This window comes from Pseudomonas sp. A, from assembly GCF_056270345.1.
In genome coordinates this window covers 270001-326122 of sequence record NZ_CM149873.1, presented here as the reverse complement: position 1 = coordinate 326122, position 56122 = coordinate 270001, and the positions used below count along the sequence as shown (strand labels likewise).

Genomic DNA, 56122 nt, shown 5'->3' with positions numbered 1-56122 from the left:
GCTGACGTACAGGCCGTCCAGCTTTAGCTGACGCAGGCTCCAGATGCTCGAGGCGAGGTCGCCGACCACCGCGTCGACCTCGTCGGTGGCCAGGGCCTGCAGGGTCGAGCTGACGTTGGGCATGGCCACCAGGTTGAGGTCCGGGTGGTGGGTACGCAGCAGTTCGTGAGGCGCGTAGTTCTCCACCACGGCGATCTTCAGGCCGTAAAGGTCCTTGAGGTTGCGCGGTTGCGCGCCGCCGGAATGGGCGAGGATGACGATCGGGAAGTCCAGGTAGGGGCGGGTGAAGGCCAGGTAGTTCTGGCGCTCCGGGGTGGACATGATCCCGGGGAGCAGGTCGAGGCGGTTGCTGCGCGCCTGTTCGAGCACTTCGGTCCAGCTGCTGGGCTCTATCGGCTTGAGGGTGATCCCCAGGCGTTCCTGGATCAGTGCGATGTAATCGGCGGCCAATCCCTGGTAGCGACCTTCCTGGTCGCGGAATTCGAACGGCGGCCATGAAGCATCGACGCCCAGGCGCAGCTGCGGGTGGGCGCTGAGCCAGGCTTGTTCCTCGTCGGTCAGGGTCAGGGCGCCGGCCGTTGTGTTCCAGGCGAGCAGGAGCAGCAACAGGAAGGCCGGCATCATGGGCATAGCGGCCTCTCGATCAGGGGGACTGATTCGAGTGTAGACGGGCATCTCGCCCGCTGGGTAGACCGTGGCAACGACCTTCTGTCACATAAGAAAAACCCCGGCCTGGGCCGGGGTTCGTCTTTACTCGTCGAGGAAGGAGCGCAGGTGCTCGCTTCGCGTCGGGTGGCGCAGCTTGCGCAGCGCCTTGGCTTCGATCTGACGGATCCGCTCGCGGGTCACGTCGAACTGCTTGCCTACCTCTTCGAGGGTGTGGTCGGTGTTCATGTCGATGCCGAAACGCATGCGCAGCACCTTGGCTTCGCGTGCGGTCAGGCCCGAGAGCACGTCACGGGTCGCTTCCTTGAGGCTTTCGACCGTGGCCACGTCGATCGGGGACTGCATGGTCGAGTCCTCGATGAAGTCGCCCAGGTGCGAATCTTCGTCGTCACCGATCGGGGTTTCCATGGAGATCGGCTCTTTGGCGATCTTCAGGACCTTGCGGATCTTGTCCTCAGGCATCTCCATGCGTTCGCCCAGCTCTTCCGGGGTCGGTTCGCGACCCATTTCCTGCAGCATCTGCCGGGAAATGCGGTTGAGCTTGTTGATCGTCTCGATCATGTGCACCGGGATACGGATGGTGCGCGCCTGGTCGGCGATCGAGCGGGTGATCGCCTGGCGGATCCACCAGGTGGCGTAGGTCGAGAACTTGTAGCCGCGACGGTATTCGAACTTGTCCACCGCCTTCATCAGGCCGATGTTGCCTTCCTGGATCAGGTCGAGGAACTGCAGGCCGCGGTTGGTGTACTTCTTGGCGATCGAGATCACCAGACGCAGGTTCGCCTCGACCATTTCCTTCTTGGCGCGGCGGGCCTTGGCTTCGCCGATGGACATGCGGCGGTTGATGTCCTTGATCTCGACAACGGTCAGGCCGGTCTCGGTCTCGAGGTCGATCAACTTCTGCTGGCAGGCGACGATGGCGGCGTCCTTTTCACCCAGGGCGGCAGCCCATTTGGTGTTGCGCTTGGCCAGGTCACCGGACCAGGTCTGGTCGGTTTCGTTGCTCGGGAACAGGCGCAGGAAGTCGGCGCGCGGCATGCGCGCGTCACGCACGCACAGCTGCATGATGGCGCGTTCTTGCTGGCGCAGGCGGTCAAGGGCGCCGCGTACACGCTCGACCAGTACGTCGAACTGCTTCGGTACCAGCTTGATCGGCATGAACAGGTCAGCCAGGGCCTGCATGGCGCCGATGCTGTCCTTGTGGCCTCGACCGTGCTTCTTCAGCACCTTGAGGGTGTCGACCAGCTGATCCTTGACCGCACCGAAGCGCTGCGCGGCAACGACCGGATCCGGACCGCTTTCGGTCTCTTCCTCGTCATCGCTGCTTTCAGCGTTTTCGTCGTCGTCGTCTTCCTCTTCCTTCGCAGCGGCGGCCTTGGCACCTGGAATCGGTACTTCCTCGGTCGGCGCGGCGATGTTGTCGTCAGGGTCGATATAACCGCTGAGGACATCGGACAGACGGCCGCCTTCGGCGGTGACGCGGTCGTATTCGCTGATGATGTAGTCGACGGTGCCCGGGAAGTGAGCGATGGCGCCCATGACTTCACGGATGCCTTCCTCGATACGCTTGGCGATTTCGATCTCGCCTTCGCGGGTCAGCAGCTCGACGGTACCCATTTCGCGCATGTACATGCGCACCGGGTCGGTCGTGCGGCCGATATCGGTCTCTACTGCCGCCAACGCTGCGGCGGCTTCTTCGGCTGCGGCTTCGTCGGTGTCGGCTTCCGCCAACAACAGGGCATCCGCATCCGGAGCACTCTCGAATACGTTGATCCCCATGTCGTTGATCATGCGGATGATGTCTTCCACCTGTTCCGGATCTGAAATATCCTCAGGCAGGTGGTCGTTGACCTCCGCGTAAGTCAGGTAGCCCTGCTCACGACCGCGGGTGATCAACTCTTTGATACGAGATTGCTGTTGCGCTTTTCCGGACATAACACCCTATCCACTGAAGGTCTTGGCGGGCAAAAAACAAGCCGAGGATTATACCCGAACCTGGACCTCACGCGCCAGATGAGGTCGGGTTTTGTGCGGGAACATTGCGGCTCAGCAGGGCGAGCAGCTGAGATTTTTCCTCTGTACTCAGTTCACTTAGACGCGCTTTCCTGAGCAGATGTTCCAGGCTGCGCTCGCGTTGGCGAGCGGACAAACTAGTTATAGTGTCGAAAAACTGTTGTTCAAGGTTGTCGGCATCGATCAGCCATTCCTTTTCCGCCAGGGCGCGCAGCAGGCGGCCCTGTTCGGTGCCGTGCCAGCGTGCGATCAACTGCATAGAGCTTAGCTTAGGATTCTTCTGCGCGGCCTCGATCAGTGCCACCAGCAGTTGACTGTACAATTGTTCTTCGTCGGCGAAGTGGCTGGCATCCTCGACCTTGCCGGCCAGCAACGGGTGATGCAGCAGTGTGCGCAGGGCCGACAGCGTCGGCGGCTCGACCGGCGCCGGTACCCGTGGCGGGGCTTCGCCGCGCTGGCCGTCGCGTTGCCAGGGCTTGCCGCCTTTCTTGTCCCACGGCTTACCGTCCCATTGTTTCTTGCCGCCGCCCTTGTTCGGCGTCCAGGGGCGTTGCTCCTGTTGCGCCGGGGCGTAGTCGGGCTGGTAGTGCAGGTCGCCATGGTCCGGCGTGTAGCTGGCCATTGCGTCGTAGTCGTAGCCGGGGTCGTAATCCGGCACGCTGGGCGTCGGCGCGCTCTGCGCCAACTGCTCCATCTGTTGCGGGTCGAGGCCGGTGATGTCCTTCAGGCGGTTGCGCATCAACTGGCGCAGGTTGGCTCCCGGCACCTTTTCGATCAGTGGTGCGGCGAGGGTGACCATGTGCGCCTTGCCTTCCAGCGAGCGCGGGTCGGCCTCGTTGCTCAACTGTTCGAAGAAGTAGTCGGCCAGCGGCTGGGCGTGCTGGTTGATACGGGCCTGGAAGGCGTCGGTGCCTTCGGCGCGTACCAGGCTGTCCGGATCCTCACCTTCGGGCAGGAACAGGAAGCGCGCACGGCGGCCGTCCTGCAGGCTCGACAGGGTTGCCTCCAGGGCGCGCCAGGCAGCCTTGCGTCCGGCCTGGTCGCCGTCGAAGCAGAACAGCACGCTGGGCACCACGCGGAACAGGCGCTTGAGGTGCTCCTCGCTGGTGGACGTGCCGAGGGTGGCCACCGCGTTGCGCAGGCCCTGCTGGGCCAGGGCGATGACGTCCATGTAGCCCTCGACCACGATGATCTCGTCGAGGTTGCGGTTGTGCTTGCGTGCCTCGTACAGGCCGTACAGTTCCTGGCCCTTGTGGAACACCGGGGTTTCCGGGGAGTTCAGGTACTTGGGCTTGTCGTCGCCCAGTACCCGGCCGCCGAAGGCGATGACCCGGCCACGGCTGTCGCGGATCGGGAACATCACCCGGTCGCGGAAGCGGTCGTAGCGCTTGCCGCTTTCGGCATTCTCGATCAAGAGGCCTGCGTCGATCATCACTTTCTGCTGCAGCGAGTCGGCGCCCAGGTGCTTGAGCAGGTTGTCCCAGCCCGGCGGGGCGAAGCCCAGGCCGAAGTCGCGGGCGATCTCGCCGGACAGGCCGCGGCCCTTGAGGTAGTCCACCGCCGCCTTGCGGGTGGCGTGGCCGCGCAGTGCCTGGCGGTAGAACTCGCTGGCCGCCTCCAGCAGCGGGTACAGCGGTGAATCGGTTGGCTGGCGCGGCTTCTGTCCGCGACGGCCTTCTTCCCGCGGGACTTCCATGCCGGCCGCGCGGGCCAGTTCCTCGACCGCCTGGGGGAAGTCCAGGTTGTCGTGGTCCATGATGAAGCCAAGCGCGTTGCCGCCGGCGCCGCAGCCGAAGCAGTAGTAGAACTGCTTGTCGGGGCTGACGGTGAAGGAAGGGCTCTTTTCCTTGTGGAACGGGCAGCAGGCGGACAGGTTCTTGCCGGTCTTCTTCAGCTGGACGCGCGAACTCACCACATCGACAATGTCGGTGCGATTGAGGAGGTCATCGATGAAGCTCTGGGGAATCAGCCCGGCCATGGCAGTCTCGTCATCTGGCAACTGGCAAGTCTAAACGCTTGTGCGCGGGTTTGGCGTGGGGTATCGCAGGAAGAGGAGTGTGCTCGTCACCAGCCCGTGAAGGGCTCGTCAGAAAGGACGTGCACGCCTGGTCGAGGACCAGTTCTGACGCGTTGAAGCAGGTTGCCCATGGCTTTTGCCGGGGCGCCCATGGCGCATGGCCAAGGGTTTGAAACGACCGCTGCCATCAGCCCGGCACGAGGCCGGGCATGGCAGAAGCTTTGCGTAGAACGGCTGTACTTAGTACAGACGAACGGCGCGGCGCTGTTCGCGCTGAACCTTCTTGGCGTGACGCTTTACAGCGGCAGCGGCTTTGCGCTTGCGCTCGGCGGTCGGCTTCTCGTAAAACTCGCGGCTACGAACTTCAGCCAGTACACCGGCTTTTTCGCAGGAGCGCTTGAAACGACGCAGAGCTACGTCGAAGGGTTCGTTCTCTTTAACTTTGACGGCTGGCATCCAGGGCTACCTTAATTCATTACCGGGGTAGACGTGCTCCTGGCAAAACATAAGGTGTGCTGGAGAACGTCGGTTTTCAAGGGTTGCGGATGTTAACCCTTAGCTGGCCGGAATGCAAAGCCTCTGATCGAAAACCGCTGGTCGGCACCGGACACGGGGACTATCATGCGCGCCTTCGAATTCAGCCTCGACAAGGCACGGACCCATGCTAGTACTGGGATTGGAAACATCCTGCGACGAAACTGGCGTCGCATTATACGACAGTGAGCGCGGCCTGCTGGCCGACGCGCTGTTCAGCCAGATCGACCTGCACCGCGTCTATGGCGGCGTGGTGCCCGAGCTCGCCTCGCGCGACCACGTCAAGCGCATGCTGCCGCTGATCCGCCAGGTGCTGCAGGAAGCCGACTGCGTCGCCACCGAGATCGACGCCATTGCCTACACCGCGGGTCCTGGCCTGGTCGGCGCGCTGCTGGTGGGTGCTTCCTGCGCCCAGGCGCTGGCCTTCGCCTGGGATATTCCGGCGATCGGCGTGCACCATATGGAAGGCCACCTGCTGGCACCGATGCTCGAGGAGCAGCCACCGGAGTTTCCGTTCGTCGCTTTGTTGGTGTCCGGTGGGCATACCCAGCTGGTGCGCGTCGATGGCATCGGTCAATACGAGCTGCTGGGCGAGAGCCTGGATGACGCCGCCGGTGAAGCCTTCGACAAGACCGCCAAGCTGATCGGTCTCAATTATCCGGGTGGACCGGAAATCGCCCGCCTGGCCGAGCAAGGCACGCCCGGGCGCTTCGTGTTCCCGCGGCCAATGTGCGATCGGCCAGGCCTGCAGTTCAGTTTCAGCGGCCTCAAGACCTTTGCCCTGAACACCTGGCAGCAATGCCGCGACGCCGGGGACGACAACGAGCAAACCCGTTGCGACGTGTCGCTGGCGTTCCAGCAGGCGGTGGTGGAGACTCTGACCATCAAGTGCAAGCGCGCCCTCAAGCAGACAGGCCTCAAGCGTCTGGTCATCGCCGGTGGCGTGAGTGCCAACACCGCCTTGCGTGCTTCGCTGGAAGACATGCTGGCCAGCATCAAGGGCAATGTCTATTACGCCCGTCCACGGTTCTGCACTGACAACGGCGCGATGATCGCCTACGCCGGTTGCCAGCGCCTGCTGGCCGGGCAGCAGCAGGACCTGGCCATCAGCGTGCAGGCGCGCTGGCCGATGGAGCAGTTGCCGGCGGTGTGAGCCGCGCCGGGGTCATGCGCACGCCTCAGAAATGGCGTTCGCGCCCGGCGAACAGGTCACGCAGGTTGTTGCGGTGGCGCCAGACGATCAGGATCGTCAACACCGTCATCGGCAACAGTGCTTCGGGCTCTCGCCAGGCCAGCAATGGCAGCGTCAGCGGCGTGGCGATCAAGGCTGCCAGCGAGCTGGTGCGGGTGAGGTAGAAGGTCAGCAGCCAGGCGCCGATGGCCAGCAGCGCAGCGGGAAAGTACAACGCCATGAGCATGCCGGCGGCAGTGGCCACGCCCTTGCCGCCCTGGAAACGGAAGTACACCGGGAACAGGTGGCCAAGGACTGCGCAGATGCCGACCCAGGCCTGCTCCTGCTGGTCGAGCCCGGCCAGGCGGGCCAGCAGTACTGGCAACATGCCCTTGCACAGGTCGCCGAGCAGCGTCAGGATCGCCAGCTTGCGGCCTGCCAGGCGCAGCATGTTGGTCGCGCCGGCATTGCCCGAGCCGCTGGAGCGCGGGTCGGGGCTGCCGCTGAGGCGGCTCAGGACGATGGCGAAGGACAGAGAGCCGAGCAGGTAGGCAAGCAGCGCCAGTGACCAAAACATGCTAACTATTCCGGGCGAGGACGCCCTGATTCTAACGGCGCCCGTCGCCCTTGTCGTGCTGTGGAGAGAAGTGCTTGGACAGAGTGTTCATCGAAGGCCTGGAAGTCGATACCGTCATCGGTGCCTATGACTGGGAGCGGGATATTCGCCAGTGCCTGCGCCTGGACCTGAGTTTCGCCTGGGACAACCGCCCGGCGGCGGCCGGTGACGACCTGTCACTGGCGCTGGACTATGCCAGTGTCTCGGCGCGCGTCCAGGCCTTTGCCGAGCAGGCGCGCTTCGAGCTGGTGGAGACCTTCGCCGAGCGTCTGGTGGCGGTGCTGATGGCCGAGTTCAACATCCCCTGGGTGCGGCTGAAGCTGACCAAGCCGGGCGCGGTGCCTGCGGCCCGTGGCGGTGTAGGCGTGGAGATCGAGCGCGGATGTCTCTGAGTACGGTATATCTCGGGCTGGGCAGCAACATCGACCGCGAGCGGCACTTGTGTGCGGGACTCGATGCGTTGGCAGGCATGCTCAGTGACATGCACTGCTCCGCAGTGTTCGAGAGCCAGGCCGTGGGAATCAAGAGCGGCCCGTTTTACAACCTGGTAGTGCGCGGATGCACCGACCTGCCGCTGCTGGAACTCGACCGCCGGCTCAAGTTCATCGAGGCCGAAAACGGCCGCTACGCCCCGGATCGCAAGGGGCTGCCGCTGGATATCGATGTACTGATGTTCGATGACCTGTGTGGCACGTTCAATGGTCTGGTGCTGCCGCGGGCGGAGATCGTGAAGAACGCCTTTGTGCTGTGGCCGTTGTCGTTGCTGGCACCGGAACTGGTGCATCCGGGCGAGGGCAAGTCCATGGGGCAGCTGTGGCGGGAGGCGAGCATTGAACAGGTACTGGCGCCGGTGCCGTTCGAATGGCGAGGGTTGCAGCTGACTCTGATGTAAGCCAGTACCGCCCTCTTCGCGGGTAAACCCGCTCCCACAGGTATCGCGCCGCTGTTGAGGGCGGTGAAAAACCTGTGGGAGCAACTGTCTTGCTCAATTTTTAGAATCTGGCGCGATCCCTGTGGGAGCGGGTTTATCGGACCGCCGCACCGCCGCGAAGCAGGCTACGCGGTACCTGGCACCGGCTGCGCCGGTGTTCGCGGCTGAAGCCGCTCCCACAGCGACCGCGCAGCCCTCAAGCCACGCGCCACGCCTGTGGGAGCGGGTTTACCCGCGAAGGGCGGGGGCGGATCAAGCTGATTGGTATGCTTCGAGCGCCTTCAGCCGTTTGTCTTTCAGTGCGTCACCCAAGGCCTTTCCGGTCAGTCCTTTCTCAACCAGCGACTTCACTTCCACTGCCCGCGCCGCTTCAGCGGCTCCCCGCAGGTACATGCCCTGAGGGTAAGCCGAGCCTGGCGCAGCCATCTCGCACGCGACGATGAAATCCTCGAAGCGTTGCGGTCGTCGATACACATCGAACTTCTGCAGCATTTCCAGCAGGCTCACCGGCTCCAGTGCCAGAGCTTGATCGGCCCGTTCGGCGAACTCCCCCACCAGCACCGCCAGTTCCTGGCATTCGCGTGGGACCTTGAAGCGCTGGTTGAGTGCCTTGATCGCCGTTGGCTCCAATCCGCGCAGCAGGCATGCCCAACGCACCGGCAGTGATTGCTGGTGCCTGGCCGCCTGGTGCAGCGCAGCCAGTGTATCGGTGCCGTGCTCCAGCTCTGGCATCAGCTCTTTCAGTGCGCCGCAACTGCGCAGCACCTCGACGAACACCTGAGGCTCGCTTTCCATCAATGCCCGTTCGATCTCCTTCCAGCTGCGCTCGGCGGTCAGTGCCTGCAGCTCGCCCGACTCGGCGATCTGGCGCATCAGTTTCAGGGTGTCGTCGGCGACGTGGAAACCCAAGGGCGCGTAGCGGGCCGCAAAGCGCGCAACGCGCAGAACCCGCAGGGGATCTTCGGCGAACGCCGGGGAAACATGGCGAAGGATCCGCTGTTCGAGATCGGCCTTGCCGTGATAGGGATCGTGCAGCGCGCCGTGTTCGTCCTCGGCCATGGCATTGATGGTCAGGTCGCGCCGAACCAGATCTTCTTCGAGGGTGACTTCGGGGCTTGCGTGAAAGGTGAAACCGCCATAACCGCGCCCGCTCTTGCGCTCGGTACGGGCAAGGGCATATTCCTCACCGGTCTTCGGGTGCAGGAACACCGGGAAATCGGCGCCGACCGGGCGGAATCCCTGGGCCTGCATCTGTTCGACGGTGGCGCCAACCACCAACCAGTCGACGTCGCTGACCGGACGGCCAAGCAGGCGGTCGCGCACGGCGCCGCCAACCTTGTAGATCTGCATGTGAAACCTCCATTTCTGCCGACAGGATACCTTGTCGGCAGAAATGGTGCGGGCCGGGCTAGAGGTGGTGCACCACGGCCAGGTCCATGCGCCCGTAGTCGCCGGCCTCGCTGTGCTCGCTGCGCGGTGGCATGTGGTGGGTCTTCATCACCTGGTCGCCCTGCACGGTCTCCAGGTGGATATCGAAGCCCCACAGGCGATGCAGGTGCTTGAGCACCTCGTCGGTGGAGTCGCCCAGCGGTTTGCGGTTGTGCTGCTGGTGACGCAGGGTCAGCGAGCGGTCGCCGCGCCGGTCGATGCTCCAGATCTGCACGTTGGGTTCGCGGTTGCCCAGGTTGTACTGCGCGGCCAGCTGCTCGCGGATTGTGCGGTAGCCGTCCTCGTCATGGATCGCCGGCACCAGCAGGTCGTCACGCTGGTCGTCATCGAGGATGCTGAACAGCTTGAGGTCGCGCATCACCTTGGGTGACAGGTACTGCAGGATGAAGCTTTCATCCTTGAAGCTGCTCATGGCGAACTTGATCGTCGACAGCCAGTCGCTGCCGGCGATCTCCGGGAACCAGCGGCGATCCTCATCGGTGGGGTACTCGCACATGCGGCGGATGTCGGTGTACATGGCAAAGCCCAGGGCATAGGGGTTTATGCCGCTGTAGTAGGGGCTGTCGAAGCCAGGCTGGAACACCACGCTGGTGTGCGACTGCAGGAACTCCATCATGAAGCCTTCGGTGATCAGCCCCTCGTCGTACAGGTCGTTCATCAGGGTGTAGTGCCAGAAGGTCGCCCAGCCTTCGTTCATCACCTGAGTCTGGCGCTGCGGGTAGAAATACTGGGCGATCTTGCGCACGATGCGCACCACTTCGCGCTGCCAGGGCTCCAGCAGCGGGGCGTGCTTCTCGATGAAGTAGAGGATGTTCTCCTGGGGCTCGGCCGGGAAGCGTGCGTCGTCTCTCTCGCCGCCTTTTTCGGCGCCCTTGGGGATGGTGCGCCAGAGGTCGTTGATCTGCCGTTGCAGGTGCTCCTCGCGCTCCTTCTGCCGGCGCCGCTCTTCCTCGGCGGAAATGGGGTAGGGGCGCTTGTAGCGGTCCACGCCGTAGTTCATCAGGGCGTGGCAGGAGTCGATCAGGTCCTCGACGGCATCGATGCCGTGGCGCTCCTCGCATTGAGCGATGTACTGCTTGGCGAACACCAGGTAGTCGATGATCGAGCTGGCGTCGGTCCAGGTGCGGAACAGGTAGTTGCCCTTGAAGAAGCTGTTGTGGCCGTAGCAGGCGTGAGCAATCACCAGTGCCTGCATGCACATGGTGTTTTCTTCCATCAGGTAGGCGATGCACGGATCGGAGTTGATCACGATCTCGTAGGCCAGGCCCATCTGGCCGCGGCTGTAGGACTTCTCGGTGCTGAGGAATTGCTTGCCGTAAGACCAGTGGTGATAACCCAGCGGCATGCCCACCGAGGCGTAGGCGTCCATCATCTGCTCGGCGGTGATCACTTCGATCTGGTTGGGGTAGGTGTCCAGGGCGTAGCGAGCGGCCAGGCGACTGATCTCGCGGTCGTAGGTCTGGATCAGCTCGAACGTCCATTCGGAGCCGGTGGAAATGGGCTGGCGTCTCTGCTCTCTGGCGGTCATGTGGCTAACCTGCGCTGGAAGAGTTCACGGAAGACCGGGTAGATGTCGCCGGCCGATACCAACTGCTGCTGGGCGAAGGTGTCGGGGAACGCCTCGCCGATGCGCTCGTACTCGTACCACAGCGCCTGGTGTTCGCGTGGGGTGATCTCGACGTAAGTGTAGTACTGCACGTGCTGCATGATCTGGTTGGCGAGGATGTCGCGGCAGATCGGCGAGTCGTCGTTCCAGTTGTCGCCGTCCGAGGCCTGGGCGGCGTAGATGTTCCAGTCGCTGGCCGGATAGCGCTCGGCCATGATCTCCTGCATCAGCTTGAGCGCGCTGGAGACGATGGTGCCGCCGGTCTCGCGGGAGTAGAAGAACTCTTCCTCGTCCACTTCACGGGCGCTGGTGTGGTGGCGGATGAACACCACCTCGATGCGGTCGTAGTTGCGCTTGAGGAACAGGTACAACAGGATGAAGAAGCGCTTGGCGATGTCCTTGGTGGCCTGGGTCATGGAGCCGGACACGTCCATCAGGCAGAACATCACCGCCTTGGAGCTGGGGTTGGGCTGCTTGACCAGCAGGTTGTACTTCAGGTCGAAGGTGTCGAGGAACGGCAGGCGGTTGATGCGCGCCTTGAGCCGCTCGATCTCGATCTCGGTGTCCTGGATGTCGGTGAAGTTGTCCGGTTCCTCGACCTTGAGCCGGTCCAGCTCCTTCTGCGCCTCGCGCAGCAGGGCGCGGCTGCTGCCGGTCAGGGCGATGCGCCGGGCGTGGGCCGAGCGCAGGGTGCGGACGATGTTGATGCGCGACGGGTTGCCCTCGTTGGCAATGCCCGCGCGTACGGTCTTGAAGGTGTCGGCACCGGTCAGGTGGCGCTTGACCAGGTTGGGCAGCTCCAGGTCCTCGAACATGAATTCGAGGAATTCTTCCTGGGTGATCTGGAACACGAAGTCGTCCATGCCCTCGCCGGAGTTGCCGGCCTTGCCGCGGCCACTGCCACCGCCGCCACCTTGTGGCCGGGCGATGTGTTCGCCGGCGGTGAATTCCTTGTTGCCGGGGTGGACGATGGTCTGCTTGCCGCCACGACCGTGGTGCAGCACCGGTTCGTCGATGTCACGACCCGGGATGCTGATCTGTTCGCCATGCTCCATGTCCATGATGGAGCGGCGGCTCACGGCCTCTTCGACGGCCTTCTTGATGTGTTCACGGTAACGCCGCAGGAAGCGCTGGCGATTGACCGTGCTCTTGTTCTTGCCGTTCAGGCGTCGGTCGATTACGTAGCTCATGGTCCCTCCGGTAGCTGGGAACAGCTGCATGCTTCAAGCTACGAGCTGCGCGTAAAAGCAGCCGCCGCCGTCCGGGCCGGCAAGGCCAGCCTCGGACGCACGGCGTGTAGCGTGTCGCCTTATTGCGATTTCCTGACCCGCAGGTACCATTCCGACAGCAGTCGAACCTGCTTGTCGGTGTAGCCACGCTCCACCATCCGGGTGACGAAGTCGTTGTGCTTCTGTTGATCCTCCTTGCTGGCCTTGGCGTTGAAGCTGATGACCGGCAGCAGGTCCTCGGTGTTGGAGAACATCTTCTTCTCGATCACCACCCGCAGCTTCTCATAGCTGAGCCAGCTGGGGTTCTTGCCGTTGTTGTTGGCCCGGGCGCGCAGCACGAAGTTGACGATCTCGTTGCGGAAATCCTTCGGATTGCTGATGCCGGCCGGCTTCTCGATCTTCTCCAGCTCTTCGTTGAGGGCGATGCGGTTGAGGATCTCGCCGGTTTCCGGGTCGCGGTACTCCTGGTCCTGGATCCAGAAGTCGGCGTACAGCACGTAACGGTCGAAGATGTTCTGGCCGTACTCGCTGTAGGACTCCAGGTAGGCGGTCTGGATTTCCTTGCCGATGAACTCGATGTAGCGCGGTGCCAGGTATTCCTTCAGGTAGCGCAGGTAGCGCTCGCGCACCTCGGCGGGGAACTGCTCCTGCTCGATCTGCTGCTCCAGCACATACAGCAGGTGCACTGGGTTGGCCGCCACCTCGTGAGGGTCGAAGTTGAACACCTTGGAAAGGATCTTGAAGGCGAAGCGGGTCGACAGGCCGTTCATGCCCTCGTCGACACCCGCAGAGTCGCGGTACTCCTGGATCGACTTGGCTTTCGGGTCGGTGTCCTTGAGGTTCTCGCCGTCGTACACGCGCATCTTCGAGTAGATGTTGGAGTTCTCGGGCTCCTTCAGGCGTGAGAGCACGGTGAACTGGGCCAGCATCTTCAAGGTGTCCGGCGCGCAGTGCGCCTTGGCCAGGGAGCTGTTGATCAGCAGCTTGTCGTAGATCTTGATCTCGTCGCTGACGCGCAGGCAGTACGGCACCTTGACGATGTAGATCCGGTCGATGAACGCCTCGTTGTTCTTGTTGTTGCGGAAGGTGTGCCACTCCGATTCGTTGGAGTGGGCCAGCAGGATCCCGGAGTAGGGGATCGCGCCCAGCCCCTCGGTGCTGTTGTAGTTGCCTTCCTGGGTCGCGGTGAGCAACGGGTGCAGGACCTTGATCGGCGCCTTGAACATCTCGACGAATTCCATCAGGCCCTGGTTGGCCCGGCACAGGGCGCCCGAATAGCTGTAGGCGTCGGCGTCGTTCTGCGGGAATTCCTCGAGCTTGCGGATATCCACCTTGCCCACCAGGGCAGAGATGTCCTGGTTGTTCTCGTCGCCCGGCTCGGTCTTGGCGATGGCGATTTGGTTGAGGATGGATGGGTAGAGCTTGACCACCTTGAACTTGCTGATGTCGCCGCCGAACTCCTGCAGGCGCTTGGTGGCCCAGGGCGACATGATGGTGTTGAGGTAGCGGCGCGAGATGCCGTATTCCTCTTCGAGGATCTGGCCGTCCTCGGCGGCATTGAACAGGCCCAGGGGCGATTCGAATACCGGCGAGTCCTTGATGGCGTAGAACGGCACCTTTTCCATCAGCTGCTTGAGTTTCTCGGCCAGCGACGATTTACCGCCGCCCACCGGGCCCAGCAGGTAGAGGATCTGTTTCTTCTCTTCCAGGCCTTGGGCGGCATGGCGGAAGTAGGAGACTATCTGGTCGATGCACTCTTCCATGCCATGGAAGTCGGCAAAGGCCGGATAGCGGCGGATCACCTTGTTGGAGAAGATCCGCGACAGCCTGGAGTTGCTTGAGGTGTCGATCAGCTCTGGTTCGCCGATGGCCAGCAACAGCCGCTCGGCCGCCGAGGCATAGGCGCTGCGATCCTCTTTGCACAGCTCGAGGTACTCCTGCAGCGAAAGTTCTTCCTGGCGGGTGGACTCGAAACGTTGTTGGAAGTGGCTAAAAATGCTCATGACGTCACCTCGCTCGATACGTGGAGACGACGCCGGATCAGTCAGCTGATGCTGGCATGCAACCGGGCTCGCCGATTGCTGTATACCCCCCAGAACACCTTGGAACGCTACCGATGACCCGCACGCCGGTGTACCGGCTCTCCCCTTTTTTGGATGGCCTGGGCTTAAGGATAGTTGGTTATACGCAAGGTCAAGGGCGGGGAGCCGAGAAGAGGCCTGCGACCGTTCGTCAGGTCGGGCGCAAGCCCGCGCCAAGCGCGGGCTGGAGGAAAAATGAAAAAATTATTCGGCGCTGCCCTGGGCGGTTTCCGCCGGGTAGGTGTTGCGCCACAGCTCGAAGCCACCGTCGATGCTGTAGACGTTGGAGAAGCCCTGGCCGACCAGGTAGGCGGCAGCGCTCTGGCTGGAATTGCCGTGGTAGCAGACAACCAGTGTAGGCGCGTCCAGGTCGGCGTTGCGGATGAAATCGGCAACCGAGTGATTATCCAGATGAGTGGCGCCGGCGATGTGCCCGGCGGCATAGGCCTGCGGGTCGCGAATGTCGACCACGACCGCGCCTTGCGCACGCAGGGCGAGGGCTTGCTCTGGGGTAATGCGCTTGAATTCGCTCATGGGTGCGGTTCCTTCAGGGGTGTTCGTTGAGTGGAGCCGGCGGGCGCGGGGTGCCCTCGCGGGTGCAGTCGCAGCGGTGGAACTCACCACTGTCGACATTGTACAGGGTCATCGCGCCGCCCCAGACGCAGCCGGTGTCCAGGGCGATCACGCCGGGCACATCAACGCGGCCTTCGAGGGCGGCCCAGTGGCCGAAGATGATCTTCACATGACGCGAGCGACGGTCCGGGTGATCGAACCACGGCTTGTAGCCTTTGGGGGCGCTGTCGGCGCCTTCCTTGGTCTTGAGGTCGAGCTTGCCGGCGGCAGTGCAGAAGCGCATGCGGGTGAAGTAGTTGGTGATCACCCGCAGACGCTCGACGCCGGCCAGGTCCTTGCTCCACTTGTTCGGCTCGTTGCCGTACATGCCGTCCAGGTACAGCTTCAGGCGGCCGTCGTCGCGCAGCACTTCCTCGACCTCGGCCGCCAGCTCCAGCGCCTTGCCCAGGGTCCATTGCGGCGGGATGCCGGCATGGACCATGGCGATGCCGCGGGTCTCGTCGTAGTGCAGCAGCTTTTGCTGGCGCAGCCAGTCGAACAGCTGGTCGGCGTCCGGGGCTTCGATGATTTCGCGCAGGGTGTCGCTTTTCTTCAGGCGCTCGACATTGTGCCAGGCCGCCAGCAGGTGCAGGTCGTGATTGCCCAGCACGCAGACCAGCGCATGGCGGATCGAATAGAGGTAGCGCAGGGTCTCGAGGGACTCGGGGCCACGGTTGACCAGGTCACCCACCAGCCACAGCCGGTCGACCGCCGGGTTGAAGCGCACGCGTTCGAGCAGGCACTTGAGTGGTTGCAGGCAGCCTTGCAGGTCGCCGACCGCGTAGGTGGCCATTAGTGCAGGGCCCCGGGCACGGCCAGGCGGAACGGCGCGATCTCGGCGTCGAAGCGCTTGCCGTCCTCGGCGAACATCTGGTAGCTGCCCTGCATGGTGCCGACGCGGGTGCTGATGACCGCGCCGCTGCTGTAGGTGTGGCTCTGGCCGGGTTCGATCAGCGGCTGTTGGCCGATCACGCCGGCGCCGCGCACTTCCTCGACCTCGCCGTCACCGTTGGTGATCAGCCAGTGGCGGGACATCAGCTTGGCCTTGACCGTGCCGTTGTTCTGCACGGTGATGGTGTAGGCGAAGGCGAAACGGCTGCTTTCGGGGTCGGATTGGTCTTTGAGGTAGCGGGTCACGACGCTGACGTCGATCTGATAGCGGGGGTCGGACATGCAAGGGCCTTGGGCGAACTGACGCAATAACGCAGTCTAGGCCATTGAGAGGGGGGAGGGCCAGCGGGGTGGGGCCTGAGATCGTTGTTATCAGTACCGGCCTCTTCGCGGGTGAACCCGCTCCCACAGGAATCGCACGCGGTCACTGTGGGAGCGGGTTTACCCGCGAAGAGGCCGGTACAGGAGATATCAGGCTTGCTGATCAGCCAACTGGTCAGCCAGGCGCACGAAGGCGGCCAGGTCCAGCTGCTCGGGACGCAGGCTGCCATCGACACCGGCGGCTTCGATGGCCGCGCTGTCGAGCAGCCCCTTCATGGTATTGCGCAGGGTCTTGCGGCGCTGGTTGAACGCCTCGCGTACCACCTGTTCCAGCAGTTTTGCATCTTTGGCCGGATGAGGCAGCACTGCGTGCGGTACCAGGCGGACGATGGCCGAGTCCACTTTCGGCGGCGGGTTGAAGGCGCCAGGGCCAACGTTGAACAGGTGTTCGACCCGGCAGTGGTACTGCACCATGATCGACAGGCGCCCCCAGTCACCGCCACCCGGGCCGGCAGCCATGCGCTCGACCACTTCCTTCTGCAGCATGAAGTGCATGTCGCGGATCAGCCCGGCGTGGCTGAGCAGATGGAAGATCAGTGGGGTGGAGATATTGTAGGGCAGGTTGCCGACCACCTTCAGGCTACGCTCTGGCACGCCCAACTGGTTGAAGTCGAACTTCAGGGCATCACCCTGGTGCAGGCGGAAGTTGTCGCGCCCGGCGAACTTGTGTTGCAGGATCGGCACCAGGTCCTTGTCCAGCTCCACCACGTCCAGCTGTGCGCCGCTGCCCAGCAGACCCTCGGTCAGGGCGCCCTGGCCCGGGCCGATTTCAAGCAGGTGTTCGCCGGCCTTGGCGTTGATTGCCCGCAGGATGCGGTCGATGATTCCGGCGTCATGCAGGAAGTTCTGGCCGAAGCGCTTGCGCGCCCGGTGTTGGTAGTGCTCGGTCATGGTCGGTTCTCGGCCATCTGGTAGGCGGTTTCCAATGCGACGCGCAGGCTGCCGGTATCGATTCGACCGGTGCCGGCCAGGTCCAGGGCAGTGCCGTGGTCGACCGAGGTACGGATGATCGGCAGGCCCAGCGTCACGTTGACCGCGGCGCCGAAGCCCTTGTACTTGAGTACGGGCAGGCCTTGGTCGTGGTACATCGCCAGCACCGCATCGCAGTGCTCCAGATATTTGGGGGTAAACAGGGTATCGGCCGGCAGCGGACCGCGCAGGTCCATGCCTTCGGCGCGCAGGCGCTGCAGCGCCGGCTCGATGATGTCAATTTCTTCGCGGCCCAGGTGGCCGCCTTCTCCGGCATGCGGGTTGAGCCCGCAGACCAGGATGCGTGGGTTGGCGATGCCGAACTTGTCGCGCATGTCCGCATGCAGGATGCGGGTGACGCGCTCCAGGCGTTCGCCGGTGATGGCGTCGGCAATATCGCGCAGGGGCAGGTGGGTGGTCACCAGGGCCACGCGTAATCCTCGGGTGGCCAGCATCATCACCACTTGCGCGGTATGGGTGAGGTCGGCGAGGAATTCGGTGTGACCGGAGAAGGCAATGCCACTCTCGTTGATCACACCCTTGTGCACGGGGGCGGTGATCATCCCGGCGAACTGCCCGTCGAGGCAGCCCTGGCCGGCCCGGGTCAGCGTCTCCAGCACGAACGCGGCGTTGGCTTTGTCCAGCTGTCCGGCCACCACCGGGTTGGCCAGTGTTGTGTCCCAGACGTACAGGCTGCCGGCGGGGGCTGGCAGGCTGGGGAAACTGTCGGGGGTGACGGGCAGCAGGCTGACGGCCAGCCCCAGCTGCGTGGCCCGCTCGGCGAGCAGGTCACGGCTGGTGATGGCGATCAGGGGGTGGGGCTGGGCCTCGGCGGCGAGCAGCAGGCACAGGTCGGGACCTATGCCGGCCGGCTCGCCGGGCGTGACGGCGAAGCGCTGGGGCTTCACTGGGCGGCCTGGTCGACGCCAGGCAGCTTGATTTCAACGTAGGCTTCGTCGCGGATCTGGCGCAGCCAGTTCTGCAGCTCTTCGTCGTACTTGCGGTTGCGCAGGACGTTCATGGCCTGCTGCTCGCGCGCCTGCTCGGTGCTGTCGGTGGCGCGGCGGCCCAGGACTTCCAGCACATGCCAGCCGTACTGGGTCTTGAACGGCTTGGTCACCACGCCTTGCTGGGCGTTGGCCATCTGCTCGCGGAACTCCGGCACCAGGCTGTTCGGGTCGACCCAGTTGAGGTCGCCGCCGTTGAGCGCGGAGCCCGGGTCTTCCGAGAAGCTCTTCGCCAGTTCGGCGAAGTCTTCACCGTTCTGGATCCGGTCGTACAGACGCTCGGCCAGTTGCTCGGTGGCGGCTTCGCTGCGGATCTCGCTCGGCTTGATCAGGATGTGGCGTACATGCACTTCGTCGCGCAGGATGCTCTCGCTGCCACCGCGCTTCTCCTCGAGCTTGAGGATGATGAAGCCGTTGGGGATGCGGATCGGTTGGGTGATATCGCCAATGGCCATGCTGCTGAGCATCTTGGCGAAGTCAGGTGGCAGCTGGCCAGCCTTGCGCCAGCCCATCTCGCCGCCTTCCAGGGCGTTCTCGCTGGCGGAACGCTCAATGGCCATCTGGCCGAAGTCCTTGCCCTGCCGGAGTTGCTGGTAGACATCGCCGACTTGGCGGGCGGCAGCCTGGATGGCGTCCGAGTTGGCGCCTTCCGGGGTCGGGATGAGGATGTTGGCCAGACGGTACTCTTCGGACATCTGCATCTTGCCCAGGTCCGAGTTGAGGAAGTTCTTCACTTCCTGCTCGGACACCTGGATACGCTCGGCTACCCGGCGCTGACGCACGCGGCTGATGATCATCTCGCGCTTGATCTGCTCGCGGGCATCGTCGTACGACAGGCCGTCGTGGGCCAGGGCGGCGCGGAACTGCTCCAACGACATGCCATTGCGCTGGGCAATGGTGCCGACGGCCTGGTTCAGTTCTTCGTCGGTGATGCGGATACCCGAGCGCTCGCCGATCTGCAGTTGCAGGTTTTCGACGATCAGGCGTTCCAACACTTGCTGTTCCAGCGCGCTGGTTGGCGGCACACCGCCGCCACGCTTGGCGATGGTCTGCTGCACTTCGCGCACGCGCTGGTCCAGCTGGCTCTGCATGACCACGTCATTGTCGACGGTGGCCACGATGCGGTCGATGGGTTGCACCGCGGCATGCACCGCGCCACTCAGCATTGCGGCGCCCAGCATCAGCGGGCGCAGACGATCAATAAGCTTGCTCTTCACGTGTACGGTAACCTTGAATGCCTTGGTCCAGGAACGATTCGACCTTGTTGCCGACTACACCACCGAGCCCTTTGAGCACGATCTGCAGGAAGATCCCGTGGTCGCCCTTTTCGTTTTCAGGTATTGCCTGGCTGAAGTCGTCGTAGTCCATCCAGTAGCGATTGATCAGGCGCAGTTTCCAGCAGCAGTTGTCGTACTCGAAGCCGCCCATCGCTTCCAGCGTGCGGTTACGGTTGTAGTCATGCTGCCAGCGGGCAATGACGCTCCATTGCGGCACGATCGGCCAGATGACCGAGAAGTCGTGCTGCTGGATCTTGTAGTAGTCCTTGATGTAGCCCGGCGTGCCCGGCGTACCGTAGTCACCACCGCCGACCTTCCAGTTACCGGTCTGCGAGTCGTAGGTGATCAGGTCGTTGCGGTAGCGATAGCCGAGGTTGACGACCTTGTTCGGGTTGTCCTCGGGCTGGTAGTGGAACATCGCGCTGCCCGAGCGAGGGCTGTGGGTGTCCGGGTCCCAGTTGTAGTCCGAATTGAAGCGCCAGTCGCGGTTGAAAGCGTATTCGTATTCAAGCGCGTACGGCGAGACATCCGACTTGCTGTCCACTCGGGTGCGGTAGTCGATGCCTGGCAGCTGGACCTTGCGATCCTTGAAGTAGAACGCCTGGCCGATACTGAAGCGCTGGCGCTGGAAGCCGTTGTCTTCGATCCAACGGTTGGTCAGGCCCAGCGACAGCTTGTTCTCGTCGCCGATGCGGTCGGTGCCGGTGAAACGGTTGTCGCGGAACAGCGACGAGTAGTTGAAGGTGCTCTCGCCGGAGTCGAACAGCGGGATGTCGGTCTGGTCCTTGTACGGCACGTAGAGGTAGAACAGACGCGGTTCGAGGGTCTGGCGGTAGTTGGTCCCGAACAGCTGTGTATTGCGATCGAAGTACAGGCCGCTGTCGACACTGAAGACTGGAATATCGCGGTTCTGATTGCTCTTGAAGTCGCCATACACGTCAAGCAAGCCCGGGTTGGTGGCGAGGTCTTGCTTGCCCTTGTTGTCGAGGTCGAGGTCATAGTGCGTGTAGACGTACTTCAGCTTTGGCGTGACATAGCCGTAGCTGGCCTCGAGCGGCAGGCTGATCGAGGGAGCGAAGTTGAGGCGGGTGCCGTTGGAGCGGGCAATGCCGAAGAGGTTTTCATCCAGTCGGCGACCAGGGAGGCCGGCAGAGGCATCCGGATTACCATCTTTATCCAGGACGAAGTCATTCTTCAGATCGCGATCAAAGCGCACCGCCTCGGATTCGTAACCAAAGTCCAAACCGCCCGGATGGAATGGCAGCATGCCGCTGAGGGTCAGCTGAGGCAGGCGGTCATAAGGCGTGATCTGCGAAATGGTTGCCAGCTCATAGGCGTGCACGTTCAGGCCAGCGGTGTAGGAGTCGCCACGGTAGGTGAGCGTGCCACGCTGGTTGATGTAATCACGGCTCTGCACGCCGATCTGGTCGGTTTCCAGGTCCTGGAAGTAGAACGGGTCGCTGATGTCGGTGTAGTCGACCTCGGCCATCAGGCGCTGGTCCAGGCCGCCCTTGTGTTGCCAGTTGACCATCCAGCGATCTTTCTTGTAGTCCGTCTGCAGTTCGCGGTCGTTGTCCTTGTCGTTCAGGAAAGCGCCGCCGAACTGCCCTTCGCTGGACTTGGTCAGGTAGCGGAACTCGCCTTCCATCAGCATGCCGCGCTTGGCCATGTAGCGCGGGTACAACGTGGCGTCGTAGTTAGGCGCCAGGTTGAAGTAGTACGGCGTGACCAGCATGAAGCCGGTGTCGCTGCTGGAGCTGAACGACGGCGGCAGGAAGCCGGACTGGCGACGGTCGTCGATCGGGAAGTAGATGTACGGTGTGTAGAACACCGGGAAATCCTTGACCCGCAGCGTCACGTTGGTCGCGGTGCCGAAGCCAGTGGCCGGGTTCAGGGTGATGTTGTTGCCCTTGAGCTGCCACGCGTTGCTGCCCGGCTCACAGGTGGTATAGGTACCGTCCTTGAGGCGGATGATGGCGTTCTCGGCGCGCTTGGCGTACAGCGCGTTGCCGCGGATGTGCGACTTGTGCATCACGTATTCGGCGTTGTCGACCCGGGCTTCGCCGGTGTCGAGCTGGATCTGCGCCTCGTCGCCGACCACCAGCGAGCCGTTGTCGCGGATCTTGACGTTGCCCTTGAGCTCGCCGCGGTTCTCGGCCTGGTACAGGTTGGCCTCGTCCGCCTCGGCCTGCATGCTGCCCTGGCGCATGACCACGTCACCGGCGAGGGTGGCGATCTGCTGCTCCTGCTGGTACTTGGAGACCTTGGCGTTGATGTAGGTGGGCGACTCGTCCTTGGGCGTGGAGTCGTTCATGCCTGGGCGGGTCGGCTCGATGTAGGCGCCGCCGCAGTACGGGCCGGTCTCGGCCAGCTGCGCAGCGGTGAGCTTCTCGCGCGGGACCCAGTCCAGGTGGCTGTAGTCTTCGCTGCGCGATTTCAGGCCGCGGCCCTTGGCCTCGGTGACCAGCATCGGCTTCTCGGCCTCGGGTGCGGCGGCTTCGCCAGGCGCTTCGGCGCCCGAGCTGGCAGCGGCAGCACCCGGATGAACCGGGCGCGGAGGCAGGTTGGCGGAGGTCTTGGGCTTGCAGTCCCAGCCACCGGAAGCGGAAACTTGGCAGTCGAACTGCTCGGCCGCCACCACGTACGACGTGGCCAGGGGTTGCAGGGCCAGCAGACCGCCTGTCACCAGCAATGGAAACTTTCTACGAAACGCGGGGGATTTCAATGCCATCTTATTAGTCCGGGCTTCCTGCGTGCCATCTGCCCGCGTGTGGGGGCCGCACGCCTCTCGATGGTCTGAAAAAGATGCTGGATAATAAAGCATGACCCGCTTGACGGCTAGGGCCGTCGGAGAACCCTTGTAATGCCCGATCACGATGTACGCCTGCAACAACTGACCGCCTGGCTTGCCGGGCAACTGGAGAGCCTGTTCCTTAGCAACGCCTGGGGCGAAGTGCCCCCCGGCAGCCTGACCGCCGCCAGCAGCGATGCGAGTTTCCGCCGTTATTTCCGCTGGGAGGGCGCCGGCCACAGCTTCGTGATCATGGATGCGCCGCCGCCGCAGGAAAATTGCCGTCCGTTCGTCGATATCGATCACCTGCTGGCCACGGCGGGCGTGAACGTGCCGGTCATTCATGCCCAGGACCTGGAGCGTGGTTTCCTGTTGTTGGGCGATCTGGGCCGTCAGACATACCTGGACATCATTGGCCCGGACAACGCCGACGCGCTGTTCGCCGATGCCATCGATGCGCTGCTGGCATTCCAGCGCCTGCCGATGGACGCGCCGCTGCCCAGCTACGACGTTGCCCTGCTGCGCCGCGAGGTCGAGCTGTTCCCCGAGTGGTACGTGGGTCGCGAGCTTGGCCTGAACTTCACCGAAGCACAGCAGGCCACCTGGCAACGGGTCAGCCAGGTGCTGATCGACAGCGCCCTGGCCCAGCCCAAGGTGCTGGTGCACCGCGACTACATGCCGCGCAACCTGATGCAGAGCACGCCCAACCCGGGCGTGCTGGACTTCCAGGATGCCGTCTACGGCCCGGTCACCTACGACATCACCTGCCTGTTCAAGGACGCCTTCCTCAGCTGGCCGCAGGCGCGCGTGGAAGGCTGGCTGCGTGGTTATTGGGAGAAGGCCCGCGCCACCGGCATCCCGGTGCAGCCTGAGTTCGAGGCGTTCCACCGTGCCAGCGACCTTATGGGGGTGCAGCGCCACCTCAAAGTCATCGGTATCTTTGCCCGCATCTGCCACCGTGACGGCAAGCCGCGTTACCTCGCTGATGTGCCGCGTTTCTTCGCCTATATAGATGAAGTGATAGCTCGCCGTCCCGAACTGGCCGAGCTGGGGCAACTGATCGTCGAGCTCAAGGGCGAGGCGCGTTCATGAAGGCGATGATCCTGGCGGCAGGCAAGGGCGAGCGCATGCGCCCGCTGACCCTGCATACGCCCAAGCCACTGGTGCCCGCGGCCGGCAAGCCGCTGATCGAATACCACCTCGAGGCACTGGCCCGCGCCGGTATCCGTGAAGTGGTCATCAACCACGCCTGGCTCGGCCAGCAGATCGAGGACCACCTGGGCGACGGCAGCCGTTTCGGACTGAGCATCCGCTACTCCCCGGAGGGCGAGCCACTGGAAACCGGTGGCGGGATCTTCAAGGCGCTGCCGCTGCTTGGGGATGCGCCGTTCCTGCTGGTCAACGGTGATGTCTGGACCGACTACGACTTCACAGGCCTGAATGCTCCTCTGCAAGGGCTGGCGCACCTGGTGCTGGTGGACAATCCCGGCCATCACGGCCGTGGCGACTTCCGCCTGGCGGATGGCCAGGTGAGCGATGGTGACGAAGCGCCGGGAACGCTGACCTTCAGCGGCATCTCGGTGCTGAGTTCGGCCCTGTTCGAGGGTTGCCAAGCCGGCGCGTTCAAGTTGGCCCCGCTACTGCGCAAGGCCATGGTCGAGGGGCGGGTGAGCGGTGAGCACTATCGTGGCCACTGGATCGATGTCGGCACCCTCGAGCGCCTGGCCGATGTCGAGCGCCTGATCGGCGAGCGTGCCTGACATGTGGTGGCCGAGCACAGTGATTGGTGCCGGTGCCGGTTTCGCCGTGGCCAGCATCCCGGGTGCATTGCTGGGGGCGTTGCTGGGACAGGCCATGGATCGGCGCCTGCGACTGCAGGGTTGGGAGGATGTGCGCGAGCGCCTGGGTGGGCGCCCGGCGCTGCGTGACGAGGAACTGCTGTTTGTCCTGCTCGGACGCCTGGCCAAGAGCGACGGCCGGGTGCTCGAGGGGCATATCCAGCAGGCGCGTCAGGAAATGTCGCGGCTGGACCTTGCCGAGCCTGCGCGGATGCGGGCGATTGCCGCGTTCAACCGCGGCAAGTCGGGCAAGGGCCGGCTGGGTCACTACCTGCGCCGGATCAAGCTGCAGCCTCACGCTGCCGAGGGTACCCTGCGTGCCTGTTGGCGCATGGTCTGGGCCGACGGCAAGGCAGGGCGCCAGGAGCGCGACCTGCTGTTGGGCTGGGGGCAGCAGTTGGGGCTCAGTCGCAACCAGGTGCAGGCCATGTCGCTGGAGTATGAACCGCGCAAGTCGGCGGTCGAGGGCGGTGCGATGACCTATGCCGCAGCGTTGAGGCTGCTGGGGGTGGAACCGGATACCGAGGCGGACAAGGTCAAGCAGGCCTACCGGCGTTTGCTCAGCCGACATCACCCGGACAAGCTGGTGGGCAGTGGCGCCAGTGAGGCCAAGGTGCGCGAGGCGACCGAGCATACCCGCGAGTTGCATCAGGCCTATGCCATGATTCGCAAGCGGCGCGGGCTTTAGGTTTGCCATCGCGGGGCAAGCCCGCTCCCACGTTGTTGGAGTTGGCTTGTCCCTCGATACGCGTCACTCTTCCTTGGGCTTCAGCCAGCCGCGTACCCTGCGCAGCAATTGCTCCTGCTCGGCGGCCTTGTTGCCTGGAACGACCATCAGCGACAGCTGCCGGTACTGGCTGTTTTTCTCGCGCTTGCTGGCTTGCAGGCGTTGTTGGGCAGCCAGTCGATCCTGGCTGCGGGTTGTGTAGTACAGATCAGCCGTTGGTACTTTCAGGGTCGGCGTCAGGCTCAGCAGGTCGTGCTCCACCCGCGCCGGCGTCTGTGCGGCGACCATCACCAGTTTCTGCACCTGGGGCGGCTGCTTCTCGCTGAGGTAGCGCGCGGCCCAGTACGCGCCACTGCCGTTACCCAGCAGCACGATGCTGCGCGCTTTCTGCTGCTGGGCATAAGCCACGGCGGCATCGAGGCGGGCGAAGATGCGTTCGGCATCCTCCTCACTGGTGTGCTCGTCGGCCTCGACCGCGTCGGTGCTGTCGGCTGCGTCCGCCTCGGGCGCGGTCGCCTGGGCGACATTGGCATTGGCGTCTGCTGGCGTGTCCTTGGCTGGAGCCGACTCGCCTTCTTCCTTTTTCGGTTCGACCACCGGCTTGGCTTCGACCCGGGCCTGCGGGCGTTCTGCAAGCAGATCGGGCAGGCTCAGGCTCAGGGTGCTCCAGCCGACATCGGGGAAGCCACGGCGCAGCGGGCCGACGGTGGTTGGCCAGTCAGCACTTTCGCCGGCACCGGGAACAATGATCACCGCGCCTTGCGGATCGCTGTCGTTGGCCGGCTTCCACAGCGCCAGGAAGTTCTCGCCATTGGCCTGCAAGGTCTGTTGCTCGGCCTTGGGCACCTGGCGCTCAAGGGCCAGGGCGTCGTCCTGGCTGCGTTCAAGCAGCGCTGGTCGGGGAGCGGGGGCCGCAGTTTCGGCGGCATCCTGCGGTTTTTCGGCGTCGGCGGCCCGAGCGCCGAGCGGCAGGAGCGAAGCCAGGCAGAACATTGCCAGCGTCGTGCGATAAAGTGTGAACATCGATCAATCCAAGGCCAGAATCATACCGGCAGCCTAATGGTATTTGCCCGCGACGGCCACGCCAGGCGGCCGTCATTGCCAAGACGAGCGTAGAGATGAAGCGAGTGCGTTGCCTGTGGGTTATCGGCTGGTTGTGTCTACCCTTGATCGCCCTGGCAAAGCCGGAGGCGCCGCCACCCGTGGTGCTGGAACCGGCCCAGCAGCAGTGGCTGGACGAACACCGCGGCCTGCGCGTCGGCCTGGTGCTGCAGGCGCCTTATGCCCAGTTCGACCGACGGCTTCAGCAATTCTACGGGGCCAACGTCGAACTGGTCGGTGCCCTGTCCCAGGCACTGCGGCTGGACCTGACCTGGCGTGGCTTCCCGGACCAGGCCGCGCTGGAGCATGCGTTGCAGGCCGGGGAGATCGATTTCGCCCCCGGCCTGACCCAGACCCCCGCCAGCCTGCGGCTGTGGCTGTTCAGCGACCCTTACATGCGTGTGCCGCAACTGGTGGTGGGGATGCGCAGCGGCGCGGTGGCCGTGGAGCTGGAGAAGCTGACCGCCAACGAACGGGTGGCGGTGCGCATGCCGGGCTCCCTGGCGGACTACCTGCGGAGCAACTACGGCAACCTCAACCTGCAGGGCGTGCCCAACGAGCGGGAGGCGCTGCAGCTGGTGTTGGGTGGGCAGGCCACCTTCGCCGTGCTGGACGAGGCACAACTGAGTCGGTTTTCCCGCGAAGGCGAGTTCGCCGACCTGGCGGTAGTGGGTGACATCGGTTTGCCGCAGTTGCTGCGGGTCGGATCACGGCGCGATTGGCCCGTGCTCGCCGATATCCTCGAACGCGCCTTGCAGGCCCTGCCGGCCAAGACCCTGGAGCAGATGCACCAGCGCTGGTTGCAGCCCAAGTACCCACGCTTTTCCGAGTCCGCCGGCTTCTGGCAGAACCTCGCCTTGTTGTTCGGCCTGCTGCTGTTGTGTGCCCTGGCCACCCTGGTCTGGCAGCGACGCCAGCAGCGCGGCTTGGAACGAGGCTTGCTGGCGGCCCGCGAGAGCCTGGTGGAGCGCCAGGTGCGCGAGGAGGCCTTGCGCCTGAGTCAGTTCTCCATCGACCAGAGCACGGTGGGCATCCTCTGGGTCAACTGGGACAGCCATGTGCGCTACGCCAACCATGCCGCCGAACGCATGCTGGGCTTCGTCGAGGGGGCATTGCTGGAGCGGCCGCTGGTGGATATCGAACCGAATCTGACGATGGATCGCTGGCTGGAACTGTGGAAGCGCGCACGCACCGGGGATGGCGGCGAGCAGCAGTTTGAAAGCCAGTGCCGGCGCGCCGACGGCAGCCTGTTCCCGGTCGAGTTGTCGTTGTCGTTCCTGCGTTTTCGCGATGCGGAGTACCTGGTGGTGTTCCTCGCCGATGTCACCGAGCGCCAGCGCGATCTGGCCGCGTTGCGCGAAAGCGAGGCGCGGCTCAAGGGCATTGCCGGCAACGTGCCGGGGCTGGTGTTCCGCCTGGAGCGCGACCCGGCCGAGGGCGACCCGGAGTTCCCCTATATCAGCGAGGGCAGCGAGGCATTGGTCGGCTATACCCCGGCGGCGATCCAGCACCCGCAGATGGGGCTGCGCAACCTGGTCCACCCCCAGGACCGCGCCGACTATCACCGGGTCCAGGACCTGGCCCTGGCCAGCGACCAGGACTGGTCGTGGCAGGGCCGTATCCTCACCCGCCAGGGCGAACAGCGCTGGGCCGACATCAAGGCGACCACACGCCGCCTGGCCGATGGGCGCATGGTGTGGGATGGTGTGGTCTGGGACATCACCCAGGGCAAGCAGGCCGAGCTGGCCCTGGCCGCCTCCCAGGAGCAGCTGCGCGAATTGTCGGCGCATCTGGAAAGCGTGCGCGAGGAGGAAAAGGCCCGCATCGCCCGCGAGGTGCATGACGAACTGGGGCAGATGCTCACGGTGCTCAAGCTCGAGGTGTCGATGTGCGAGCTGGCCTATGCCGAGCTGGACGCCGGGCTGCATGAGCGCCTGGCCAGCATGAAGCGCCTGATCGCCCAACTGTTCCAGCTGGTGCGTGACGTGGCCAGCGCGTTGCGCCCGCCGATTCTGGATGCCGGGATCGCCTCGGCCATCGAGTGGCAGGCACGGCGTTTCGAGGCCCGCACGCAGATCCCCTGCCTGGTCGAGGTCCCGGAGCAACTGCCGCCCTTGAGCGATGCCAAGGCCATCGGCCTGTTCCGCATCCTCCAGGAGGCGCTGACCAACGTCATGCGCCATGCCCGGGCGCACACCGTGCAGATCGCCCTGGTCGAGGAAGGCGGGCAGTTGCGCATGACGGTCATCGACGATGGCGTGGGGTTCGCCGTCGATGCGGCCCGGCCGACTTCGTTCGGCCTGGTGGGGGTGCGTGAGCGCGTGCTGATGCTGGGCGGCGACATGACCCTGGAGAGCGAGCCCGGCGAAGGCAGCAGCCTGAGCGTGGCGATTCCTTTGGCGTAGGAGAGAACGATCGTGATTCGAGTGCTGGTGGCGGAAGACCACACCATCGTCCGTGAGGGCATCAAGCAGTTGATTGGCCTGGCCAAGGACATGCAGGTCGCCGGCGAGGCTGGCAACGGCGAGCAGTTACTGGAGACCCTGCGCCATACCCCTTGTGAGGTGGTGCTGCTGGATATCTCCATGCCGGGGGTGAATGGCCTGGAGGCCATCCCGCGGATCCTGGCATTGAGCAACCCGCCGGCGATCCTGATGCTGTCGATGCATGATGAAGCGCAGATGGCTGCGCGGGCGCTGAAGGCCGGGGCGGCGGGCTACGCCACCAAGGACAGCGACCCGGCGCTGCTGCTCACCGCGATTCGCCGGGTTGCCGGCGGCGGGCGCTATATTGACCCGAGCCTGGCCGACCGCATGGTCTTCGAGGTGGGGTTGACCGAAACCCGGCCGTTGCACACGCTGCTGTCCGAGCGCGAGTTCTCGGTGTTCGAGCGCCTGGCCCAGGGCGCCAACGTCAATGACATCGCCCAGCAGTTGGCGCTGTCGAACAAGACCATCAGCACCCATAAGGCGCGCTTGATGCAGAAGCTCAAGGTCAACTCGCTGGCGGAGCTGGTGAAGTACGCGATGGAGCACAAGCTGGTCTGATTGCGACATGCCCGGTTCATGACGGGTACAGATTCCTGTGGGAGCGGGTTTACCCGCGAAGGGGCCAAACCTGCTGACCTTGGTGGTTTTGCTGGCCTCTTCGCGGGTGAACCCGCTCCCACAGGTTCAATGCCCGTCGCAAATTGCATTCCAATCCCGCCATCCATGTAGGGCAATCCCTACAGCAAGTCTTCCATCCGGATGATGGCAATCTCTCAGTCCCCCCGATTTTCGGGCGCTTGCGCCTCTTCTACGCTGTGCCCACGCAGTCATTCCAACAAGAAGGTGCAGGGCATGAGCGAGGCGAATTCGAACGAGACGCTGGTCAGCTTCCGAGGTGTGCAGAAGAGCTACGACGGCGAATCGCTGATCGTCAAGGACCTCAACCTGGACATCCGCAAGGGCGAGTTCCTGACCCTGCTCGGCCCGTCCGGCTCGGGCAAGACCACCAGCCTGATGATGCTGGCCGGCTTCGAGACCCCCACCGCCGGTGAAATCCAGCTGGCCGGACGCTCGATCAACAATGTGCCGCCGCACAAGCGTGACATCGGCATGGTGTTCCAGAACTACGCGCTGTTCCCGCATATGACCGTGGCCGAGAACCTGGCCTTCCCGCTGACCGTGCGCAACCTGAGCAAGACCGACATCAGCGAGCGGGTCAAGCGCGTGCTCGGCATGGTCCAGCTCGACGCCTTCGCCAAGCGCTACCCCGGACAGCTGTCCGGCGGTCAGCAGCAGCGCGTGGCCTTGGCCCGTGCCCTGGTGTTCGAGCCGCAGCTGGTGCTGATGGACGAACCGCTCGGCGCCCTGGACAAGCAACTGCGCGAACACATGCAGATGGAGATCAAGCATATCCACCAGCGCCTGGGCGTGACCGTGGTCTACGTGACCCACGACCAGGGCGAGGCGCTGACCATGTCCGACCGGGTGGCGGTGTTCCACCAGGGCGAGATCCAGCAGATCGCCGACCCGCGCACCCTCTACGAAGAGCCGCGCAACACCTTCGTCGCCAACTTCATCGGCGAGAACAACCGCCTCAACGGCACCCTGCTGGCCAGTGACGGCAAGCGCTGCCAGGTGCAACTGGCCCGTGGCGAGCGGGTCGAGGCGCTGGCGGTGAACGTCGGCCAGGCCGGCGAGCCGGTGACCCTGTCGATCCGCCCGGAGCGCGTGCGCCTGAACGGCCACAGCGAAAGCTGCGTGAACCGCTTCTCCGGCCGCGTGGCCGAGTTCATCTACCTGGGCGACCACGTGCGGGTGCGCCTGGAGGTGTGCGGCAAGGCCGATTTCTTCGTCAAGCAGCCGATCGCCGAGCTCGACCCGGCCCTGGCCGTGGGCGATGTGGTGCCGCTGGGCTGGGAGGTGGAACACGCCCGCGCGCTCGATCCGATTGCCGAAGCCCATTGATGGTTTGCTTCACCAACCCTGAACTGTGGAGAGAATAATAATGCGCAAGCAGTTGAAACTGACCGCCCTGGCCCTTGGCCTGTTCGCCGCCGGGCAGGCCCTGGCGGCCGACCTGACCGTGATCTCCTTTGGCGGCGCCAACAAGGCGGCCCAGACCAAGGCGTTCTACGAGCCATGGGAGAAGGCTGGCAAGGGCAAGATCGTCGCCGGTGAGTACAACGGCGAGATGGCCAAGGTGAAGGCCATGGTCGACACCAAGAGCGTGTCCTGGAACCTTGTGGAAGTCGAGTCGCCGGAGCTGGCCCGTGGATGCGACGAAGGCATGTTCGAGGAACTCGACCCGGCCCTGTTCGGTGACGAGGCTGACTACGTACCGGGCGCCATCCAGCCATGCGGCGTCGGTTTCTTCGTGTGGTCCACGGTGATGGCCTACAACGCCGACAAGCTCAAGACCGCCCCGACCAGCTGGGCCGACTTCTGGGACACCAAGAAATTCCCGGGCAAGCGCGGCCTGCGCAAGGGCGCCAAGTACACCCTCGAATTCGCCCTGATGGCCGACGGCGTCGCGCCAAAAGAAGTGTACAAGGTGCTCGGCACCAAGGAAGGCCAGGACCGCGCCTTCAAGAAACTCGATCAGCTCAAGCCAAGCATCCAGTGGTGGGAAGCTGGTGCCCAGCCACCGCAGTACCTGGCCTCGGGTGACGTGGTCATGAGCTCGGCCTACAACGGCCGGATCGCCGCGGTGCAGAAAGAAAGCAACCTGAAGGTGGTGTGGAACGGCGGCATCTACGACTTCGACGCCTGGGCCATCCCGAAAGGCGCCAAGGATGTGGAAGAAGCGAAGAAATTCATCGCCTACACCGTCCAGCCCGAACAGCAGAAGACCTACTCCGAGAACATCGCCTACGGCCCGGCCAATTCCAAGGCCGTCCCGCTGCTGGCCGATGCGGTGAAGAAGGACATGCCGACCACGCCTGAGAACATCGCCAACCAGGTGCAGATCGACGTGGCCTTCTGGGCCGACAACAGCGAACAGCTGGAGCAACGCTTCAACGCCTGGGCGGCGAAGTAGTAGGGACACAATCCCTGATGTCTGTAGGAGCGGCCTCGTGCCGCGAAAGGGCTGCAAAGCAGCCCCCAGCATCTTGTGCATCACGGCTGAGATCCAGGGGCCGCTTCGCGGCCCTTTCGCGGCACGAGGCCGCTCCTACAGTTAGCGCGTCAAGCCTGAGGTCACCGCTGTCATTGTAAAGCGGCCTCGATGTTTCCCTGATTTCCCGGAGTTCGCCATGGCCATTGCAGTGCCCCTCAACGAAGGCGCGGGTAAAAGCCTCAAGCAGCGCCTCAAGCATGCCGAGCGGGTCAACCGCTGGAAGGCCCAGGCGTTGATCGCGCCGCTGGCGCTGTTCCTCCTGCTGGTGTTCCTGGTGCCGATCGCGGCGCTGCTGTACAAGAGCGTCGGCAACCCCGAGGTGGTCGCCGGCCTGCCGCGCACCGTCGAGGCGGTGGCGCAGTGGGACGGCAAGAGCCTGCCCGGCGAGGAGGTCTACAAGGCCCTGGGCCAGGATCTGGCCGAGTCGCGCAAGAACCAGACCCTGGGCGATCTTTCCAAGCGCCTGAACATGGAGCTGGCCGGCTACCGCAGCCTGCTGGCCAAGACTGCGCGGGCGCTGCCGTTCAAGGCCGAGCCCGCGTCTTATAAAGATGCCCTGCAAGCGCTGGACGAGCGTTGGGGCGACCCGGCCTACTGGCAGGCTATCCGCCGCAACACCAGCACGGTCACCTCTTTCTATCTGCTGGCCTCCGTCGATCATCGCATCGACGACCTCGGCGAACTGGCCAAGGCCACGCCGGACCAGGCCATCTACCTGGATATCTTTGCCCGCACCCTGTGGATGGGCGTGGTGATCACCGCCATCTGCCTGGTGCTGGCCTACCCGCTGGCGTACCTGCTGGCCAACCTGCCGACCCGGCAGAGCAACCTGCTGATGATCCTGGTGCTGCTGCCGTTCTGGACCTCGATCCTGGTGCGGGTGGCGGCGTGGATCGTGCTGTTGCAGTCGGGCGGGCTGATCAACAGCGCGCTGATGGCCATCGGCATCATCGACCAACCGCTGGAGCTGGTGTTCAACCGCACCGGCGTGTACATCTCGATGGTGCACATCCTGCTGCCGTTCATGATCCTGCCGCTGTACAGCGTGATGAAGGGTATTTCGCCCAGTTACATGCGCGCGGCGATTTCCCTGGGTTGCCATCCGTTCGCCAGTTTCTGGCGGGTGTACTTCCCGCAGACCTATGCCGGTGTCGGCGCCGGTTGCCTGCTGGTGTTCATCCTGGCCATCGGCTACTACATCACCCCGGCGCTGCTGGGCAGCCCGAACGACCAGATGGTCAGCTACTTCGTTGCCTTCTACACCAACACCAGCATCAACTGGGGCATGGCCACCGCCCTGGGCGGGCTGTTGCTGCTGGCGACCGTGCTGCTGTACCTGATCTATAGCTGGCTGGTCGGCGCCAGCCGCCTGCGCCTGAGCTGAGGAGCCTTGTCATGCTGAGCCCCTACATGTCGCCCGTGGAACGGGTGTGGTTCTACAGCCTGCGCATCCTGTGCGGCCTGATCCTGCTGTTCCTGGTACTGCCGGTACTGGTGATCATCCCGCTGTCGTTCAACAGCGGGAGCTTCCTGGTGTACCCGCTGCAAGGTTTCTCGCTGCACTGGTACCAGGACTTCTTCGCCTCCGCCGAATGGATGCGCGCCCTGAAGAACAGCATCATCGTCGCCCCGGCGGCCACGGTGCTGGCCATGGTGTTCGGCACCCTGGCGGCCATCGGCCTGACGCGCGGCGACTTTCCCGGCAAGTCGCTGGTGATGGCGCTGGTGATTTCGCCGATGGTGGTGCCGGTGGTGATCATCGGCGTGGCCAGCTACCTGTTCTTCGCCCCGTTGGGCATGGGCAACAGCTTCACCTCGTTGATCCTGGTGCACGCGGTGCTGGGTGTGCCGTTCGTGATCATCACCGTGTCGGCCACGCTGCAGGGCTTCAACTACAACCTGGTGCGCGCGGCGGCCAGCCTCGGGGCCTCGCCATTGCTGGCCTTCCGTCGGGTGACCTTGCCGCTGATCGCCCCCGGGGTGATCTCCGGCGCGCTGTTCGCCTTCGCCACGTCGTTCGATGAGGTGGTGGTGACCCTGTTCCTCGCCGGGCCCGAGCAGGCGACCCTGCCACGGCAGATGTTCAGCGGCATTCGCGAGAACCTGAGCCCGACCATCGCGGCGGCGGCCACCTTGCTGATCGCCTTTTCGGTGATCCTGCTGCTGACCCTGGAGTGGCTGCGTGGGCGCAGCGAGAAGCTGAGGACCCAGCAGCCGGCCTGACTGCCGGGAGGGCTTTGCCCTCCTTTCGCGGCGCAAGGCCGCTCCTACAAGGGGTCGCGGTCTCCTGTAGGAGCGGCCTTGTGCCGCGAAAGGGGGGCCAATTGATACCAATCAGCCCTCATCCGCTTCCCTGGGTTACAATGCGCGCCACCGTGATTCTGCCCAACAGGTGCGCCATGCAGCCCTACGCTATTGCCCCCTCCATTCTGTCCGCCGATTTCGCCCGCCTGGGCGAGGACGTCGACAAGGTCCTGGCCGCCGGGGCCGACATCGTCCACTTCGATGTCATGGACAACCACTATGTGCCCAACCTGACCATCGGCCCGATGGTCTGCAGCGCCCTGCGCAAGTACGGCGTGACCGCGCCGATCGACGTGCACCTGATGGTCAGCCCGGTCGACCGCATCATCGGCGACTTCATCGAGGCCGGCGCCACCTACATCACCTTCCACCCGGAAGCCACCCAGCACCTCGACCGCTCGTTGCAACTGATCCGCGACGGCGGCTGCAAGGCCGGCCTGGTGTTCAACCCGGGCACCGGCCTGGATGCGCTGAAGTACGTGATGGACAAGGTCGACATAGTCCTGCTGATGAGCGTCAACCCGGGCTTTGGCGGGCAGAAGTTCATCCCCGGCACCCTCGACAAGCTGCGCGAAGCCCGCGCGCTGATCGACGCCAGTGGCCGTGACATCCGCCTGGAGATCGACGGCGGCGTCAACGTAGGCAATATCCGCGAGATCACCGCCGCCGGCGCTGACACCTTCGTGGCCGGCTCGGCGATCTTCAACGCCCCGGACTACAAGGAAGTCATCGACAAGATGCGTGCCGAAATGGCGCTGGCACGCGCATGAGCGGTTTCGAGCAGCTGTTCCCGGGGACACTGCCCAGGCTGGTGATGTTCGATCTGGATGGCACCCTGATCGATTCGGTACCCGACCTGGCCGCAGCTGTCGACCGCACGCTGCTCGAACTCGGGCGACCGCCCGCAGGCCTGGAGGCCGTGCGCCACTGGGTCGGCAACGGCGCCCAGGTGCTGGTGCGCCGGGCCCTGGCCGGCGATATCGATCACGTCGCGGTGGACGACGAGCTGGCCGAACGCGCGCTGGCGCTGTTCATGGAGGCCTATGCCGACAACCATGAACTCACCGTGGTCTACCCCGGTGTACGCGATACCCTGCGCTGGCTGCGCAAGCAGGGCGTGGAGATGGCGCTGATCACCAACAAGCCTGAACGCTTCGTCGCCCCCTTGCTCGACCAGATGAAGATCGGCCGCTATTTCCGCTGGATCATCGGCGGTGACACCCTGCCACAGAAGAAACCCGACCCGGCGGCGCTGTTGTTCGTCATGAAAATGGCCGGCGTCAGTGCCGAACAATCGCTGTTCGTCGGCGATTCGCGCAGCGACGTGCTGGCCGCCAAGGCCGCCGGCGTCAAGTGCGTTGGCCTGAGCTACGGCTACAACCATGGCCGGCCGATCGGCGACGAGTCACCCAGCCTGGTCATCGACGACCTGCGCCTGCTGTTGCCCGGTTGCTTAGTCACCGACACTGGGATAACGTTGGCGGACCTTCAAGCCCCGCAAAGCAGAGACAACAACGTGGTGGTTACCGGCAAATTCTGGATGAAAGTCATCAAGGCCCTGGCCCGCTGGCGCTGGCGCGCCTGACTCCTGCCCACCGGCGCCTGCCGGTACATCCATTTGCCCGCCCCCATTGCTGCTTGCCCCGAGGCTACACATGACCCGCGAAGAATTCCTGCGCCTGGCCGCTGCCGGCTACAACCGTATTCCCCTGGCCTGCGAAACCCTGGCCGACTTCGACACGCCGCTGTCGATCTACCTGAAGCTGGCCGACCAGCCCAACTCCTACCTGCTCGAGTCCGTGCAGGGCGGCGAAAAATGGGGCCGCTATTCGATGATCGGCCTGCCGTCGCGCACCGTGCTGCGTGTGCACGGCTACCACGTCAGCATCCTGCAGGATGGCGTCGAGGTGGAAAGCCACGACGTCGAGGATCCGCTGGCCTTCGTCGAGACGTTCAAGGACCGCTACAAGGTCGCCGACATTCCCGGCTTGCCGCGTTTCAACGGCGGCCTGGTGGGCTATTTCGGCTATGACTGCGTGCGTTACGTGGAAAAACGCCTGGGCGCCAGCCCCAATCCGGATCCGCTTGGGGTGCCGGATATCCTGCTGATGGTCTCCGATGCCGTGGTGGTGTTCGACAACCTGGCGGGCAAGATGCACGCCATCGTGCTGGTCGACCCGGCCGAGGCGCAGGCCTTCGAGCAAGGCCAGGCTCGCCTGCAGGGGCTTCTGGACACCCTGCGCCAGCCGATCACTCCGCGTCGTGGCCTGGACCTGAGCGGGCCGATGGCCGCCGAGCCGGCATTCCGCTCCAGCTACACACAAGCCGACTACGAAAACGCCGTGGGCCGCATCAAGGAATACATCCTGGCCGGTGACTGCATGCAGGTGGTGCCGTCCCAGCGCATGTCCATCGACTTCAAGGCCGCGCCCATCGACCTGTACCGGGCGCTGCGCTGCTTCAACCCGACGCCGTACATGTACTTCTTCAATTTCGGCGACTTCCATGTGGTCGGCAGTTCGCCGGAAGTGCTGGTGCGGGTCGAGGACAACCTGGTCACCGTGCGCCCGATCGCCGGTACCCGCCCACGCGGGACCACCGAAGAAGCCGACCGGGCGCTGGAAGACGACCTGCTGTCGGACGACAAGGAAATCGCCGAGCACCTGATGCTCATCGACCTGGGCCGCAATGACGTGGGCCGGGTGTCGGCCACCGGCAGCGTGCGCCTGACCGAGAAAATGGTGATCGAGCGGTACTCGAACGTCATGCATATCGTGTCCAACGTCACCGGCCAACTGCGTGACGGGCTGACGGCCATGGACGCGCTGCGGGCGATCCTGCCGGCCGGCACCCTCTCCGGTGCGCCGAAGATCCGTGCCATGGAGATCATCGACGAGCTGGAGCCGGTCAAGCGCGGCGTCTACGGTGGCGCGGTGGGCTACTTTGCCTGGAACGGCAACATGGACACCGCCATCGCCATCCGCACCGCGGTGATCAAGGACGGCGAACTGCATGTGCAGGCCGGTGGCGGCATCGTCGCCGACTCGGTGCCGGCGCTGGAGTGGGAAGAAACCATCAACAAGCGCCGGGCGATGTTCCGCGCGGTGGCGCTGGCCGAGCAGACCTCCGTCAAGTAGATCGATTGGGGCTGCTTTGCAGCCCATTCGCGGCTAAAGCCGCTCCCACAGATTGGCGTAGTACCTGTAGGAGCGGCTTTAGCCGCGAATGGGCCGCAGAGCGGCCCCAAAGAGCTAGAAGTCGACGCTGACCCCCAGGCTCACCCCTTGCTGGGTCAACTCATCACTCTTGCGCCAGTTATAGTTCCCCCGCAGGTTCACCCCCGGCACCAGTTCATGGCTCAGCCCCAGGCTGGCGCGGGTCAGGTTGCTGTGCGGCGTATACCCGGTCAGGGTGAAGTCGTTCGCCGGCAGGCTGGTCAGGTGCAGGCGCAGGTCCTGCTGATCGTCCTCGAACTCGTGCTCGCGGGCCACCTCGGCAAACAGCCTGGTCGTCGGCAAGAGCTGCACGCTCCCTAGCAGGCCGGCCCCCAGCCGGCGCGATGTGCGCTCCTGATCGTCGAAGCCGAGCGCCGTGGAGCGGCCGCTTTTCTCGTCATACCCATCGACCTTGACCCGCGCATAGTCGGCGCTGATGAACGGTGCCAGTTGCCAGCGGCTGCTCTCGGCCGCCAGGTTGTAGCCCACCCGGCCGGTGACGGCCCAGGCTTCGCCATTGGAATCGCCTTTCTCGCTGCGGTCATTCACCCCCAAGGCGAAGGTGCGTTTGAGGTCGCGATAGTCCAGGTGCCCGGCGGTCAGCGCCGCGTCGGCCCACCAGCGATCCTGGCGGAACTGGGCGAAGGCACTGGCAAGGTAGCTGTCGAGCTTGTAGTCGGAATCCTCCTGGCCGGCCTCGAGCTTTTGCCGGTACACGCCCGCTGCCAGCCCCACGCGCCAGGCGTCATCCAGCCGATAGCTGCCGCCGAGGGTCAGGTTGTAGCCGCGCCCGTCGCCACTGGCGGCGCTGCGCTGGCTGCCGAAATCCAGGTCCTGGCCGCCGGTGGCGACGAACGCCTGCCATTGACCGACCGCCTGCCAGGGCGTCTGCCACTGGTTGCGCAGTTCATCCTGGTGGGCGCGGATACTGGCGTGGGCGATTTCCGGCAGCAGGGTCAGTTCCCAGGGCGCGGCGAGGATCGAATAGGCGTAGTCGGCAATCAGTTGCTGACCGGCGATGGTCGGGTGCACCGAGTCGTTGAACAGCAGCCGGGTCGGGTCCGGCGTCGTGCCGTTCGCCCCGTAGACCGGGTTGCCCACGCAGCCGTCGCCGCTGTAGCAGGTGCCGACCAGGTTCTGGTCGGCGGCCAGGCCGAACTGGGCGGGGCTGGCCAGGGCCTCGCGTAGCAGTACTGGGACATTGAGCGGGATGATCTCGGCGTCGATCTGCCCGAGCCGGTTGACCAGCGACTGGTTGAACACGCCGGACAGTTGCGACAGCGGCCCTTGCTGGGGCGTGCCGCTGAAGTTCGGTGTCTGCCCCAGGTCCGGCAGCAGCCAGACCATGATGTAGCGCGCGCCGCCCTGTTGCAGCGCCTGCGCACTGGCCGCCAGGCGGGCACCGGCGGCGGCCGCGTCGGCGGGGCTGTTGACCAGGCCCTGGAGGAAGTCGTTGCCGCCACCGGTCAGGTAGTACAGGGCATTGGGATCGGCCCGCAGGCCGTTGGCCAGGTAACCGTCACGCTCGCGCAGAACCGTGCCGGCGCCGGGTCGACCGGGTGGGATGACGGCTTGCGAGGTGTCGGTGATCGAGTCGAGGATCTGCTGCGTGGTGTAGCCGCCCACGGCCCAATTGTTGCCGTCCGGGGTGCCTTGCAGCTGGTTGGTCAGCGACGTCGAGGGCCCCAGGCTTGTGCCGGAAAAGCCCAGCCTGCCACCCAGGATCATCGGCGACACCGGCGCGTAGTTGCCATTGGCATCGCGGTTGGTGAAGCGCATGCCTGGCGTGCCGCCGGTCAGGTCGGGGAACTGCCCGGCGTCGCTGAGGCTGTCACCGAAGACGATGAGTGATGCGTAGGGGGAGGGCGCGGCCATGATGGCCTGGCTGCAGGCGAGGGCGAGCATGCCGAGGGTGACGTGCAGGAATGGGGTCTTGCGCATGCATGAATATCCTTTTCGTTGTTTTTATTAAGGCAAGCCGCATGAACATAGCAAATCGCCGGTCTTTGCCCAGCATGGCAATGTTTTTCCAGTGTTTAGGGGCATATTGCACCCGCCGCCCCGGTAGGTTACTGTCCCGGAACGTATGAACGAGACCTACCCTGTGTTGATCGTCAGCAAACTCTTGATGCGCGTTATCAAGGCCGTCGCCCGTTGGCGTTGGCGCGCCTGACTTTTTCTCCTGCCGGTTCGCCCGGCCCGTCCCCGTTTGCCTTCCCCACTTGTTCCGTCAACCGCCCCGTGCGGGATCGGCCGCATACATGAGCGGCAGCGGAAGGCTCGAATCAAAAGTCAGTATTCAAGAGGTTCGTTGCAGATGTTACTGATGATCGACAACTACGACTCCTTCACCTACAACGTCGTGCAGTACCTTGGCGAGCTGGGTGCCGAGGTCAAGGTCATTCGCAATGACGAAATGACCATCGCCCAGATCGAAGCCCTGAACCCCGAGCGCATCGTCGTCTCCCCGGGCCCGTGCACGCCGAGCGAAGCCGGGGTCTCCATCGAGGCCATCCTGCACTTCGCCGGCAAGCTGCCGATCCTGGGCGTCTGCCTGGGCCACCAGTCCATCGGCCAGGCCTTCGGCGGCGACGTGGTACGCGCCCGCCAGGTGATGCACGGCAAGACCAGCCCGGTGCTGCACCGTGACCTGGGCGTGTTCGCCGGCCTGAACAACCCGCTCACCGTGACCCGCTACCACTCGCTGGTGGTCAAGCGCGAAACCCTGCCCGACTGCCTGGAGGTGACCGCCTGGACCGCCCACGCAGACGGCTCCGTCGACGAAATCATGGGCCTGCGTCATAAAACCCTGAACGTCGAAGGGGTACAGTTCCATCCCGAATCCATCCTCACCGAGCAGGGCCACGAGCTGTTCGCCAATTTCCTCAAGCAGACCGGCGGACGCCGTTAAGGACCGATCATGGATATCAAGACCGCTTTGAGCCGTATCGTCGGCCACCTGGATTTGTCCACCGAGGAAATGCGCGACGTCATGCGCCAGATCATGACCGGCCAGTGCAGCGAGGCGCAGATCGGCGCCTTCCTCATGGGCATGCGCATGAAGAGCGAAAGCATCGACGAGATCGTCGGCGCGGTGTCGGTGATGCGTGAGCTGGCCGACAAGGTCGAGCTGAAGACCCTCGACGGCGTGGTCGACATCGTCGGCACCGGCGGTGATGGCGCCAACATCTTCAACGTGTCGACTGCTTCGGCCTTTGTGCTGGCTGCAGCTGGTTGCACCGTGGCCAAGCATGGCAACCGTGCGGTTTCCGGCAAGAGCGGCAGCGCCGATCTGCTGGAAGCCGCCGGTATCTACCTGAACCTGACCCCGGTCCAGGTCGCCCGCTGCATCGATAGCCTCGGCATCGGTTTCATGTTCGCCCAGACCCATCACAGTGCCATGAAGCACGCCGCCGGCCCGCGTCGCGACCTGGGCCTGCGCACCCTGTTCAACATGCTCGGCCCGCTTACGAATCCGGCCGGTGTGAAACACCAGGTGGTCGGGGTCTTCACCCAGGCCCTGTGCCGCCCGTTGGCCGAGGTGCTACAGCGCCTGGGCAGCAAGCATGTGCTGGTGGTGCACTCGAAGGACGGTCTGGACGAGTTCAGCCTGGCCGCGCCGACCTTCGTCGCCGAACTGAAGAATGACCAGATCACCGAGTACTGGGTCGAGCCGGAAGACCTCGGCATGAAGAGCCAGAGCCTGCATGGCCTGGCGGTCGAGGGGCCGCAGGCATCGCTGGAGCTGATCCGTGACGCCCTGGGCCGGCGCAAGACCGAGAACGGCCAGAAGGCCGCCGAGATGATCGTGCTCAACGCTGGCGCGGCGCTGTATGCCGCCGACCACGCGATGACCCTGGCCCAGGGTGTCGAGCTGGCCCACGATGTGCTGCACACCGGGCTGGCCTGGGAGAAACTGCAGGAGCTGGGCGCCTTTACTGCGGTATTCAAGGTGGAGAACGAAGCATGAGCGTACCGACGGTGCTGGAAAGGATCATCGCCCGCAAATTCCAGGAAGTGGCCGAGCGCAGCGCGCGGGTCAGCCTGGCTGAACTCGAGCGCCTGGCCAAGGCGGCCGATGCGCCCCGTGGCTTTGCCAGGGCATTGATCGAGCAGGCTGCGCGCAAGCAGCCTGCGGTGATCGCCGAAATCAAGAAGGCCTCGCCAAGCAAGGGCGTGATCCGCGAAAACTTCGTACCGGCGGAGATTGCCGTCAGCTACGAGAAAGGCGGGGCGACCTGCCTGTCGGTGCTGACCGACGTGGACTACTTCCAGGGTGCCGACGTCTACCTGCAGCAGGCGCGCGCCGCCGTTTCGCTGCCGGTGATCCGCAAGGACTTCATGGTCGATCCGTACCAGATCGTCGAAGCCCGTGCGCTGGGCGCCGACTGCGTGCTGCTGATCGTCTCGGCGCTGGACGACGTGAAGATGGCCGAGCTGGCCGCCACCGCCAAGGACGTCGGCCTCGACGTGTTGGTCGAAGTGCATGACGGTGATGAGCTGGAACGTGCGTTGAAGACCCTCGACACCCCGTTGGTCGGGGTCAACAACCGCAACCTGCATACCTTCGAAGTCAGCCTGGAGACTACCCTCGACCTGCTGCCACGCATCCCCCGCGATCGCCTGGCCATCACCGAGAGCGGCATCCTCAACCGTGCCGATGTCGAGCTGATGGAAATCAACGAGGTGTATTCGTTCCTGGTCGGCGAGGCGTTCATGCGCGCCGAGCAGCCAGGGTTGGAGCTGCAGCGGCTGTTCTTCCCCGAACAGGTGAAGAAGACTGTTCAGCAACTGGACTGATTTAAACGAAGCCGGCGTTACGCCGGCTTTTTTGTAGGCCTGCCCCGGCCCTTTCGCGGGTAAACCCGCTCCCACAGGACTTCTGTCGCTCTCAAGGAGTGTGCAGCACCTGTGGGAGCGGGTTTACCCGCGAAGAGGCCATAGAATCCAACATCAATGGTGGATCAATGACCGATCAACCCCTTGCCCTCACCGTCGAACAAGGCCTGCACGCCGAACAGGACCTGCTGGCCGCCGTCTGCCGCGGCGAGCGCGAATCCGGCGTGCTGTTCTGGCGCCCGACCGACCATGCCCTGGTCATGCCCCGGCGCATGAGCCGCCTGGACAACTTCGAGGCCGCCTGCGCCGAGCTGGCCATCGCCGGCTGGCCGGTGCTGCTGCGCGAAACCGGTGGCGAGCCCGTGCCGCAATCCCATGCGACGGTCAACGTGGCACTGGTCTATGTGGCACCGCGCAGCGAGGGTGACCACGGCCGCATTGAGAATGCCTACGAGCGTCTGTGCCTGCCGCTGTGCGATGTCCTGCGCGAATGGGGCGGTGTCGCTTCGGTGGGGGAGATCGACGGCGCCTTCTGCGATGGCCGCTACAACGTCAACCTCAATGGCCGCAAGCTGGTCGGCACGGCCCAGCGCTGGCGCCAGGGGATGGGGGGCAAGCGCCCGGTGGTGTTGGTGCATGGCGCGCTGTTGCTGGACAACGAGCGCGAATCGATGGTCGCGGCGGTCAACCGCTTCAATGAGTGCTGCGAGCTGGACCAGCGCTGCCGCGCCGACAGCCATATCGCCCTGCACGAGGTGGCGCCTACCGCCCCTTGGTTCGAGCGCTTGAGCCAGGCCTATGAGCAAGTGTTGGCGGAGCTGCCACAGGATTAACGGGTGCCGTAGACCACCATGGTCTTGCCCTTGACCTGCACCAGGCTGCGCTCCTCGAGGTCCTTGAGGACGCGGCCGACCATCTCCCGTGAACAACCGACGATACGACCGATCTCCTGGCGGGTGATCTTGATCTGCATGCCGTCGGGGTGGGTCATGGCGTCGGGTTGCTTGCACAGGTCGAGCAGGCAGCGGGCGACCCGTCCGGTGACATCGAAAAACGCCAGATCGCCGACCTTGCGGGTGGTGTTGCGCAGGCGCTGGGCCATCTGGCTGCCCAGGGCATAGAGGATTTCCGGCTCCAGGCGTACCAGCTCACGGAATTTGTCGTAGCCGATCTCGGCCACTTCGCACTCGGTCTTGGCACGCACCCAGGCGCTGCGTTGATGTTCCTGGCCTGCCGGCTCGAACAGCCCCAGCTCACCGAAGAAATCGCCACTGTTGAGGTAGGCGATGATCATCTCGTGGCCGTCGTCGTCCTCGATCAGGATGGTCACCGAGCCCTTGATGATGAACGACAAGGTCTCGGCCCGGTCGCCGGCACAGATGATGTTGCTTTTGGCGGCATAGCGACGGCGTTGGCAGTGGGCCAGCAGCTTGTCGATGTTCTTGATCTTGGGTGGCAGGGCTGAGGAGACCATCACGAAATCCTGTTCGATGCGACGCATTGGCTTTTTATAGGGGCTGCCTGGCAGCATGCGCCAGTCATTTGGCGCCAGCTTATCAGACACTTCAACTTGAATCGGCACAAAAGCGACGCGGCTTGAGCTTTTCCGACAGCCTCGCAAGGTCTAAGCTGACACCCTTTTACGAGATCGGGAGTCCGGATAGATGAAGGCACGCATCCAGTGGGCCGGTGAAGCGATGTTCCTCGGCGAGTCGGGGAGCGGCCATGTCGTGGTCATGGACGGTCCGCCTGAAGCCGGGGGCCGCAACCTGGGCGTGCGCCCGATGGAGATGCTCCTGCTTGGCCTCGGTGGCTGCAGCAGCTTCGACGTGGTCAGCATTCTCAAGAAGTCGCGCCAGGCCGTGGAAAGCTGCGAGGCCTTCCTGGAAGCCGAACGCGCCAATGAGGACCCCAAGGTGTTCACCAAGATCCACCTCAACTTCGTGGTCAAGGGCCGTGGCTTGAAGGAGGCGCAGGTCAAGCGTGCGGTCGAGCTGTCGGCGGAGAAGTACTGCTCGGCGTCGATCATGCTGGATCGCGCTGGCGTCGAGATCACGCACGGTTACGAAATTGTCGAACTTGGTTGATGTGCAGGAGCGCCTGCTCTTCAGGCGCTCTGTCTGCGCAACCGCTCGATACCCAGCAGCAGTGCGAGCCCTGGGATGAGGGCAAGCAACAACCAATGCGTGTTCATGCCCAGCAGCATGACAAGCTCCAGGCCGCTCCAGGTACTGCCGTAGCTTTCGGCAAAGTTCAGGCATTGCAATTGCGCGACCATGATCGCCAGCAGCACATAAGTGTGGATGAGCGTTCGACGATTGCGGATAAAACAGCCGAACAGCAGAAACAGCAATAGCCCGGGTACGGCGAAGAGCAGCAGTTCCAACGCACTGTTGCTGTCGGGCTCGACGAGATCTGGCAGTTCCAGGCTGAATCCGGTTTGCCTGAGACCGGCGGTCATCAGGCAAACAAAGAGATAGGCAACCAGTATCAGCCCAAGGCCTTGCAGCAGGCGGGCGGTGAGCATGCGAACGCTCAACGCCGCAATGCCGGCAGCAGTTGCAAAAGGCTGGCAGGTATTTTTGCCCGCAGGTGCGCACTCAATGTTTCACGTCGCTTCTGATAGAGCACGCCCAGGCCGATGACCGCGAGGCCGATCAGGGTCAGCACTACCGGGAACAGCAGGGAGTCGGCGAAGACCTCGTAGGAAAGGTAACCCAGGTAAGCCGCCACACCCATTGCGCCGAACACCATGAACACCGGTCTGCGCAACAGCACGGCCAGGCTCATCAACCCCAGGTTGATCAGGCAGTACAGGAACTTGCCCCATTCACTCCCGCTGTCCAATAGCGTCAGCCCGCCCCAGAATGCCGCCAGCCCGGCCAGGTAGCCCCAGAAGGCATAGTCCCGCGCTGTGCGCCCGTCCACCACGAGAAATACCAGCAGCATGCCAAGGCCAAACCACAGCGACACGGTGCGGCGTTGCTCCCAGTCGAAGACATCGCCATGCAACCATTCGGTGAGGTCCATCGACATGAACCACAAAGCCACGGCAATCGGCATGACGATGAAGGGGAAGGGCACCAGGCGCAGCATCAGCAGGCCGGCCAGCACGGTTGCCGCTTCCATAGCCAGCCAACCACCCTGCACATAGGTGTAGAACTGGTGGTAATCGCCCTGGGCATCCTCCAGTGGCCACCAGCCGACCAACCGCTCAACGGCGAACACCGCCAGTGGAACGATACTGACTGCCACCGCTGCCAGTACTCCCGCAGCAACAGGTTGGCCACGGCGTTGCAGTGACAGGGCAAACAAGGTGATCGCGGCAATATAGAGCAGGGCGATCGTCAGTAGCGCTGAGTCGCCGATGCGCATCCAGGCTTCCGTGAGCAGCCAGCCCATGGCGCCCATGATCAGCAGGGCTCCGAAGTAGAACGCAACGTGAGCCAGCTGGAAGCTGCCGGAGGCCTGCGGTTGCTGGCGCAGGAAGTCCACCAGTGCACGGTCCTGGCCGGGCTGCAGTACCCCGGCGCTCACGGCGCGTGCCAGGTCCCTGGCGTCGAAGCGTTCCATGGCGAGTGCCTCAGATCCGGTAGGTGCTCTTGGTCATGACCTTGGCCAGCAGGCTCATGCCAAAGCGCACGGGGGCCGGAAAACGGTACCCGCCGGCTTCCAGCGCGGACTCGGCGTGGTGTTCCTCGTCGACACGCATCTGTTCGAGGATGGCGCGGGACTTGCCGTCGTGCTCGGGGATCTGCTCCAGGTGTTCGTCCAGGTGCTTGCACACCTGATGCTCGGTGGCGGCGACGAAGCCCAGGCTGACCTTGTCGCTGACCAGACCGGCGAGGGCGCCGATGCCGAACGACAGGCCGTAGAACACCGGGTTGAGCACGCTGGGGTGGCTGTTGAGCTGGCGAATGCGCTGCTCGCACCAGGCCAGGTGGTCGATTTCTTCTTCCGCCGCATGCTCCATGGCCTTGCGCACCTGGGGCAGCTTGGCGGTCAGGGCCTGGCCCTGGTACAGCGCCTGGGCGCAGACTTCGCCGGTGTGGTTGATGCGCATCAGGCCGGCGATATGGCGGGTCTGCTGCTCGTCGAGTTCGGCGTCCGGCTGGATGATTGCCGGGGATGGGCGGGCGGGTTGGCCGCTGAAGGGCAGCAAGGTGCGCATGGCGGTATCGGCCTGCAGCAACAAGCGGTCGAGCGGCGAGTAGTGACGTTCGGTAGCCATCGGGCACCTCCGCTGAAGTGATGCCCGACAGTCTACCTCAATACCCCTGGGCAGGCTTGCCTTGGATCAGCCCGGCGGCCAGTGCATCTGGCGCTGGCCAAGCACGTGCATGTGGATGTGGTAGACGGTCTGGCCGCCCTGCTCGTTGCAGTTCATCACCACGCGGAAGCCCTCTTCGCAGCCGAGTTCCCGGGCCAGGCGCTGGGCGGTGAACAGGATGTGGCCGGCCAGGCCTTTGTCCTCTTCGGTCAGGTCGTTGAGGGTGCGGATGTGTTTCTTCGGGATGACCAGGAAATGGACCGGGGCCTGGGGGGCGATATCGTGGAAGGCCAGGACCTGGTCGTCTTCGTAGATGATCTTCGCCGGGATCTCCCGGTTGATGATTCTGAGGAATAAATCGTCCACAGCACGTGCTCCATGGTGAGTGTCGGGGCTGAGTGTACTGAGCCCGCCGCCGCTCGCCCAGTGGCTATTCCATGCCGATCGGGCAATAGCGGCGATGGATCATCCCGGCCAGCTTGCGTGTCAGCCAGCGCGGCAGCAGGCGCGGGGCGAAGGCCAGCCAGCGGTTGCGCCGGCCGGGCAGGATCAGCGCGCGGTTGCGGTCCAGGGCACGGACGGTGTACAGGGCGATTTCCTCGGGGCTCAGGCAGCGGCTGTTGCCGTCGAGCCGGGGGATGCGGCGCCTGGCCGAGCGCACCGGCCCCGGGCACAGCACCGAGACCTTGATCCCGGTCCGTCGCAGTTCCTCGCGCAGGGCCTCGGAGAAACTCAGCACATAGGCCTTGCTCGCCGCGTAGGCAGCCATCCACGGGCCTGGTGCGACGCCGGCCAGCCCCGCGACGTTGAGGATCTGCCCACCGCCCTGGATCGCCATCAGGTTGCCAATGGCGTGGCACAGGCGGCTCAGGGCGAGGATATTGACCTCGAGCAGGTCCTGTTCATCGGCCCACTCATGGGCCAGGAACGGCCCATAGGTACGCTGCCCCGCGCAATTCACCAGCAGGTCGATGCGCCGCTCGCCTTCCTCCAGCTCGAGGACGAAGCCAGACAGGCGTAGAGGCTGGCTGAGGTCGCAGGCACGGAACAGCACTTCCACGCCAAAGCGTTGGGTGAGCTCGATGGCCACCGGCTCCAGCGTCTCGCGCTGGCGCGCCACCAGGATCAGGTTGCGCCCGCGCCGTGCCAGGGCTTCCGCCAGGGCCAGGCCCAGGCCGCTGGAAGCTCCGGTGATCATGGCGTAACGGGTCATGCAAGGCTCCTGGGGCGAAAGGGGCGCCTAGTTTACAGCGTGGCCGAATTGCTACAAGGCGTTGCCGTGCAGCTGCTGGCTACGCTCCAGGGCTGTCCGGTATTCGTTGTGCAAGCGCCCGATCAGTTCGCCGGCCGTGGGCAGGTCATGGATCTCACCGACCCCCTGGCCGGCCGACCAGACGGTCTTCCAGGCCTTGGCCTCTTCATCCAGGGGTTTGAGCTTGCCGGCTTCATGGCCACTCTTCAGTGCCGCCAGGTCGTAGCCGGCCTGCTCCAGGCTCTGGCGCAGGAAACTGGCGGGGATGCCGGACACCGCCGGGGTATGCACGATATCGGCGGCCCCGGCACCCAGGATCATCTGCTTGTAGGCGTCCTGGGCCTGGCTCTCGCGGGTGGCGATGAAGCGGGTGCCCATGTAGCCGAGGTCGGCCCCCAGCAATTGCGCAGCCAGCAGTTCATGGCCATGGTTCAGGCAACCGGCCAGCAGCAGGGTCTTGTCGAAGAACTGGCGGATCTCCGCGACCAGGGCGAACGGGCTCCAGGTCCCGGCATGCCCGCCGGCGCCGGCGGCCACGGCGATCAGCCCGTCGACGCCGGCCTCGGCGGCCTTCTCGGCGTGGCGACGGGTGGTCACGTCATGGAACACCAGGCCACCATAGCTGTGCACCGCGTCGACCACCTCCTTCACCGCGCCGAGGCTGGTGATGACGATGGGCACGCGATGTTCGACGCACAGTGCCAGGTCGGCCTGCAGGCGCGGATTGGTCGGGTGCACGATCAGGTTGACCGCATAGGGCGCGGGCGCCTGCAGCTCGGCCAGTCCGGCCTCGATCTCCTCCAGCCAGGCCTTGAACCCTGCGCTGTCACGCTGGTTCAGGGCCGGGAAGCTGCCCACCACGCCATTGGCGCAGCAGGCGAGCACCAGCCGGGGATTGGAGATCAGGAACATCGGCGCCGCCACCAGGGGCAGGCGCAGGCGTTGTTCGAGCGAGGCGGGCAGGGACATGGCGAAACTCCTGTAGGCGGGTGGATATCGTCAGAACGGTTTGACCACCACGAGAATTACGACGCCCAGCAGCATCAGCACCGGTGCCTCGTTGAACCAGCGGTAGTACACATGGCTGCGGGTGTTGGTGCCGGCGGCGAAGCGTTTGCGCTGGGCGCCGCACATGTGATGGTAGACGGTGAGCAGGGCCACCAGGGTGAGCTTGGCGTGCAGCCAGCCCTGGCTCAGCCAACCGGGGTTCAGGTACAGCATCCAGCCGCCGAATACATAGGTGGCGATCATCGCCGGGTTCATGATGCCCCGGTACAGCTTGCGCTCCATGGTGGTGAAGCGCTCGAGGCTGATGCTGTCCTGGCTCTGGGCGTGATAGACGAACAGGCGTGGCAGGTAGAACAGGCCGGCGAACCAGCAGACCACGCTGACGATATGCAGCGCCTTGATCCATAGATAGAGCATGGGGAGTTCCTTCAGGTTTTCACGGTCGTCAGATAGTAGAGGCCAAGGGCCCGAAGGGTCATCCCAAGAGTTGTTACAGGCGCCCTTGGCCCCTATTATCGTGCGCTTTCCAGTGGTCTCGTTGATAAGGGGCAAGCGTCATGATCAAGGTCGGTATCGTCGGCGGCACGGGTTACACCGGTGTCGAACTGCTGCGTCTGTTGGCGCAGCACCCTCAGGCCGAAGTGGCGGTCATCACTTCGCGCTCCGAAGCGGGCGTGGCGGTTGCCGACATGTACCCGAACCTGCGCGGCCATTACGATGGCCTGGCGTTCAGCGTGCCGGACAGCAAGACCCTGGCGGCCTGCGACGTGGTGTTCTTCGCCACGCCCCACGGCGTCGCCCACGCCCTGGCGGGCGAACTGCTGGCGGCCGGCACCAAGGTCATCGACCTGTCCGCCGACTTCCGCCTGCAGGACGCCGCCGAATGGGGCAAGTGGTACGGCCAGCCCCATGGTGCGCCTGAGCTGCTCAAGGACGCCGTCTACGGCTTGCCCGAGGTGAACCGCGAGAAGATCCGCCAGGCGCGCCTGATTGCCGTGCCGGGTTGCTACCCGACCGCCACCCAGCTGGGCTTGCTGCCACTGCTGGAAGCCGGCCTGGCCGACCCGTCGCGACTGATCGCCGACTGCAAGTCGGGCGTCAGCGGTGCCGGCCGCGGCGCTGCGGTAGGTTCGCTGTTCTGCGAGGCCGGTGAAAGCATGAAGGCCTACGCGGTCAAGGGCCACCGTCACCTGCCGGAGATCAGCCAGGGCCTGCGCCAGGCGGCGGGCAAGGACATCGGCCTGACTTTCGTGCCGCACCTGACCCCGATGATCCGTGGCATCCATGCCACCCTGTACGCGACGGTCGCCGATACCTCGGTCGACCTGCAGGCGTTGTTCGAGAAACGCTACGCCAACGAACCGTTCGTCGACGTCATGCCGGCCGGCAGCCACCCGGAAACCCGCAGCGTGCGCGGTGCCAACGTCTGCCGCATCGCCGTGCACCGGCCTCAGGGCGGTGACCTGGTGGTGGTGCTGTCGGTGATCGACAACCTGGTCAAGGGCGCGTCGGGCCAGGCGGTGCAGAACCTCAACATCCTGTTCGGTCTCGACGAGCGCATGGGCCTGTCCCACGCCGGGCTGCTGCCGTAAGCCGGCCGTCGTTGCCAAGGCCCGCCTCGTGCGGGCCTTTTTCATGGGGGCGACTAAAGCCGCACAATTCTTGACCGATTTTCTCGGACAAGCGGATAATACCCGCCATCGAGTTTTATGGCGGCACTGCGCCGGGAGAATCAACATGAGCGTCGAAACCTTCACCCCCACGGCTTTGGAGTTCACTCCCGGGGCTGCGCACAAGGTGAAAACCCTGGTCAGCGAAGAGGGTAACGAGCGGCTGAAGCTGCGTGTGTTCGTGACCGGCGGCGGCTGCTCGGGCTTCCAGTATGGTTTCACCTTTGATGAAGACGTGGCCGACGACGACACCATCGTCGAGCGCGAAGGTGTTGCGCTGGTCGTCGACCCGATGAGCTACCAGTACCTGGCGGGCGCCGAAGTCGACTACCAGGAAGGCCTGGAAGGTTCGCGCTTCGTGATCAAGAACCCGAACGCCACCACTACCTGCGGTTGCGGTTCGTCGTTCTCGATCTGATCCGCGCCCCGCTGTGAAAACGCCGCGCAATTGCGCGGCGTTTTGCATTCTGGGGGGTCAGGCGGGGTAGATCGCGCCGAGGATGCGCAGGCCGCGGGCGGCGGTCACGCTGGGGCGGTTGGCCGGGATGCCCTCCAGGCAGCAATGGGCCAGCCAGGCGAAGGCCATGGCCTCGACCCAGTCGGGGTCCACGCCATGTGCCGCGGTGCTGGCGACCTTGGCGCTCGGCAGCAGGGCCGCCAGGCGCGCCATCAATGCGCCGTTGCGCGCACCTCCACCACAGACCAGCAAGGCCTCGGTGCCGTCCTGGGCCTGGCGCAGCGAGTCGATGATGCTGCTCGCCGTCAGTTCCAGCAGGGTGGCCTGGACATCTTCGTCACGGTAGGCCGGCAGGCGCGCCAGGTGTGCATCCAGCCAGGGCAGGTTGAAGACCTCGCGGCCGGTGCTCTTCGGGCCGTTGCCGGCGAAGAACGGGTCGCTCAGCAAAGCGTTCAGCAGGTCCTGGCGGACGCTGCCGCTGGCCGCCCAGGCGCCATTGGCATCGAAGGCCTGGCCCCGCTTGCGTTCGATCCATGCGTCCAGCAGCACGTTACCCGGGCCGCAGTCGAAGCCGTGTACCGGTTGGTCGCGCTCGATCAGGCTCAGGTTGCTGAAGCCCCCGACGTTGAGGATTGCCAGGCGCTGGCCGAGGTGACCGAACAACGATTCGTGGAATGCCGGTACCAAGGGCGCACCCTGGCCGCCAGCTGCCACGTCGCGGCGGCGAAAATCGCCTACTACGCAAATACCGGTGAGCTCGGCCAGCAGGGCCGGGTTGCCGATCTGCACGGTAAAGCCACGGGCCGGCTCATGGCGAACCGTCTGGCCGTGGCTGCCGATGGCGCGGATGGCGTCGGGCGCCAGGCCCTGGGCGGCCAGCAGATGATTGATGCCCTGTGCTGCCAGGGTGGCCCAGCGGTTTTCCGCCAGGGCCGCGCGGGCGATCTCGTCGGGGCCGCTGGCGCAGAGGCCGAGCAGGTCCTGGCGCAGGTCGACGGGCATGGGGATGTAATGGGTGGCGAGCAGCCGCAGCTGCTCGTCTTGCTCGATCAGGGCGATGTCCAGGCCATCAAGGCTGGTGCCGGACATCACCCCCAGGTAGAGCGCCATGTCAGCGCTTGTTGGCGGCGAGCAGGGTGGCCTTTTCCTGATCCATGCGGGCGATCAGGGGCTGGCTCTGCTGGTTGAAGCGCTGGCGCTCGGCCTTGGCGATCGGGTCGGCCATCGGCACCTTCTGGCTCAGCGGGTCGACGTGGACACCGTTGACCTGGAACTCGTAGTGCAGGTGCGGGCCGGTCGACAAGCCGGTGGTGCCAATGTAGCCGATGATCTGACCCTGCTTGACGCTGGAGCCGGTCTTGATGCCCTTGGCGAAGCCCTGCATGTGGCCGTAGAGGGTCTTGTACGAATTGCCATGGGCGATGATCACGGTGTTGCCGTAGCCGCCGCGGCGGCCGGCCAGTTCGATGCGACCGTCGCCGGCGGCCTTGATCGGTGTGCCGCGTGGCGCGGCGTAGTCGACGCCCTTGTGCGCACGGATCTTGTTGAGGATCGGGTGCTTGCGCCCGGCGGAGAAGCGCGAGCTGATGCGGGCGAAGTCCACCGGGGTGCGGATGAACGCCTTGCGCAGGCTGTTGCCGTCGGCGGTGTAGTAGTTGGTGTTGCCCTGCTTGTTGGTGTAGCGCACGGCGGTGTAGGTCTTGCCGCGGTTGGTGAAGCGGGCGGAGAGGATGTTGCCGGTGCCGACCACCTTGCCGTCCATCATCTTCTGCTCGTAGACCACGTCGAATTCGTCGCCAGGGCGGATGTCCTGGGCGAAGTCGATGTCGTAGCCGAGGATCCGCGCCATGTCCATGGTCATGCTGTGGGACAGGCCGGCGCGCTGGGCGGAGGCGGACAGCGAGCTCTTGATCACGCCATGGGCGTAGGCGGTACGGACCACCGGCTTGCTGACCTCGCGTTCGAAGGCGAAGCCCTTGTCGGTCCTGTTCAGGCGGATGGTCTCGAGGTTGCTGACCTTGCTGTGCAGGCTGGTCAGCTGGCCGTCCTTGTCCAGTTCGAACTGCAGCACCTGGCCGTGCTTGAGCTGGCTGAACTGCTTGGCCTGCTTGTTGCTCGCCAGGACGTCATGGACGGCGTTGGCCGGCAGGCCGACCTTGTTGAACAGGGTGGAAAGCGTATCGCCGCGGCTGACCACTACTTCACGGTGGCCTGGGGCCTTCTCTTCCGGCTTGGCGGCGGGGGCCGGTGTCGGCTCCGCCTTGGCGGTCTCGGGCTCGGCGCCGTCGATCTGGGCGAATGGCGAGTCGCTGCCCTGTCCTGCCTCTACCAGGGGGGCGCTGCGGGACTCGTCCTTGAGCTGTTCTGCCGGGCTTTCGAGCTCCAGGCTGAGGGTGGTTTTCTTGGCTTCCACTTCGCTGGAAGGGAAGACCAGCAAGGCCAGGCTGAGGAGGGCGGCAATGCCGCTTGCGGCCAACAGATGGCTTTTCGGATAAAGCGGGGGCGCTTTAGGCGTTTCGTTGGTCATAGATAAGGTGACTTTGAAAAGGTGAAATGGAAAAGATGAATGACATGATGAAGATGAAATAACTGTATAAAATATAACCAAATCCATTCTCACGCAAGGGCGCGTAGACGTTGCGGTGCGCCGTTTGGGTCACAATCCTTTGCGAAACTTGTATTTGATGGCCGATCTTGTATGGTTGGCTCCCCTTGAATCCTAGCGTTGCGGGTCTGTCTATGAAGTCGGTTGAAGAGCAGCTGGCGCTTATCAAGCGCGGTGCGGAAGAGGTACTGGTCGAATCGGAACTGGTGGAGAAGCTCAAGCGCGGCCAGCCGCTGCGCATCAAGGCGGGCTTCGACCCAACCGCGCCCGACCTGCATCTGGGGCACACGGTGCTGATCAACAAGCTGCGCCAGTTCCAGGAGCTGGGGCATCAGGTCATCTTCCTGATCGGCGACTTCACCGGCATGATCGGCGACCCGAGCGGCAAGAGCGCCACCCGCCCACCGCTGACCCGCGAGCAGGTGCTGGATAACGCCGAGACCTACAAGCAGCAAGTGTTCAAGATCCTCGACCCGGCGAAGACCGAGGTGGCGTTCAACTCCACCTGGATGGACAAGCTCACGCCTGCCGACTTCATTCGCCTGGCCTCGCAGTACACCGTGGCGCGCATGCTCGAGCGCGACGACTTCGACAAGCGCTACACCACCAACCAGCCGATCGCGATCCATGAGTTCCTCTATCCGCTGGTGCAGGGTTACGACTCCGTCGCCTTGAAGGCCGATGTCGAGCTGGGCGGCACCGACCAGAAGTTCAACCTGCTGATGGGGCGCGAGTTGCAGCGCGCCTACGGTCAGGAGGCGCAGAACATCGTCACCATGCCGCTGCTCGAAGGGCTGGATGGCGTGAAGAAGATGTCCAAGTCGTTGGGCAATTATGTCGGTATCCAGGAAGCGCCTGGGGTGATGTACAGCAAGCTTGTGTCGATTCCCGACACCTTGATGTGGCGTTACTTCGAGCTGCTGAGCTTCCGTTCGATGGAAGAGATCGATCAGTTCCGGGCGGATGTCGAGAACGGCGCCAACCCGCGCGACATCAAGATCAAGCTGGCCGAGGAGATCGTGGCTCGCTTCCATGGTGAAGAGGCTGCGGCCAATGCGCACCGTGCCGCGGGCAACCGCATGAAGGAAGGCGAGTTGCCGGAGGATCTGCCGGAGATCGAAGTGGCCGCTGCTGAAGATCTGCCGATCGCTGCTGTGTTGAACCGGGCTGGCCTGGTGAAGAACTCGGCGCAGGCGCGGGATCTGCTCGGCGCTGGTGCGGTCAAGGTGGATGGTGCGGTGGTCGACCGTGACTTCATGTTCGTGATTGGTGCGACCCATGTGTGCCAGGCGGGCAAGAAGGCGTTTGCCCGGGTCAGCCTCAAGGCGGAGTGAGCGCCTGGTGGTGTAGCTATATAGAAGCGGGGAGGCCGGTAGGTCTCCCCGCTTTTGTTTTTGGGGGTTGCTTATATAGGTGTCGGGGCTGGAGGGTGCCTGTCTTGGGGTTGTGTTGTTTGGGCGAGGGGTTGGGTTTCGAGGTGTTCGCCTTGGGATTGTGTTGTGTTTCAGAGGTGTTCGCCGAAGATTCTCTGGCGCCTATGAGATCGAGCGCCGCCCGCGCGGCGCATCGCGGCACAAGGCCGCTCCTACATCTGTTTCGGGCCAATTGTTCCTGGGAGTGAGGCGGCGCCTGCCTTGGTGCATGCCTCAAGTCGTGCGGAGCGGCAGTGGTGCCCACGCCGAAACCGCGTCGTGCCAACAAGGCTGGCAACCATGGCCTGACAGGTTCGGCACGTTGCAACAAATGTAGGAGCGGCCTTGTGCCGCGATGCGCCGCGCGGGCGGCGCTCGGTCTGATAGGCGCTGCAAGGCTCTCGGTGAACACCTAGAGGCCCTGACGCGGTCCTTTTCATATTCCTGAAATAAAAGGTTGACGCCCTCTCAGATCCCCTTATAATGCGCCCCACTTCCGACGTAGTCGAAACGAAAAATCTCTTGTTAATCAAAAGGTTGAATGTTTCAGGTAGTATCGGAGGTGCTTCGATCACTTGATCGGCAGCGGTGAAAAAGGCAGTTGACAGCAAGTTGTAACGCTGTATGATTCGCCTCCCGCTACGAGAGATCGCAGCGAGTCAAGTGTTTGAAGTGAAACGAAAAACTTCAAAATAAACGCTTGACACGAAATGAGGAAAGCGTAGAATGCGCGCCTCGGTTGAGACGAAAAGCTCTTAACCAAACGCTCTTTAACAAATTGAATCAAGCAATTCGTGTGGGTGCTTGTGAGTATGGACTGATAGTCGCCAAGATTATCAGCATCACAAGTGGCCATGCGAGAAATCACATAGTCATTTGAGATTGCTGAGCCAAGTTTAGGGTTTCTTAAAAACCCAAGCAGTATTGAACTGAAGAGTTTGATCATGGCTCAGATTGAACGCTGGCGGCAGGCCTAACACATGCAAGTCGAGCGGATGAGAGGAGCTTGCTCCTTGATTCAGCGGCGGACGGGTGAGTAATGCCTAGGAATCTGCCTGGTAGTGGGGGACAACGTTTCGAAAGGAACGCTAATACCGCATACGTCCTACGGGAGAAAGCAGGGGACCTTCGGGCCTTGCGCTATCAGATGAGCCTAGGTCGGATTAGCTAGTAGGTGAGGTAATGGCTCACCTAGGCGACGATCCGTAACTGGTCTGAGAGGATGATCAGTCACACTGGAACTGAGACACGGTCCAGACTCCTACGGGAGGCAGCAGTGGGGAATATTGGACAATGGGCGAAAGCCTGATCCAGCCATGCCGCGTGTGTGAAGAAGGTCTTCGGATTGTAAAGCACTTTAAGTTGGGAGGAAGGGTTGTACGTTAATACCGTGCAATTTTGACGTTACCGACAGAATAAGCACCGGCTAACTCTGTGCCAGCAGCCGCGGTAATACAGAGGGTGCAAGCGTTAATCGGAATTACTGGGCGTAAAGCGCGCGTAGGTGGTTTGTTAAGTTGGATGTGAAAGCCCCGGGCTCAACCTGGGAACTGCATCCAAAACTGGCAAGCTAGAG

At 64.0% G+C, this 56122-nt stretch carries 51 protein-coding genes and 1 rRNA gene (2 of these 52 running past the window's edge); 24 read left to right on the top strand and 28 right to left on the bottom strand.

The window, feature by feature from the left end; genetic code table 11:
* The 4 genes from AC0MAZ_RS01520 to rpsU all read right to left on the bottom strand — a co-directional run.
* Positions 1–630 carry the beginning of an EAL domain-containing protein gene (locus tag AC0MAZ_RS01520; protein ID WP_475859916.1) on the bottom strand. The gene continues 3114 nt to the left of window position 1, outside the view, so the window shows 630 of its 3744 coding nt (coding positions 1–630); its start codon is at positions 628–630; the stop codon falls past the left edge of the window.
* Positions 631–750: 120 nt separating this feature from the next.
* Entirely contained in the window at positions 751–2601 is a 1851-nt protein-coding gene (gene rpoD, locus AC0MAZ_RS01515; RefSeq protein WP_475859915.1) for an RNA polymerase sigma factor RpoD, read from the bottom strand.
* A 67-nt stretch (positions 2602–2668) separates the two neighbouring features.
* Positions 2669–4657: a DNA primase gene (gene dnaG / locus AC0MAZ_RS01510; protein WP_232855073.1), complete on the bottom strand. Its 1989-nt coding sequence runs from the start codon at positions 4655–4657 to the stop codon at positions 2669–2671.
* 279 nt (positions 4658–4936) lie between these two features.
* The gene (gene rpsU / locus AC0MAZ_RS01505; protein ID WP_003255575.1) at positions 4937–5152 is read right to left on the bottom strand and encodes a 30S ribosomal protein S21; all 216 of its coding nucleotides are present in this window, start codon (positions 5150–5152) and stop codon (positions 4937–4939) included.
* Between the two features lie 205 nt (positions 5153–5357).
* Here rpsU and tsaD point away from each other — a divergent pair, with 205 nt between their 5' ends.
* A complete protein-coding gene (gene tsaD, locus AC0MAZ_RS01500; protein ID WP_203649916.1) occupies positions 5358–6383 on the top strand; it encodes a tRNA (adenosine(37)-N6)-threonylcarbamoyltransferase complex transferase subunit TsaD in 1026 nt (341 codons plus the stop codon).
* Positions 6384–6408: 25 nt separating this feature from the next.
* Here tsaD and plsY read toward each other — a convergent pair whose 3' ends face one another.
* Entirely contained in the window at positions 6409–6978 is a 570-nt protein-coding gene (plsY, locus tag AC0MAZ_RS01495; protein ID WP_050703505.1) for a glycerol-3-phosphate 1-O-acyltransferase PlsY, read from the bottom strand.
* A gap of 74 nt (positions 6979–7052) precedes the next feature.
* Here plsY and folB point away from each other — a divergent pair, with 74 nt between their 5' ends.
* Together folB and folK are read left to right on the top strand one after the other, a co-directional pair.
* Positions 7053–7409, top strand: a complete 357-nt coding sequence (gene folB, locus AC0MAZ_RS01490) for a dihydroneopterin aldolase (protein ID WP_110994292.1) — start codon at positions 7053–7055, stop codon at positions 7407–7409.
* Positions 7400–7909, top strand: coding sequence for a 2-amino-4-hydroxy-6-hydroxymethyldihydropteridine diphosphokinase (gene folK, locus AC0MAZ_RS01485; RefSeq protein ID WP_203649918.1), 510 nt, complete (start codon positions 7400–7402; stop codon positions 7907–7909). The genes folB and folK overlap by 10 nt, the downstream gene beginning before the upstream one ends.
* Before the next feature lie 291 nt (positions 7910–8200).
* Here the strand turns inward: folK and AC0MAZ_RS01480 are convergent, their stop codons facing one another.
* The 11 genes from AC0MAZ_RS01480 to AC0MAZ_RS01430 form a co-directional block, all read right to left on the bottom strand.
* Positions 8201–9298 carry a tRNA nucleotidyltransferase/poly(A) polymerase-related protein gene (locus AC0MAZ_RS01480; protein ID WP_475859911.1) on the bottom strand — a complete coding sequence of 366 codons (1098 nt, stop codon included), beginning with the start codon at positions 9296–9298 and terminating at the stop codon, positions 8201–8203.
* Positions 9299–9356: 58 nt separating this feature from the next.
* Positions 9357–10925 (bottom strand): SpoVR family protein, encoded by a 1569-nt coding sequence (locus AC0MAZ_RS01475; RefSeq protein ID WP_232855075.1) that lies wholly within the window; start codon positions 10923–10925, stop codon positions 9357–9359.
* Complete coding sequence (locus AC0MAZ_RS01470) at positions 10922–12193, bottom strand: YeaH/YhbH family protein (RefSeq protein WP_203649924.1); 1272 nt, start codon at positions 12191–12193, stop codon at positions 10922–10924. Before AC0MAZ_RS01470 ends, AC0MAZ_RS01475 begins: the two co-directional genes overlap by 4 nt.
* Before the next feature lie 119 nt (positions 12194–12312).
* On the bottom strand, positions 12313–14235 hold the full coding sequence (locus AC0MAZ_RS01465; protein WP_203649925.1) for a PrkA family serine protein kinase: 1923 nt from the start codon (positions 14233–14235) through the stop codon (positions 12313–12315).
* Positions 14236–14517: 282 nt separating this feature from the next.
* Complete coding sequence (glpE, locus tag AC0MAZ_RS01460) at positions 14518–14847, bottom strand: thiosulfate sulfurtransferase GlpE (protein WP_050703512.1); 330 nt, start codon at positions 14845–14847, stop codon at positions 14518–14520.
* Positions 14848–14860: 13 nt separating this feature from the next.
* Positions 14861–15718, bottom strand: coding sequence for a symmetrical bis(5'-nucleosyl)-tetraphosphatase (locus AC0MAZ_RS01455; protein ID WP_475859909.1), 858 nt, complete (start codon positions 15716–15718; stop codon positions 14861–14863).
* Complete coding sequence (gene apaG / locus AC0MAZ_RS01450; protein ID WP_475859907.1) at positions 15718–16098, bottom strand: Co2+/Mg2+ efflux protein ApaG; 381 nt, start codon at positions 16096–16098, stop codon at positions 15718–15720. Before apaG ends, AC0MAZ_RS01455 begins: the two co-directional genes overlap by 1 nt.
* Positions 16099–16287: 189 nt before the next feature.
* Positions 16288–17088 carry a 16S rRNA (adenine(1518)-N(6)/adenine(1519)-N(6))-dimethyltransferase RsmA gene (gene rsmA, locus AC0MAZ_RS01445; RefSeq protein WP_475859905.1) on the bottom strand — a complete coding sequence of 267 codons (801 nt, stop codon included), beginning with the start codon at positions 17086–17088 and terminating at the stop codon, positions 16288–16290.
* Positions 17085–18074: a 4-hydroxythreonine-4-phosphate dehydrogenase PdxA gene (pdxA, locus tag AC0MAZ_RS01440; RefSeq protein ID WP_475859903.1), complete on the bottom strand. Its 990-nt coding sequence runs from the start codon at positions 18072–18074 to the stop codon at positions 17085–17087. Before pdxA ends, rsmA begins: the two co-directional genes overlap by 4 nt.
* Positions 18071–19390: a peptidylprolyl isomerase gene (locus tag AC0MAZ_RS01435; protein ID WP_234561389.1), complete on the bottom strand. Its 1320-nt coding sequence runs from the start codon at positions 19388–19390 to the stop codon at positions 18071–18073. The genes pdxA and AC0MAZ_RS01435 overlap by 4 nt, the downstream gene beginning before the upstream one ends.
* A complete protein-coding gene (locus tag AC0MAZ_RS01430) occupies positions 19371–22181 on the bottom strand; it encodes an LPS-assembly protein LptD (RefSeq protein ID WP_475859901.1) in 2811 nt (936 codons plus the stop codon). The genes AC0MAZ_RS01435 and AC0MAZ_RS01430 overlap by 20 nt, the downstream gene beginning before the upstream one ends.
* 132 nt (positions 22182–22313) lie before the next feature.
* Between AC0MAZ_RS01430 and AC0MAZ_RS01425 the strand changes: the two genes are divergently transcribed.
* The 3 genes from AC0MAZ_RS01425 to AC0MAZ_RS01415 are packed head-to-tail and all read left to right on the top strand — an operon-like array spanning position 22314 to position 24767.
* Positions 22314–23333 (top strand): aminoglycoside phosphotransferase family protein, encoded by a 1020-nt coding sequence (locus AC0MAZ_RS01425; RefSeq protein WP_475859900.1) that lies wholly within the window; start codon positions 22314–22316, stop codon positions 23331–23333.
* Positions 23330–24001 (top strand): N-acetylmuramate alpha-1-phosphate uridylyltransferase MurU, encoded by a 672-nt coding sequence (gene murU / locus AC0MAZ_RS01420; protein WP_475859898.1) that lies wholly within the window; start codon positions 23330–23332, stop codon positions 23999–24001. The genes AC0MAZ_RS01425 and murU overlap by 4 nt, the downstream gene beginning before the upstream one ends.
* Before the next feature lies 1 nt (position 24002).
* Complete coding sequence (locus AC0MAZ_RS01415; RefSeq protein WP_203649933.1) at positions 24003–24767, top strand: TerB family tellurite resistance protein; 765 nt, start codon at positions 24003–24005, stop codon at positions 24765–24767.
* A 63-nt stretch (positions 24768–24830) separates the two neighbouring features.
* Here AC0MAZ_RS01415 and AC0MAZ_RS01410 read toward each other — a convergent pair whose 3' ends face one another.
* On the bottom strand, positions 24831–25829 hold the full coding sequence (locus AC0MAZ_RS01410; protein ID WP_475859896.1) for an alpha/beta hydrolase family protein: 999 nt from the start codon (positions 25827–25829) through the stop codon (positions 24831–24833).
* A 95-nt stretch (positions 25830–25924) separates the two neighbouring features.
* Between AC0MAZ_RS01410 and AC0MAZ_RS01405 the strand changes: the two genes are divergently transcribed.
* From AC0MAZ_RS01405 to trpE, 9 genes are all read left to right on the top strand, one after another.
* Positions 25925–28312 (top strand): PAS domain-containing sensor histidine kinase, encoded by a 2388-nt coding sequence (locus AC0MAZ_RS01405; protein WP_475859894.1) that lies wholly within the window; start codon positions 25925–25927, stop codon positions 28310–28312.
* Between the two features lie 9 nt (positions 28313–28321).
* On the top strand, positions 28322–28954 hold the full coding sequence (locus AC0MAZ_RS01400; protein ID WP_203652578.1) for a response regulator: 633 nt from the start codon (positions 28322–28324) through the stop codon (positions 28952–28954).
* A gap of 294 nt (positions 28955–29248) precedes the next feature.
* Positions 29249–30361 carry an ABC transporter ATP-binding protein gene (locus AC0MAZ_RS01395; protein WP_203649939.1) on the top strand — a complete coding sequence of 371 codons (1113 nt, stop codon included), beginning with the start codon at positions 29249–29251 and terminating at the stop codon, positions 30359–30361.
* Positions 30362–30401: 40 nt separating this feature from the next.
* Positions 30402–31433 (top strand): ABC transporter substrate-binding protein, encoded by a 1032-nt coding sequence (locus tag AC0MAZ_RS01390; RefSeq protein WP_203649941.1) that lies wholly within the window; start codon positions 30402–30404, stop codon positions 31431–31433.
* Between the two features lie 217 nt (positions 31434–31650).
* Positions 31651–32898 (top strand): ABC transporter permease, encoded by a 1248-nt coding sequence (locus AC0MAZ_RS01385; RefSeq protein ID WP_203649943.1) that lies wholly within the window; start codon positions 31651–31653, stop codon positions 32896–32898.
* Between the two features lie 11 nt (positions 32899–32909).
* A complete protein-coding gene (locus tag AC0MAZ_RS01380; RefSeq protein WP_028689019.1) occupies positions 32910–33737 on the top strand; it encodes an ABC transporter permease in 828 nt (275 codons plus the stop codon).
* A gap of 176 nt (positions 33738–33913) precedes the next feature.
* Positions 33914–34588 (top strand): ribulose-phosphate 3-epimerase, encoded by a 675-nt coding sequence (gene rpe, locus AC0MAZ_RS01375; protein ID WP_475859891.1) that lies wholly within the window; start codon positions 33914–33916, stop codon positions 34586–34588.
* A complete protein-coding gene (locus AC0MAZ_RS01370; RefSeq protein WP_475859889.1) occupies positions 34585–35403 on the top strand; it encodes a phosphoglycolate phosphatase in 819 nt (272 codons plus the stop codon). Before rpe ends, AC0MAZ_RS01370 begins: the two co-directional genes overlap by 4 nt.
* Before the next feature lie 70 nt (positions 35404–35473).
* A complete protein-coding gene (gene trpE / locus AC0MAZ_RS01365; RefSeq protein ID WP_232855086.1) occupies positions 35474–36955 on the top strand; it encodes an anthranilate synthase component I in 1482 nt (493 codons plus the stop codon).
* A 114-nt stretch (positions 36956–37069) separates the two neighbouring features.
* Here trpE and estP read toward each other — a convergent pair whose 3' ends face one another.
* The gene (gene estP / locus AC0MAZ_RS01360) at positions 37070–38974 is read right to left on the bottom strand and encodes an esterase EstP (RefSeq protein WP_475859887.1); all 1905 of its coding nucleotides are present in this window, start codon (positions 38972–38974) and stop codon (positions 37070–37072) included.
* 376 nt (positions 38975–39350) lie between these two features.
* On the opposite strand from estP, the gene AC0MAZ_RS01355 reads away from it, so the two are divergent.
* The 4 genes from AC0MAZ_RS01355 to AC0MAZ_RS01340 all read left to right on the top strand — a co-directional run bounded on the left by AC0MAZ_RS01355 (position 39351) and on the right by AC0MAZ_RS01340 (position 42705).
* On the top strand, positions 39351–39944 hold the full coding sequence (locus AC0MAZ_RS01355; RefSeq protein ID WP_110734621.1) for an aminodeoxychorismate/anthranilate synthase component II: 594 nt from the start codon (positions 39351–39353) through the stop codon (positions 39942–39944).
* 9 nt (positions 39945–39953) lie between these two features.
* Positions 39954–41003, top strand: coding sequence for an anthranilate phosphoribosyltransferase (gene trpD, locus AC0MAZ_RS01350; protein ID WP_186731674.1), 1050 nt, complete (start codon positions 39954–39956; stop codon positions 41001–41003).
* A complete protein-coding gene (trpC, locus tag AC0MAZ_RS01345) occupies positions 41000–41833 on the top strand; it encodes an indole-3-glycerol phosphate synthase TrpC (protein ID WP_234561381.1) in 834 nt (277 codons plus the stop codon). Before trpD ends, trpC begins: the two co-directional genes overlap by 4 nt.
* 167 nt (positions 41834–42000) lie before the next feature.
* Positions 42001–42705 carry a lipoate--protein ligase family protein gene (locus AC0MAZ_RS01340; protein ID WP_232855090.1) on the top strand — a complete coding sequence of 235 codons (705 nt, stop codon included), beginning with the start codon at positions 42001–42003 and terminating at the stop codon, positions 42703–42705.
* Here AC0MAZ_RS01340 and crp read toward each other — a convergent pair.
* Positions 42702–43346 (bottom strand): cAMP-activated global transcriptional regulator CRP, encoded by a 645-nt coding sequence (gene crp / locus AC0MAZ_RS01335; protein WP_050703538.1) that lies wholly within the window; start codon positions 43344–43346, stop codon positions 42702–42704. The two genes, AC0MAZ_RS01340 and crp, sit on opposite strands and share 4 nt — an antisense overlap.
* A gap of 190 nt (positions 43347–43536) precedes the next feature.
* On the opposite strand from crp, the gene AC0MAZ_RS01330 reads away from it, so the two are divergent.
* Positions 43537–43959, top strand: a complete 423-nt coding sequence (locus AC0MAZ_RS01330) for an OsmC family protein (protein WP_110734630.1) — start codon at positions 43537–43539, stop codon at positions 43957–43959.
* A gap of 20 nt (positions 43960–43979) precedes the next feature.
* Here the strand turns inward: AC0MAZ_RS01330 and AC0MAZ_RS01325 are convergent, their stop codons facing one another.
* From AC0MAZ_RS01325 to hemJ, 7 genes are all read right to left on the bottom strand, one after another.
* Positions 43980–44399, bottom strand: coding sequence for a hypothetical protein (locus AC0MAZ_RS01325; RefSeq protein WP_475859884.1), 420 nt, complete (start codon positions 44397–44399; stop codon positions 43980–43982).
* Positions 44400–44407: 8 nt separating this feature from the next.
* Positions 44408–45445 (bottom strand): DUF2157 domain-containing protein, encoded by a 1038-nt coding sequence (locus tag AC0MAZ_RS01320; RefSeq protein ID WP_475859883.1) that lies wholly within the window; start codon positions 45443–45445, stop codon positions 44408–44410.
* A 10-nt stretch (positions 45446–45455) separates the two neighbouring features.
* Complete coding sequence (gene coq7 / locus AC0MAZ_RS01315; protein WP_198742874.1) at positions 45456–46103, bottom strand: 2-polyprenyl-3-methyl-6-methoxy-1,4-benzoquinone monooxygenase; 648 nt, start codon at positions 46101–46103, stop codon at positions 45456–45458.
* A 66-nt stretch (positions 46104–46169) separates the two neighbouring features.
* Positions 46170–46508 (bottom strand): histidine triad nucleotide-binding protein, encoded by a 339-nt coding sequence (locus AC0MAZ_RS01310; protein WP_110734636.1) that lies wholly within the window; start codon positions 46506–46508, stop codon positions 46170–46172.
* Positions 46509–46572: 64 nt separating this feature from the next.
* Positions 46573–47355 carry an SDR family NAD(P)-dependent oxidoreductase gene (locus AC0MAZ_RS01305; protein WP_110734638.1) on the bottom strand — a complete coding sequence of 261 codons (783 nt, stop codon included), beginning with the start codon at positions 47353–47355 and terminating at the stop codon, positions 46573–46575.
* A 51-nt stretch (positions 47356–47406) separates the two neighbouring features.
* Positions 47407–48363 (bottom strand): NAD(P)H-dependent flavin oxidoreductase, encoded by a 957-nt coding sequence (locus AC0MAZ_RS01300; RefSeq protein ID WP_475859880.1) that lies wholly within the window; start codon positions 48361–48363, stop codon positions 47407–47409.
* Between the two features lie 30 nt (positions 48364–48393).
* On the bottom strand, positions 48394–48819 hold the full coding sequence (gene hemJ, locus AC0MAZ_RS01295; RefSeq protein WP_050703542.1) for a protoporphyrinogen oxidase HemJ: 426 nt from the start codon (positions 48817–48819) through the stop codon (positions 48394–48396).
* Between the two features lie 140 nt (positions 48820–48959).
* Between hemJ and argC the strand changes: the two genes are divergently transcribed.
* Together argC and erpA are read left to right on the top strand one after the other, a co-directional pair.
* Complete coding sequence (gene argC, locus AC0MAZ_RS01290) at positions 48960–49994, top strand: N-acetyl-gamma-glutamyl-phosphate reductase (RefSeq protein ID WP_186731668.1); 1035 nt, start codon at positions 48960–48962, stop codon at positions 49992–49994.
* A 145-nt stretch (positions 49995–50139) separates the two neighbouring features.
* Positions 50140–50490, top strand: a complete 351-nt coding sequence (gene erpA, locus AC0MAZ_RS01285; RefSeq protein WP_050703544.1) for an iron-sulfur cluster insertion protein ErpA — start codon at positions 50140–50142, stop codon at positions 50488–50490.
* A 57-nt stretch (positions 50491–50547) separates the two neighbouring features.
* Here erpA and AC0MAZ_RS01280 read toward each other — a convergent pair whose 3' ends face one another.
* Both AC0MAZ_RS01280 and AC0MAZ_RS01275 read right to left on the bottom strand, forming a co-directional pair.
* Entirely contained in the window at positions 50548–51639 is a 1092-nt protein-coding gene (locus AC0MAZ_RS01280) for an anhydro-N-acetylmuramic acid kinase (protein WP_203649980.1), read from the bottom strand.
* Position 51640: 1 nt separating this feature from the next.
* Positions 51641–53056: a peptidoglycan DD-metalloendopeptidase family protein gene (locus AC0MAZ_RS01275; protein WP_232855095.1), complete on the bottom strand. Its 1416-nt coding sequence runs from the start codon at positions 53054–53056 to the stop codon at positions 51641–51643.
* A 212-nt stretch (positions 53057–53268) separates the two neighbouring features.
* On the opposite strand from AC0MAZ_RS01275, the gene tyrS reads away from it, so the two are divergent.
* Positions 53269–54468 (top strand): tyrosine--tRNA ligase, encoded by a 1200-nt coding sequence (tyrS, locus tag AC0MAZ_RS01270; protein WP_050703547.1) that lies wholly within the window; start codon positions 53269–53271, stop codon positions 54466–54468.
* Positions 54469–55472: 1004 nt separating this feature from the next.
* Positions 55473–56122: ribosomal RNA gene (locus AC0MAZ_RS01265) — 16S ribosomal RNA — on the top strand; it runs 887 nt beyond the window's last position.

Bases quoted from the DNA above. Each gene is read 5' to 3' on its own strand.
- rpoD (WP_475859915.1), bottom strand. From the start codon at position 2,601: ATGTCCGGAAAAGCGCAACAGCAATCTCGTATCAAAGAGTTGATCACC.
- dnaG (WP_232855073.1), bottom strand. From the start codon at position 4,657: ATGGCCGGGCTGATTCCCCAGAGCTTCATCGATGACCTCCTCAATCGC.
- rpsU (WP_003255575.1), bottom strand. From the start codon at position 5,152: ATGCCAGCCGTCAAAGTTAAAGAGAACGAACCCTTCGACGTAGCTCTG.
- tsaD (WP_203649916.1), top strand. From the start codon at position 5,358: ATGCTAGTACTGGGATTGGAAACATCCTGCGACGAAACTGGCGTCGCA.
- plsY (WP_050703505.1), bottom strand. From the start codon at position 6,978: ATGTTTTGGTCACTGGCGCTGCTTGCCTACCTGCTCGGCTCTCTGTCC.
- folK (WP_203649918.1), top strand. From the start codon at position 7,400: ATGTCTCTGAGTACGGTATATCTCGGGCTGGGCAGCAACATCGACCGC.
- AC0MAZ_RS01480 (WP_475859911.1), bottom strand. From the start codon at position 9,298: ATGCAGATCTACAAGGTTGGCGGCGCCGTGCGCGACCGCCTGCTTGGC.
- AC0MAZ_RS01475 (WP_232855075.1), bottom strand. From the start codon at position 10,925: ATGACCGCCAGAGAGCAGAGACGCCAGCCCATTTCCACCGGCTCCGAA.
- AC0MAZ_RS01470 (WP_203649924.1), bottom strand. From the start codon at position 12,193: ATGAGCTACGTAATCGACCGACGCCTGAACGGCAAGAACAAGAGCACG.
- AC0MAZ_RS01465 (WP_203649925.1), bottom strand. From the start codon at position 14,235: ATGAGCATTTTTAGCCACTTCCAACAACGTTTCGAGTCCACCCGCCAG.
- glpE (WP_050703512.1), bottom strand. From the start codon at position 14,847: ATGAGCGAATTCAAGCGCATTACCCCAGAGCAAGCCCTCGCCCTGCGT.
- AC0MAZ_RS01455 (WP_475859909.1), bottom strand. From the start codon at position 15,718: ATGGCCACCTACGCGGTCGGCGACCTGCAAGGCTGCCTGCAACCACTC.
- apaG (WP_475859907.1), bottom strand. From the start codon at position 16,098: ATGTCCGACCCCCGCTATCAGATCGACGTCAGCGTCGTGACCCGCTAC.
- rsmA (WP_475859905.1), bottom strand. From the start codon at position 17,088: ATGACCGAGCACTACCAACACCGGGCGCGCAAGCGCTTCGGCCAGAAC.
- AC0MAZ_RS01430 (WP_475859901.1), bottom strand. From the start codon at position 22,181: ATGGCATTGAAATCCCCCGCGTTTCGTAGAAAGTTTCCATTGCTGGTG.
- AC0MAZ_RS01425 (WP_475859900.1), top strand. From the start codon at position 22,314: ATGCCCGATCACGATGTACGCCTGCAACAACTGACCGCCTGGCTTGCC.
- murU (WP_475859898.1), top strand. From the start codon at position 23,330: ATGAAGGCGATGATCCTGGCGGCAGGCAAGGGCGAGCGCATGCGCCCG.
- AC0MAZ_RS01415 (WP_203649933.1), top strand. From the start codon at position 24,003: ATGTGGTGGCCGAGCACAGTGATTGGTGCCGGTGCCGGTTTCGCCGTG.
- AC0MAZ_RS01410 (WP_475859896.1), bottom strand. From the start codon at position 25,829: ATGTTCACACTTTATCGCACGACGCTGGCAATGTTCTGCCTGGCTTCG.
- AC0MAZ_RS01405 (WP_475859894.1), top strand. From the start codon at position 25,925: ATGAAGCGAGTGCGTTGCCTGTGGGTTATCGGCTGGTTGTGTCTACCC.
- AC0MAZ_RS01395 (WP_203649939.1), top strand. From the start codon at position 29,249: ATGAGCGAGGCGAATTCGAACGAGACGCTGGTCAGCTTCCGAGGTGTG.
- AC0MAZ_RS01390 (WP_203649941.1), top strand. From the start codon at position 30,402: ATGCGCAAGCAGTTGAAACTGACCGCCCTGGCCCTTGGCCTGTTCGCC.
- AC0MAZ_RS01385 (WP_203649943.1), top strand. From the start codon at position 31,651: ATGGCCATTGCAGTGCCCCTCAACGAAGGCGCGGGTAAAAGCCTCAAG.
- AC0MAZ_RS01380 (WP_028689019.1), top strand. From the start codon at position 32,910: ATGCTGAGCCCCTACATGTCGCCCGTGGAACGGGTGTGGTTCTACAGC.
- rpe (WP_475859891.1), top strand. From the start codon at position 33,914: ATGCAGCCCTACGCTATTGCCCCCTCCATTCTGTCCGCCGATTTCGCC.
- AC0MAZ_RS01370 (WP_475859889.1), top strand. From the start codon at position 34,585: ATGAGCGGTTTCGAGCAGCTGTTCCCGGGGACACTGCCCAGGCTGGTG.
- trpE (WP_232855086.1), top strand. From the start codon at position 35,474: ATGACCCGCGAAGAATTCCTGCGCCTGGCCGCTGCCGGCTACAACCGT.
- estP (WP_475859887.1), bottom strand. From the start codon at position 38,974: ATGCGCAAGACCCCATTCCTGCACGTCACCCTCGGCATGCTCGCCCTC.
- AC0MAZ_RS01355 (WP_110734621.1), top strand. From the start codon at position 39,351: ATGTTACTGATGATCGACAACTACGACTCCTTCACCTACAACGTCGTG.
- trpD (WP_186731674.1), top strand. From the start codon at position 39,954: ATGGATATCAAGACCGCTTTGAGCCGTATCGTCGGCCACCTGGATTTG.
- trpC (WP_234561381.1), top strand. From the start codon at position 41,000: ATGAGCGTACCGACGGTGCTGGAAAGGATCATCGCCCGCAAATTCCAG.
- AC0MAZ_RS01340 (WP_232855090.1), top strand. From the start codon at position 42,001: ATGACCGATCAACCCCTTGCCCTCACCGTCGAACAAGGCCTGCACGCC.
- crp (WP_050703538.1), bottom strand. From the start codon at position 43,346: ATGGTCTCCTCAGCCCTGCCACCCAAGATCAAGAACATCGACAAGCTG.
- AC0MAZ_RS01330 (WP_110734630.1), top strand. From the start codon at position 43,537: ATGAAGGCACGCATCCAGTGGGCCGGTGAAGCGATGTTCCTCGGCGAG.
- AC0MAZ_RS01325 (WP_475859884.1), bottom strand. From the start codon at position 44,399: ATGCTCACCGCCCGCCTGCTGCAAGGCCTTGGGCTGATACTGGTTGCC.
- AC0MAZ_RS01320 (WP_475859883.1), bottom strand. From the start codon at position 45,445: ATGGAACGCTTCGACGCCAGGGACCTGGCACGCGCCGTGAGCGCCGGG.
- coq7 (WP_198742874.1), bottom strand. From the start codon at position 46,103: ATGGCTACCGAACGTCACTACTCGCCGCTCGACCGCTTGTTGCTGCAG.
- AC0MAZ_RS01305 (WP_110734638.1), bottom strand. From the start codon at position 47,355: ATGACCCGTTACGCCATGATCACCGGAGCTTCCAGCGGCCTGGGCCTG.
- AC0MAZ_RS01300 (WP_475859880.1), bottom strand. From the start codon at position 48,363: ATGTCCCTGCCCGCCTCGCTCGAACAACGCCTGCGCCTGCCCCTGGTG.
- hemJ (WP_050703542.1), bottom strand. From the start codon at position 48,819: ATGCTCTATCTATGGATCAAGGCGCTGCATATCGTCAGCGTGGTCTGC.
- argC (WP_186731668.1), top strand. From the start codon at position 48,960: ATGATCAAGGTCGGTATCGTCGGCGGCACGGGTTACACCGGTGTCGAA.
- erpA (WP_050703544.1), top strand. From the start codon at position 50,140: ATGAGCGTCGAAACCTTCACCCCCACGGCTTTGGAGTTCACTCCCGGG.
- AC0MAZ_RS01280 (WP_203649980.1), bottom strand. From the start codon at position 51,639: ATGGCGCTCTACCTGGGGGTGATGTCCGGCACCAGCCTTGATGGCCTG.
- AC0MAZ_RS01275 (WP_232855095.1), bottom strand. From the start codon at position 53,056: ATGACCAACGAAACGCCTAAAGCGCCCCCGCTTTATCCGAAAAGCCAT.
- tyrS (WP_050703547.1), top strand. From the start codon at position 53,269: ATGAAGTCGGTTGAAGAGCAGCTGGCGCTTATCAAGCGCGGTGCGGAA.